Here is a 56,273-nt window from a genome sequence, read left to right as displayed (position 1 = left end):
AAACCCGTCAGTTCCTCGATCTCGTCCCGGCGCCGGATGTAGTCCTCGTGCGCGGCCCGGTAGGCCGCCGCCAGTTCCGGGTCGGTGGCCAGCCGCTCGGTCATCTCCTTCATCACGCCGTCGGCCTCCAGCGTGCCGATCGCGGAGGACGCCCGCGGGCACGTCAGGTAGTACAGCGTCGGGAAGGGCGTGCCGTCGGGCAGCCGCGGGGCCGTCTCCACGACGTCCGGCTGCCCGCACGGGCAGCGGTGCGCGATCGCGCGCAGCCCGCGCGGCGGGCGGCCGAGCTGCTGCTTGAAGGCCTCCACGTCCGCGTCGGTCGGTGCGGTGCGCGGGGTGGGCGGCGGGGGCGTTTCCATGCCTGTCGGGATGTCTCTCTGTCGGTTCACTGGCGGGCGGCGTCGGACTTGTCGACGCCGTACCAGACATTGGTGTACCAGGGGCGGCGGGCCGTCCCCTGCTCGGCGCGGGACTGCTTGACCGGCCCCGGGTCGACCACGGTGTAACCGGTCTCGCCGGGCAGCACGTAGTGCAGCCTGCGCCGGATCTGCTGCTGGGCGTAGGCGTCGTCCTGCCAGCGCGCCTTCAGGTCGCGCAACTGCTCGACCCGCTGCTGCGCCTGCGCCTTCTGCCGCTTGAGGTCGGCGATGTCGGCGCGCTGGGCGACGTACTGCCGCATCGGGTAGGCGAGGGCGACCACCATCGAGCACACGACGAGCGCGAGCAGCGCGGCGCGCCCGGTGAGCCGGGAGCGGCGGGCCTGGCGCCGGGTCTGGGAGCGGTAGACACGGGCCGCGGTCTGCTCGCCGAGCAGCCTGAGCCTGGTCGCGGTGGAGAACCGGTCCCGGTCCTTCACGGCCATCGTCCCGCCTCCCGTCGGTCGTCTCGTACGCGCCGCACACGCGCGTACGTCCCCGGACACGGTACGGGACCGGGTACGGGGACGTACGGGCGACTGGCTGAGCCTCACTCTTCGCGGCCCGGCTCGGCCGTGGTGCGGTTCAGCCCGCGAAGCGGCTGTTCGGCCCTTGAGCCGCTGCTCAGCCCTTGAAGCGCGGGAAGGCGCTGCGGCCGGCGTAGACCGCGGCGTCGTCGAGGATCTCCTCGATGCGCAGCAGCTGGTTGTACTTGGCGACGCGCTCGGAGCGGGCCGGGGCGCCGGTCTTGATCTGGCCGCAGTTGGTGGCGACGGCGAGGTCGGCGATGGTGACGTCCTCGGTCTCGCCGGAGCGGTGCGACATCATGCACTTGAAGCCGCTGCGCTGGGCCAGCTCGACGGCGTCCAGCGTCTCGGTGAGCGAACCGATCTGGTTCACCTTCACCAGCAGGGCGTTGGCGGCGCCCTCCTCGATGCCGCGGGCCAGGCGCTCGGGGTTGGTGACGAACAGGTCGTCACCGACGAGCTGGACCTTCTCGCCGAGCTTGTCGGTGATGATCTTCCAGCCGGCCCAGTCGTCCTCGAACAGCGGGTCCTCGATGGAGACCAGCGGGTAGGCCGCGACCAGCTCCTCGTAGTACTCCGTCATCTCGGCGGCGGAGCGCTCCTTGCCCTCGAAGAGGTACTTGCCGTCCTTGTAGAACTCGGAGGCGGCGACGTCGAGCGCGAGGGCGATCTGCTCGCCGGGCGCGTAGCCGGCTTCCTTGATCGCTTCGAGGATGAGGTCGAGGGCCTCGCGGTTGGAGCCGAGGTTCGGGGCGAAGCCGCCCTCGTCGCCGAGGCCGGTGGCCAGACCCTTGCCCTTCAGGACCTTCTTGAGGGTGTGGTAGACCTCGGCGCCCCAGCGCAGGGCCTCGGAGAAGGACTCCGCGCCGATCGGGGCGATCATGAACTCCTGGATGTCCACGTTGGAGTCGGCGTGCGAGCCGCCGTTCAGGATGTTCATCATCGGCACCGGCAGCAGGTGCGCGTTCGGGCCGCCCAGGTAGCGGAAGAGCGGGAGGTCGCTGGCCTCGGAGGCGGCGTGGGCGACGGCGAGGGAGACGCCGAGGATGGCGTTGGCGCCGAGCGAGCCCTTGTTGTCGGTGGCGTCCAGGTCGAACATGGCCTGGTCGATCAGGCGCTGCTCCGTGGCGTCGTAGCCGACCAGCTCCGGGCCGATCTGCTCGATGACGGCCAGGACGGCCTTCTCGACACCCTTGCCCTGGTAGCGGTTCGGGTCGCCGTCGCGCAGCTCGATGGCCTCGAAGGCGCCGGTGGAGGCGCCGGACGGAACGGCGGCACGACCCGTGCTGCCGTCGTCGAGGCCGACCTCGACCTCGACCGTGGGGTTGCCTCGGGAGTCCAGGATTTCCCGGGCTACGACGACGTCGATGGACGGCACGAGCATCTCCTTCGTGGATGTGACGCTGAAAGTGCGGGGCGGTCTGCCTTGCGGCTGTGCCTTGCGACTAGAGCCTAACCGTCCCGGGCCGCCGACCGACCGACCGACCGTCCCGTGGACAGGGTGACGGTACACATTGTTTCAGCACGGAACAAAGGGCGGGGAGGCGGGGACGCGAACGGGAAGTGAAAAAGCCCCGCCCCGGTGCGTACGGGGGAACACGCACCGGGGCGGGGAGCCCGTGGGGACGGGGGCGGCCCCACGCGGCCTCCATCGTGGAGGCCGCGCCTGGGGAGGGCCTGGGGTCCTGCTAGCGGGCCGCTGTCACTTCAGGTGGAGCTGCTGGCCCGGGTAGATGAGGTCGGCGTCGTCGACGATGTCCTTGTTCAGCTGGAACAGCTTCTCCCAGCCGCCCCGCACGCCGTGCTCGGTGGCGATGGAGCTGAGGGTGTCGCCGGCGGCCACCTTGTACTCGCCGTCGCCCTTCTTGACCTTCTTGCCGGTCGGGGTGGTGACGGTCTTCTTCGGGGCCGGACGCGTCGCGGAGCGGTCGGCGGCCCGCTGCTCGGTCGAACGGGTCGAGGTGCTGCTCTTGGAGCTGCTGGAGCTGCTGCTCGACGAGGACGACGAGGAGGAGGAAGAGGAAGAGGAAGAAGAAGAGGAGGACGACGACGAGGAGCTGCTGCCGCCGCTGGAGGACGCGCCGGACAGGCCCTTGCCGCAGACCGGCCAGGCACCCTTGCCCTGACCCGCGAGCACCTTCTCGGCGACGGCTATCTGCTGCGACTTGCTCGCCAGGTCGGCGCGCGAGGCGTAGGCGGTGCCGCCGTACGCGGCCCAGGTGGAGTTGGTGAACTGCAGGCCGCCGTAGAAGCCGTTGCCGGTGTTGATGGACCAGTTGCCACCGGACTCGCACTGGGCGACCGCGTCCCACTCGGAGGTGGTGGCGGCGGAGGCGTTGCCGGCCGCCATCAGCGGGCCGGCGACGGCGACACCGGCGACACCGGCGAGTGCGATGGCGCGGGTGGCCTTGGACGGACGACGATGCTTGCCCTTGCCGGAAAACAGCATGGAAGGATCCCCTCACCGACGCCTGCGAGGTGAGCTGTCGGGTTCGGGCCGGTTGAGTTGCCCGGCCGTGCCTTTGGGGAGGCACGGCTTCACCCCCAGCCGCTCCGGTCAACCGACCGGCGCGGCACTTACCTTGGGTCCCCCGCTCCTGCCTTCGGCGCTCGAAGCGACGACTGTTCCCGTGCGGCCGCTGGCAGGATTCGGCGTTGCGGCAGCCGGGGCTCGCGGTGGCGAGCGGTCATGACCGTAGACAGGTGATCCGCTGGATTTCAAAGACGATCAGGGCTTCTGAGACTCATCCCACACTTTCACCGAATGGGACATTCGGCGCGAAGTGTGACGTGAACTCCGCCTACTTTTGGGCGTTTTCAGCGGGGACATCCAGGCTCTGACCGGCGACGATGTGGTCGGGGTCGGCGCCGATGGAGCCCTTGTTCGCGTCGTACAGCGCGTGCCATCCGCCGTGGACGTCAAGGGAGTCGGCGATGGACGTGAGGGAGTCGCCGGTACGGACGGTGTAGGAGGCGGCGGACGAGGTGTGGGCGGCGCCGCCCTCACGCGAGGCGTGCCGGCCGCCCGTCGCGCCCGTACGGCCCTCGGTGGCGCCTTCGTCGGCGCTGCCGCCGCGGTGGCGGCCGCCGCCGAGCGCACCGGTGTCGACGAGGGCCGAAGAGCCGACGCTCTGCCCGTAGTTGTCCGGGTGGCCGGAGCCGTCCCCGCCGCCGGCGCCGTCCGCCCACGGGGTGGCGTCGGACGCGCCCGGGCCGTGGGAGGTGCCGGACTTGGGCGGGTTGCCCGTCTTCGTGGGCGAAGAGGGGGAAGTGGAGGGCTTCGTGGAGGAGTCGCCCGGTGTGCCGCTCCCGTGGGCGGAGCCGGGCCCCTCGGGGGTGTCCGCCGAAGAGCCGGACGAACCGGACGAGTCGCCCGTAGCGCTCTGCGTGTCGTCGGGCAGACCGGGGTCGTTCACGCCGGACGGTCCCGAACCGCCCGTCCCGCTCCGCCCCTCGGAGTCGTCGGCGCCGTCGGCGGAACCGGCCGATCCGGAGGAATGCGAGGACCCGGAGGAACCGGAAGAGCCCGAGGTGCCCGAGGACCCGGTCGAGCCCGAGGAGCCCGGGGTCCCGTCCGAACCGGACTTCGAGGACGACGAGTCACCGCCCACGCCCGTGTCGACGTCCGCCGCGCCGGAACTCCTGGTGAGCCCGGAGAGCAGCCCGCAGGTGTGCCAGGCACCGGGTCCGCGGTCGGCGAGGATCTTCTCGGCCACGGCTATCTGCTGGGAGCGGCTGGCCTGGTCGGCGCTGGCCGCGTAGGAGAGACCGCCGTACTTCTCCCAGTCGTCCTGGGTCAGCAGCAGGCCGCCGTAGTAGCCGTTGCCGTTGTCGGCGCTCCAGGAGCCGCCGGTCTCGCACTGTGCCACCTTGTCCCAGGTGGTGCCGTCGGCCGCGCTCGCGCCGGAGGCGGCGACCAGGGGGATGGCGATGGCCGATCCGGTCACTCCGGCGGCGACGATGAGGGCCGGAGCCTGACGGGGGCGACGGTGACGACCGTTCCCGGAGAGCATGCGGAGACCTTTCGCACGACAGCAGTGACCGGCGTGGCGGGAGGCTGGGAGGCCCCGGCGTCACACTGATGGGTGAAAGTAGCCGGTGACGATCACTTGTCACAAGTTAATGCCGCACAGATCACGTGACGATCACATAGTTGAGCGCGTGTCACCTTCGTGGCCGTCAGTGCCGGGGTGTACGGCCCCGAAGCGCACGGGCAGGGTCCGCAGCCCCCGCATGATGAGGCCGCCGCGCCAGCGCAGGTCCGCCGGGTCGGCGTCGAGCCGCAGGTCGGGCAGCCTGGTGAGCAGGGTGGCCAGCGCGGTCTGTCCCTCCAGGCGCGCGAGCGGGGCGCCCAGGCAGTAGTGGATGCCGTGCCCGTACCCCAGGTGCTGGTTGTCGCGGCGGCCGAGGTCGAGGGTGTCGGGGTGGGCGAACCGCTCCGGATCGCGGTCGGCGGCGGCGAGGACGACCAGGACCGGGTCGCCGGCGGCGATGTCCTGCCCGCCCAGGGTGAGCGGCCGGGTGGCGAACCGCCAGGTCGCCAGCTCCACCGGCCCGTCGAAGCGCAGCAGTTCCTCCACCCCGGTCTCCAGCAGTCCCCGCTCGCCGCCGGCGAGGGAACGCTGCAGCCGTTCCCGCTCGCCCGGGTGGGTGAGCAGGGCGTACATGCCGTTGCCGATGAGGTTGACGGTCGTCTCGAAGCCGGCGAACAGGAGGATGAAGGCCATCGCGGCGGCCTCGTTCTCGGTGAGGTGCTCGCCGTGGTCAAAGGCGCGGATGAGACCGGAGATGAGGTCCTCGCCCGGGGTGGGTTCGGCGGGCAGCGCCTCGCGCTTGCGGTGGATCAGCTCGGCCAGGTAGCCGCGCATCTTCTTCACCGAACGGGCCACACCGCCCCGGGGGCCCTTGCCGTGCCGGATCATCATGCCCGCCCAGTCCCGGAAGTCGTCCTGGTCCTCGCGGGGGACGCCGAGCAGGTCGCAGATGGCGTAGATGGGCAGCGGGAAGGCGAACTCGTGGATGAGGTCGGCGGTGCCGCGCGCGGCGAAGGAGGCGATGAGGCCGTCGGCCAGTTCCTGCACGCGCGGCGCGAACTCGGCGACCCGGCGGGGCGTGAACGCCTTGCTGACCAGCCGGCGCAGCCGGGTGTGGTCCGGCGGGTCGATGTTCAGCAGGTGCGTCATCAGGTCGGCCTTGCGCTCGCCGGGGATGCCGGTCCTGCCCCGGGCGTGCGCGGGCTCGTCGTGGTGGGCGGGGTTCTTGGACAGCCGGGGGTCGGCGAGGGCCTGCCGGGCGTCGGCGTACCGGGTGACCAGCCAGGCCTCCACACCACTGGGCAGCCGCGTCCGGTGCACGGGGGCGTGCTCGCGCAGCCAGGCGTACGCGGGGTAGGGGTCGCTGGCGAATTCCCAGGTGAAGAGCGGGGGCGGGGCGGGGACGGAGGTGGGGGTGTCCGGCTGGTCGTGCATGGGGCGACAGTAGTCGCCGGGGTGGGAGGCGGCGGGGCGGGGCGGGCGGACGCCTCGGGAACCCGCCTCCCTTTCCCGGCGCTCTCAGGCGCCCTCCGTCTTCCTGATCGCGTCCCTGTAGGCGCGGGCCGCCGCCCGCAGTGCCGCCTCCGGGTCGACCCCCTCGGTCTCGGCGCGGGCGGCCAGGGCCAGGAGTTCGTAGCCGATGCCCTCGCCCCGGGGCAGAGGCACCTGGAGGCCCGCCGTGCGTGCGCGCGAGGCGAGTTTCGCCGCGAGGGCCAGGCCGGGCTGGTGGACGGGGACGCCGTCCGTGACGGAGGCGCGCCGCTTCTCCTCCGCCTTGGTGCGCAGCCAGTGCTCCTTGACGTCCTCGGGGGTCTCGGCGCTCTCCTCACCGAAGACGTGCGGATGGCGGTGGATCAGCTTGGCGACGATGCCGCCCGCGACGTCGTCGATCGAGAAGGGCTCCTCGGGGTCCTCCTCGGCGATGCGGGAGTGGAAGACGACCTGGAGCAGGACGTCCCCCAGTTCCTCGCGCAGCTCGTGCCGGTCGCCGTCCTCGATGGCCTCGACCAGCTCGTACGCCTCCTCGATGCCGTACTTCGCCAGGCCCTGGTGGGTCTGCCGGGACGACCAGGGGCATTCGGCGCGGATGCGGTCCATGACCTGCACCAGGTCGAGCAGGCGGGCGCCGGGCAGGTCGTAGGAGGCGGGGAGCAGCTCCAGCTCCGGCATGGCGAGGCGGCCGGAGCCGGCGAGCCGGGCGAGGCCGTCGGTGAGGACCGGTTCGCCCTCACCCGTGGCCACGACCACGACCGTGCGGCCGCCGGCGCAGGCAGCGACGAGGTCCTCCGCGGTCGGGGACGCCTCGGCCACGGTGACGCCCGCCTCGCGCAGGTACGGCAGCTGCGGATGCGCCCCGTCCGCGCACAGCACCCGGTCGGCCGAGCGAAGCGCCTGCCAGGCGGGCCAGGACAGCAGGCCGGGGGCGACCCGGTGGCTGGTGGTGAGCAGGACGATGCGGCCGGCGGGGGCCGTCTCGGCGGTGCGGGCGGAGGTCGTGTTCACCCTTCGAACGTAACGCACGCCACGGACACGCCGAGGAGTTGTCCACAGGCCGGGGAGACCCCCGGCCTGCGTCACCGTGCACCCGCGCCCGCCGGGCCCGACGAGGACCGGTCCGCCCCGGCCGGGCCTCCCCACGGGCCGCCCCGGCTGCGGGGCGTCAGGCCGCCGGGTGTCAGGCGCCGGGTGTCAGGCGCCGGGTGTCAGGCCGTCTGCTGGGTGGCGGCCGCCGAGACCTCCCGCAGCCACGGCGTCTTCGCCGCGACCCCGCCCTTCTGCACGTCCCAGCTCCCGTAACGCGGGTTCAGGTCGACGTGGAGCGCGCCGGAGGCGGCGGAGAGGGCGTTCCAGAAGGCCGGCCTGCTGGTGTCCGTGTTCAGCTTCGCCGCGAGCTTCTGCGCCTCGATCTGCAGACGGAGGCTGTCGTCCAGGCGCTGCGGCGCCACCCCGTACTGCTGGAGCCAGCCCGTCTCCAGCGCCTTCGCGCCGCCCGCCCGCTGTTCGAGACCGGAGCGTGCCGTCTGCACCTCGCGGCGGGTGACGGTGACGCCCGCGTCCCCGGCCGCCCGGTCCAGGACCCGGTCGAGCACCATCTGGTGCAGGGTGTCCCGGTTCAGCGTGCCGGTCCGGGCGACGACCTGCTGGTACTGCGTCTCGTCGGCCACCGCCGCCCGCTGCGCCCGGCGCACCTCGTCGACCCGGCTCTGTACTTGCGCGACGGTGATGCGCTCCCCGCCCACGACGGCCGCGGCGCCGGGGTGCGCATCGCTTCCGCAGGCGGTGAGGACGGGGGCCGCTGCGACGATCGCGGCGGACAGGACGAGCGCGGTGCGACGGCGGCGGTGCAAGTGAACCTCCCGTTGGAGATTGTGCGACGGTGCACAAAGTCTTGCGGTGATCGATGGTAGGCAGCGGCCGTGCTCCGGCCAAGCCATTGGACCAACGATTCGCCGCGACTTCGGGCACCGCCGCGTCATCCTCCGCGGCGTCCGGGACCGCCGCTCGCCGCCCCGCCGGGGTCAGCCGGTGATCGCCACCGGGGCGTCCCACGCGTCACGGTCGACGGTGAGGGTGTAGCCGCGGCGCGTCTCCTTGCTGTTCACCTGGTACTGGTGGGCGCGGCTGTGGTCGGTGTACTGGGTCCGGCCGAAGGGCCAGTCCGTGGTGGTGGTGTCCTTCTTGTCCCACAGCGCGTACCAGAGGTTGCCGGGCAGGTCGGTCCTGTTGCCCGCGGTGGCGACGGCCTTGGCGCTGGAGCTGGTGAAGCCGTAGAAGCCCGCGCGGTAGGTCTTGGCGCGCAGTTGCTTGTCGAAGGCGCGGACGTAGGCCAGTACGGCGTCGTTGCACGCCTTGTCCGTGACGGCGTACGGCTCCATGTCGAGGTAGACGGGGCTGCCGGCCTTCATGCCGAGCGCGGACGCCTTGGCCACGGCGTCCTTGGCGTCGCTGCTGCCCAGGGACGCGGCGGTCGCGGCGGTGAGCTTCTCCGGGCTGGAACTCTTCTGGCAGGGCGGCTGGGCGCCGACGTAGAGCGGGATGAGTTTCCAGCCGAGGGAGCTGACCGACTTCACCCAGGAGGCGGTGAGGTTGGGCTGGGCGCAGCCGCGGTTGCGGCCGCCGATGTAGACGGCGGCGCCGCCGTAGTAGCCGTCGGCGCGCCATGCCTTCATGGCGCTGAGCGAGGGCGCGGTGCAGGTGTCGAAGGCACGGCCGGTGAAGGTCTTCTGCGCGGGCCAGGAGGTGGCGGCCATCGAGGTCTGCGCGGCGATCCCGCCGCCCGCGACGACCGCGGCCCCTGCCACCGCCCAGGTGATGTACCTGCGCTTCTTGGACTGCCGGTGTTCGGCCATCCCCACCCCTACGTTTCGGTGCGTGCGCGTGCACTGCAGGCGCACGTGTGCTGGAGCGCGTACGGCGGTGGTCACACGACGTACGTCCGCTGGAAGTGTCTTCAGGTCCCCCCGGCGTGGCGCGCACGGTCGGCGCGCCGCCGCGTTCCCGCGCCTGAAGCGGATCGCACGGTAGCCGACGCCGCTCGTGCGAACGGGAAACAGTTCCCCTACGGTGTCACACGTTTTCCCCAAGTGACGGCAAAATCAGCCGCGTTTCCGGTGCGGCGGCGGAGGCCTCCAGCCGACTCGCCGGTCTTGACCGAGTGTTGGCCCGCTTCTGACCTGTCCATGATCTCTTGGCCCGGGGGGCGTCATAAGGTCCGGTGGCCACCCCCATGGCTCGTTCCGAAGGACTTTGATGCACCTCCCCTCCCGCGCCGCCCGCGTTCTGACGGTGGCCGCGCTCCCCCTGGTCCTGGCCGCCTGCGGCTCCTCCGGGGACACCAGGGCCACGTCGTCCTCCCAGGACACGTCGGCCGCCTCTCCGGCGTCCTCGGCCAAGGACCCCGACGCCGGACTGCTCACCGGCACGCAGCTGAAGAAGGCCCTCGCCCCGGCGTCCTTCTTCCCGTCCGGTTTCAGCTCCGACCCGTCGAGCACGCGGGACACCGGAGACACGTTCACGCCGCCGGCCACCAAGAGCCCGGCGAAGCCCGACTGCGCGCACCTGGACGGCACGGGCTGGATCGATGTCACCGGTGTCACCGGGGTGTCGTTCGCGCAGGGCGACTACGTCGACAAGGACACGTCCCAGGAGATCTCCCAGGAGATCGACGCCTACCGGGGCACCACCGCCGCGAGCGTGCTGGAGGCCGTCCGGAAGACCGCCGCCTCCTGCACCTCCTTCACCGACTCCGGCACCCACAGCACGGTGAAGGCCGCGGGCAGCACCACGACGGGACTCGGTGACGGGGCCTACACGATCACACTGACCGACAGCGCCTGGGAGAACGGCACCACCCTGATCGCCGCCCGGCAGGGCACCAACCTCGTCACCGTGCTCTCCACCGACGGCAACGACAACGGGGCGGCCACGGCGAAGAAGCTGGCGCGGCGGATCGTCGCGTCCCTGAGGACGGCTTCCTGACCGCCGGGACCGACGGGCCCCGCGCCCGTCGCCCCGTGGCTTAATCTTGCCCCCTGCTGTGTCCGCGCCCGACCGGAGCGGACCGTGGGGGGATGAGATCGACGTGGAGAAACACCTCGAAGCCGGCTGGTTCCAGCGGATCGCCTGGGTGGTCCTCGCCTGGGGCTCGCTGGGCATGCTCATGTGGGTGCCCTTCCTGTACGTGGCGATCCGCCGGGGGCGGGGCTCGGACTGGGGGGCCTTCGCCTCGTTCCTGCTCTACGAGTGCGTGACGGTGACCTGGATCGCCCTCATGCCCGACGAGGGGCAGGACGACCTGCTGTTCGGCTTCGTCATCATCGGCTGCATGCTGGTGGCCGCGCTGGTGCTGCTGTTCGCCCTGTTCGACAAGCGGTCCCCGCAAGGGGCTCCGCCCGCGTACGGGCCCCCGCGGGCCGCGGCGCCGGGGCCGTACGGGTATCCGTACGGGCGTTAGGCCGCGTTCAGTTCGCACCAGACGACCTTGCCGCGGTTGCCCTCCCTGGCCAGCGGCTGCCACCCCCACAGGTCCGCGCAGGCCTTGACCAGCGCCAGCCCGCGCCCCTCCTCCGACTCGGCGACCTTCTCCAGCGGCACCGGCGGCTCCGGCGGGGCGGGGTCCGCGTCCCAGGCACCGATCCGCAGCACGCCCGCCGCCCAGCGCACCCGCAGGGCGGCCGGCCCCTTCGTGTGCCGTACGGCGTTGGAGACCAGCTCGGTCGCGAGCAGCTCGGCCACGTCCACCAGCCGGATCAGGCCGTGCATGGTGAGGATGAGGCGGAGGGTGCGGCGGCTGACGGTGACGGCACGGAGGTCGTTGGGGAGGTAGAGGCAGTACTCCCAGGGATCGGCGGGGGCATGGCTGTTTTCGGGCATGGGGCGACTCCGTCCGTCGAGTGAGGGGTGCGGTTCCTGGATTCCGCTGCGGTGTCCGGGCGGTGGCATTGCCGCAGCCGTCATGGCAGGACGGAGCGGTGCGCTTCCGGTTCCCCGGGGTTTCGCAGGGTGCGCGTCACGTCACCGACGGTAGGTCTAAATCTAGGGACGCTGCAAGCGGGTCGCGTAATCTGACCCCCGAACGAGGCACGCCGTGAGGCACGTTGAAGGGGCCGGTCCATGGTGAAGAGGCGCGAGCCGACAGCACGTCAGTTGCGGCTGGGCACCGAACTGCGCAGGCTCCGCGAAGCGGCAGGTCTCAACGCCCGCCAAGCGGCCGCCCTGCTCGGGGTGGCCCCCGCCCAGATCACTCACATCGAGTCCGCGCTCGCGGGCGTGAGCGAGCAGCGGATCCGCCGCATGGCGTCCCACTACGCGTGCACGGACACCGAGTTCATCGACGCGCTGGTGGCGATGGCCACGGACCGGACGCGTGGCTGGTGGGAGGAGTACCGGGGACTGCTGCCCACGGCGTTCCTGGACCTCTCCGAGCTGGATCACCACAGCACGTTTCTGCGCGAGGTGTCCGTCCTGTTCGTGCCTGGCCTCTTGCAGACAGAGGACTACGCACGCGCCGTCTTCTCCTCCCGGGTGCCGGAACTCACGCCCGAGGAACTGGAGCTGCGTGTCCGTTACCGCATGGCACGCCAGGCGATCACCACACCCTACGAGGTGATTGTCCATGAGGCCGCGCTGCGCATCAGGGTGAGAGACCGTGCCACTTCGAAGGCCCAACTCAACCGGCTCCTCGATCTCTCCCAAGCGGACCACGTCACCCTGCGGGTCATCCCTTTCGATCTGGACGGCTTCTCCAGGGCCTCGAGCACCATGACGTACGCCGGGGGCCCTGTGCCCAAGCTGGACACGGTGGTACGCGACGCGCCCCACGGCTCGGTCTTCATCGACTCCGAGGCCCAACTGGACGCCTATCGAACGCGTTTCCGTAAAGTGAGGGAGGTATCACTCGAACCGGAGCGATCCCGCGACTTCATCCACGGGCTGACGAAGGAGCTCTGAGGCACCCATGGTCACTCACGACAACTGGCGAAAGTCGTCATACTCCGGCGAGGGCGACGGCAATGCCTGCGTCGAGGTCGCCACGCTCCCCACCCACACCGCCGTCCGCGACTCCAAAGCCCCCGCCCGGGCCACCCTCACCTTCCCCGCCCCCGCCTTCGGCGCCTTCCTCGCCACCTTGAAAGCGCAGGACTTGCCGTGAGGCCCGCCGGAACCAGCCCCGGCCACTGGCGGAAGTCGTCCTACTCGGGCGAGGGTGACGGCAACGAGTGCGTGGAGGTCGCCACGCTCCTCACCCACACCGCCGTCCGCGACTCCAAAGCCCCCGCCCGGGCCGTCCTCACCTTCCCCGCCCCCGCCTTCGGCGCCTTCCTCGGCGCTCTCAAGCGCCAGGGGCGCTGAGCCGGGCCGGCGGGTCAGCCGCCGCACTGCCTCAGCATCGCCTGCTTGTCCGCCGCCGTCACCGGCAGCTTGTACTTGAGCGAGACCTGGGCGAACCGCACGCTGTACGCGCACCGGATGCCCTTGTTCGGCGGCAGCCAGGTCGCCGGTCCCGAATCGCTCTTGGAGGAGTTGGCGGGGCCGTCGACCGGCAGCAGGTTGAGGGGGTCGTTGGCGATCTGCTCGCGCTTCTCCTTGGGCCAGTGCGCGGCGCCCATCTGCCAGTCGTAGGACAGCGGCATCACGTGGTCGATCTGCACGGTGGCCGCGTGCGCCTTGGTCCACTGGATCGTCTTGCCCGTGTACGGGTCGTGCAGGGTCATCGCCACGAGCACGCAGTTGGACCCCTTGCGGAAGCTGACGTCCTGTCCGTCGCGCTTGAGCACGTCGTCGCGGGTGTCGCAGCCGTTGTGCGCGAAGGGCACGCCGTTCACGGAGTCCATCCAGGCGTAGCCGAACTGGTCCCGCTTGTACCCCGTCTTGGGGCCGCGGCCCTTCGTCGCCACCGTGCCTATGAGCTTGCGGGCCGCCGCCCGGTCCGACTCGCCGGTCAGCGGCGCCAGGCCCGGCTTCGTCCCGTCCGGGTTGGCCAGCGGACTGACGGAGTGTCCGTCGGAGGACGGGGCCGGTGCGCCGCTGCGCGTGGCGGGCCCGGCGCCGTGGACGTCGTCGCCCTTGCATCCCGCGACGAGGGTGAGGGCCGCTATGACGCACACCGCCGCACCACCGCGCACGAGCGGACGCCGCACCGCGCGCCCCGGCCCCCGCTCCCCGGATTCCCGGTACCTCTCCACGCCCATGAGCCCTCCCCTTGCCTTGCCGTGCGTGGCCGCACCTGGTGCGTGCGGGCCTGTCTTACCTGTGCCCACGGTAACCAGGAAGGTGCGCGCCCCACTTGGGGGCGCACAGAGGCAAAAGGAGCGAAAAGGGCGTATCGAGTGTTACGACCCGAGCACCGACGCCAGGAACTCGCCCACCCAGCCCAGCAGTTCACGGCCGACCAGCGGCTTGCCGCCGACCTTCGCGGTCTTCGGCCGGGGGACGAGCACCTGGTGGGTGGCCGGCTTGAGCAGCGAGCCCGGGTAGAGACGCTTGAGGCGCAGCTCCTGGGACTCGCGCAGCTCCACCGGGGCGAAGCGGATGCTGGTGCCCTGGAGCACGATCTCACCGACCCCGCAGGCGCGGGCGAGCATGCGCAGCCCGGCCACCAGCAGCAGGTTCTCCACCGGCTCGGGCAACTTGCCGTAACGGTCGGTCAGTTCCTCGCGGACCGCCTTGATGTCCTCCTCGCTGTTGGCGGAGGCGATGGAGCGGTACGCCTGGAGGCGCAGCCGCTCGCCGGGCGCGTAGTCGTGCGGGACGTGCGCGTCGACGGGCAGTTCGATCTTGACCTCCAGCGGCGGCTCCTCCTCGGCCCCGCCGGTCTCCAGTTGCCGCCGGTAGTCCGCGACCGCCTCGCCGACCATGCGGACGTACAGGTCGAAGCCGACGCCCGCGATGTGGCCGGACTGCTCGCCGCCCAGCAGGTTTCCGGCGCCGCGGATCTCCAGGTCCTTCATCGCCACGTACATGCCCGCGCCCATCTCGGTGTGCTGGGCGATGGTGGCCAGGCGCTCGTGGGCCGTCTCCGTGAGCGGCTTCTCCGGCGGGTACAGGAAGTAGGCGTAGCCGCGCTCGCGGCCCCGGCCGACCCGGCCGCGCAGCTGGTGCAGCTGGGAGAGGCCGAAGTTGTCGCCGCGCTCCACGATGAGGGTGTTGGCGTTGGAGATGTCGATGCCGGACTCGACGATCGTCGTGGAGACCAGCACGTCGAACTTCTTCTCCCAGAAGTCCACGACGACCTGTTCCAGGGCCTGTTCGGACATCTGGCCGTGGGCGGTGGCGATGCGCGCCTCGGGGACGATCTCGCGCAGCCGCGCCGCCGCCCGGTCGATGGACTCCACGCGGTTGTGGATGTAGAAGACCTGGCCCTCGCGCAGCAGCTCACGGCGGACCGCCGCGCCGATCTGCTTCTCCTCGTACGGCCCGACGAAGGTGAGCACCGGGTGGCGCTCCTCGGGCGGGGTGGTGATCGTGGACATCTCGCGGATGCCCGTGACGGCCATCTCCAGGGTGCGCGGGATCGGGGTCGCGGACATCGTCAGCACGTCGACGTTGGCGCGCAGCTTCTTCAGCTGCTCCTTGTGCTCGACGCCGAAGCGCTGCTCCTCGTCGACGATGACCAGGCCCAGGTCCTTGAACTTCGTCTCGGAGGAGAACAGCCGGTGGGTGCCGATGACGACGTCCACCGAGCCCTCGCGCAGCCCTTCGAGGACGGCCTTCGCCTCGGTGTCGGTCTGGAAGCGGGAGAGCGCCTTCACGTTCACCGGGAACTGGGCGTAGCGCTCGGAGAACGTGCCGAAGTGCTGCTGCACCAGCAGCGTCGTCGGAACCAGGACCGCGACCTGCTTGCCGTCCTGGACGGCCTTGAAGGCGGCGCGCACCGCGATCTCCGTCTTGCCGTACCCCACGTCGCCGCAGATCAGACGGTCCATCGGGACCGTCTTCTCCATGTCCTCCTTGACCTCGGCGATCGTGGTCAGCTGGTCCGGGGTCTCCGCGTAGGGGAACGCGTCCTCCAGTTCGCGCTGCCAGGGCGTGTCGGCGCCGAAGGAGTGCCCGGGGGCCGCCATCCGCGCCGAGTACAGCTTGATCAGGTCGGCGGCGATCTCCTTGACCGCCTTCTTCGCGCGCGCCTTGGTCTTGGTCCAGTCGGCGCCGCCGAGGCGGTGCAGGGTGGGCGCCTCGCCGCCGACGTACTTGGTGATCTGCTCCAGCTGGTCGGTGGGGATGTACAGGCGGTCGCCGGGCTGGCCGCGCTTGGCCGGGGCGTACTCCACCACCAGGTACTCGCGGGTCGCGCCCTGCACCGTGCGCTGCACCATCTCGATGTAGCGGCCCACACCGTGCTGCTCGTGCACGATGTAGTCGCCCGCCTCCAGGGTGAGCGGGTCGATGGTCTTGCGGCGGCGGGCCGGCATGCGGGCGCCGTCCCGGCTCGCGGTGCGCTGGCCGGACAGGTCGGTCTCGGTGAGCACCGCCAGCTTCAGGGCCGCGTCGACGAAGCCGTTGTCGATGCAGCCGCACGCCACGTGCACCACCGACGGGGAGACCTCGCCGAGGTCCGCGTCCAGGCGGGCCGCGATGCCCTCGCCGCCCAGCACCTCGACGGTGCGGGCGGCCGGGCCGTGGCCCTCGGTGACGTAGACCGTGCGCCAGCCGTCGGCGAGCCAGCCCTTGGTGTCGGCGAGCGCCTTGGCGGTGTCGCCGCGGTACGTCTCGGGGGCGTGCATGCCCAGCTTGAGGGTGTCGGTGTCCTCGGCCGCCTCGTCGGCGGCGAACGGCGACACCGACCACCACATCATGTCCCGCTCGCGGGCCCGCTCCCGGACGTCCGCGATCGACCACAGGGAGGCCGCGTCGACGTCGATGGGCGCCTCGCCGCCGCCCGCGGTCGCGGCCCAGGACGCCTGCAGGAACTCCTGGGAGGTGGCCACCAGGTCGGACGCGCGCGTGCGCACCCGCTCCGGGTCGCACACCACGGCCATCGCGCCCTTGGGCAGCACGTCCAGGAGCAGCTCCATGTCGTCGACGAGGACCGGCGCCAGGGACTCCATGCCCTCCACCGCGATGCCCTCGGCGATCTTGCCCAGCAGTTCGCCCAGCTCCGGGTGCTGCTCGGCCAGGGCACGAGCGCGCGTGCGGACGTCCTCGGTGAGCAGCAGCTCGCGGCAGGGCGGGGCCCACAGGCCGTGCTCGGCGACCTCCAGGGAGCGCTGGTCGGCCACCTTGAAGTAGCGGATCTCCTCGACGTCGTCGCCCCAGAACTCGATGCGCAGGGGGTGTTCCTCGGTGGGCGGGAACACGTCGAGGATGCCGCCGCGCACGGCGAACTCGCCGCGCTTCTCCACCAGCTCCACGCGCGCGTAGGCGGCGGCCGCCAGGGCTTCGACGATGCCGTTCAGGTCGGCGGTCTGCCCGGTGCGCAGGGCGACCGGCTCCAGGTCGCCCAAACCCTTGACCTGCGGCTGGAGCACCGACCGGATGGGAGCGACGACGACGGAGACCGGGCCGGTCTCCGGGTCGTCGGGCCTGGGGTGGGCCAAGCGGCGCAGGACGGCGAGGCGGCGGCCCACGGTGTCGCTGCGCGGGCTGAGCCGCTCGTGCGGGAGCGTCTCCCAGGAGGGGTACTCCACGACGCCCTCCGGCGGCAGCAGCGAGCGCAGGGCCGCTGCCAGGTCCTCGGCCTCGCGGCCGGTCGCCGTCACCGCGAGCACCGGACGGGCGGCCTCGCGGGCCAGGGCCGCGATCGCGAAGGGACGGGCGGCGGGCGGGCCGACGAGGTCGACGTGCATCCGATTGCCGTCCGTGGCCGCGGTGATCGCTTCCGCGAGGGCGGGGTCCTTGACGACGGCGTCGAGCAGACCGTGCAGGCTCATGGAGGGGGCTTCCGTCCGGAGGTGGGCAACGCGAAGGGCCCGGCTCGGGGTGCGGGCCGGGGGTTCCTTCAGCGTACGACGCCGGGACGGGGGCGGTCGGACCTGTGGACAACGCAGGGGTATCGAACGGGCGTCCGGTGCCGGGAGGGGCTGGCCCCCGGGGTTTTCCCCCGTCCCCCTTCCCGTCCCCGGGGCCGCCGTCCCCCGGCCCCCGCTTTCGGCCCGGACGGCCCCGGCCTCGGCCCCGGACTCCCCCCGGGCTTCGTGGAGCAGCGCGGCCCCCGGGCGGACCGGGACACACGCACCCGGGGGCGGGAAGCCCCCATGGCTTCCCGCCCCCGGGCGGATTTCCCCGTGACCCCCGTTCACGAGGGGTCCGTCGCGTCGCTAGTCCGTCGCGATCGCGTTCAGTACGTTCATCCGGCCGGCGCGGAAGGCCGGGACCAGCGCGGCGAACAGGCCCACGAAGGCCGAGCCGACGAAGACGGCGGCGATCGTCGGCCACGGGATGTCCAGGACACCCAGGCCCTCCAGGGCGAGGAGCTTCTGGGCGGTGGCGCCCCAGCCCATGCCCAGACCGAGGCCGAGCAGCGCGCCGAACAGGGCGATCACCACGGACTCCATGCGGATCATGCGCCGCAGCTGCCGGCGGGAGAGGCCGATCGCCCGCATCAGGCCGATCTCCCGGGTCCGCTCGACCACCGAGAGGGCCAGCGTGTTCACCACACCGAGCACCGCCACGATGATCGCGAGGGCGAGCAGGCCGTAGACCATGTTCAGGAGCTGGCCGACCTGGTCCTTCAGTTCCTGCTTGTAGTCGGTCTGGTCACGCACCTGGTACTGCGGGTACTGCTCCAGGGACTTCTTCAGGGCCGCATACGCCTGCTTCTCCTGGCCGTCCTTGGCCTTGGCGAACATGATCACGTTCGGCGGGACGCGGTCCTGGGGGACGTACTTCTCCATGGTGGTGATGGACAGGTAGCGGGCGCCCTTGTCGATGGCCGTGTCGTCGCTGGTGACGGCGGCGACCTTCAGACGGGCCGTCCTGCCGCCCTTGAAGGCGACGGTGAGGGTGTCGCCGGCGTGGATCCCGTGCTCCTTGGCGTAGTCGGCGCCCACCGACATGGCGTCGGGGCCGTAGGCGTCCTTCAACGAGCCCTCGGTGACCGTGCGGCGTACGTCGTCGGCGTAGGACGGGTCGGCGGCGGTGACGTTGTCGTCGACGCGCTTGCCGTCCGGGGAGGTCAGGGTCGCGTCGAGCACCTTGTAGCGGGTGGTGTGGTCCAGGCCCGGCGTCTGCCGCATGGCCTGCTCGGCCTGCGGGACGATGCGCTGGTTGCCCTGGACGATGAAGTCCGCGCCGACCGTCCTGTCCAGTTCGTCGGTGGCCGAGGCCACCATCGAGGACCCGACCACCGACAGGCAGGCGACCAGGGCGAGGCCGATCATCAGGGCCGCGCCGGTGGCGCCGGTGCGGCGCGGGTTGCGCAGCGCGTTGCGCTCGGCCATGCGGCCCACCGGACCGAAGGCCCGCAGCAGCACCGCGCTGATCACCCGGACCACCCCGCCCGCCAGCAGCGGACCGATGACGACGAACCCGATCAGGGTCAGCACCACGCCGAGGCCGAGGACCGCCGAGCCGTCGCTCGCCTTGTCGGCGGTGGCCGCCGCGTACAGGGCGGCCGTGCCCGCGCCGGTCAGGACCAGGCCGATCAGGGCGCGCACCCAGCCCGCCCTGCCGTCGGCCGGCGTGCCGGCGTCGCGCAGCGCGGCCATCGGGGAGACCTTGCCGGCGCGGCGGGCCGGGAGGTAGGCGGCCAGGACGGTGACGACGACGCCGAGGACCAGACCGGCCACCGGGGTGGTCGCCTTGATCGTCAGGTCGTCGGTGGACAGGTCCATGCCCGCAGCGCTCATCAGCTTCATCAGGCCGATCGCGATGCCGACGCCCGCGCCGACCCCGAGGACGGAGCCGACGAAGCCCAGCAGCAGCGCCTCGACCAGCACCGACCGGTTGACCTGCTTGCGGGAGGAGCCGATCGCCCGCATCAGGCCGATCTCGCGGGTGCGCTGGGCGACCAGCATGCTGAAGGTGTTGATGATCAGGAAGATGCCGACCAGGAAGGCGATCCCGGCGAAGCCGAGCATGGCGTACTTGATGACGTCCATGAACGAGCCGACGCTCTTGCGGTTCTCGTCGGCGTTCTCCTTGGCCGTCTGGATCTTGTACGCGGTGGCCCGGGTCCCGGCGCCGTCCAGGGTCCGCGCCACGTTCCGCTTCAGCTGCTCGTCCGACACGCCGGGGGCCGCGGTGACCTCGACCTGGGTGAACCGGCCGGTCGCGCCGAGCAGGCCGCGCTGGGCGGTGGCGGTGTCGAAGTAGACGACGGAGGCGCCCGGGTTGGTCACCTTGAAGGCGGCGATGCCGACGATCCGGGCCCTGAGATCACCGCTCTGCGCGATGGTGCGCAGTTCGTCGCCGAGCTTCAGGCCGTGCTTGTCGGCGGTGTCGGCGTCGACCATCACCTCGCCCGCCCCGTGCGGGGCGTGGCCGGAGGTGATCTCCATCGACTTCAGTTCACCGGGGCTCCAGTTGCCGGCGATCGTCGGAGCGCCGTTGGAGGAGCCCATGTTCTTGTTGCGGCTGTCGACGACCGTCACGTTCGCCGAACTGACCCCGCCCTGGACGGACTTGACTCCCTCGGCGTGCCGGACCCGGTCCAGCGTGGCGGCCGGCAGCGTCTCGGGCACACCGCTCTGCGGGCCGTCGTCGTTCTTCGCGTCCTTCGGCGAGACGGTCACGTCGGCCGCCGTCACCGCGAACAGCTTGTCGAACGTCGTGTTCATGGTGTCGGTGAACACCAGCGTGCCGCACACGAACGCCACCGACAGCAGCACGGCGACCGCGGAGAGCGCCATGCGTCCCTTGTGCGCGAAGAAGTTGCGCAGGGAGGTTCTCAGCACGGTCATGACGTACGCCCCCGGGCGTCGAAGTCCTTCATGCGGTCCAGGACCTGGTCGGCCGTCGGCTGGTACATCTCGTCGACGATCCGGCCGTCGGCGAGGTACAGCACCCGGTCGGCGTAGGAGGCGGCCACCGGGTCGTGCGTCACCATCACGATGGTCTGGCCCAGCTCGTCCACGGAGCGGCGCAGGAAGCCCAGCACCTCGGCGCCGGCCCGCGAGTCGAGGTTGCCGGTCGGCTCGTCACCGAAGATGATCTCCGGCCTGGCGGCCAGGGCGCGGGCCACGGCGACGCGCTGCTGCTGGCCGCCGGAGAGCTGGTTGGGCCGGTGCTTGAGCCGCCCGGCCAGACCGACCGTCTCGACCACCCTCTCCAGCCAGGCACGGTCCGGCTTGCGGCCGGCGATGTCCATGGGCAGGGTGATGTTCTCGATCGCGCTCAGCGTCGGCAGCAGGTTGAACGCCTGGAATATGAAGCCGATCCGGTCCCGGCGCAGCTGCGTGAGCTTCTTGTCCTTCAGGCCGGTGATCTCGGTGTCGTCCAGGTAGATCCGGCCGCCCGTCACGGTGTCGAGACCGGCGAGGCAGTGCATCAGCGTGGACTTGCCGGACCCCGAGGGGCCCATGATCGCGGTGAACTGGCCGCGGGCGATGTCCACGTCGACGTGGTCGAGGGCGACGACCCGGGTCTCCCCGGATCCGTACGCCTTCACGACCTGCCGCGCCCGCGCGGCTACGGCCGTGGGATTTCCAGTACCCCCGTGCCTGGGAATGGTCACAGCCGATGTCACGGTAAGTCTCCTATGTCGGTCATGCTTCGAGCGGGATGCGGGGCGGTGGGCGGGTGAACAGGGTGCGGGGACGGTCCCCGCCGTGGGCGGCGCCCGGTGTGCGCGTACCGCGTGCCGCCTGTGTGCGCGCCGCGGGTGTCCGCGGGTGCGCCGTGCCGGAGCGGTGCTCCCGTCACGACGACGAGTCTGCTGTGCGCGTGCCCCCCGGCGCGCTGGTGCTCAGCGCAGTCTTCCGCTGGGGAAAACCCCACCCCCGTCGGTGCGGTCCACCGCCCCCCAGCGGCGTAAAGCCAGACTAAGGACGGTGCGCGGCCGTCTCGTCCTCCGACGGTACGAACCCTCCCCGACCCCAAGTACGGACCTCCCCCTAGGGGCTGTCCGCCGACAGGTGGAGTCCGTCTCAGGGTTGCCTCCACCCACCGGCCCACGGATCCTCCACCCTCCCGCCGCGTCAAGGTCAAGCCGAAGGCCGCGGTTCCGCCCGCCCGGCGCCTGCTCGCGCAGTGGTTCGCCCGGCCGTGGCCCGCCCGCCTCCCTCACGCATACGCCCGCCCCGCCGACGGGGAGGACCCCGGGTGCCGTGTGAGGTCCGCGCCGCGGTGCCCCGCCGCGGCCGCCCCGGCGACGGCCGGCCGCCCGGCCGGGCCGTGCGCGCCGAAGGCGGCGAGGCCCGCCTCTGCCGTGTTCCCGGCGACGCCGGTGTCCACGGGGGTCTGCCCCGCCCCCCGGTCCGCCCGGTCCGCCGGCCGCGGCAGACTCCACGGACAAAGGGGCGGGCGGGCCCCGAGTGTGGCATCGGATCGCGGACTACTCCGCCCGCGCACGCCCCGTCAGCGCCGTGATGTCGCTCTGCACGGTGTCCATCTGCGCCCGTACGTCGTCCCAGAGTTCACCGTGCTCCACCAGCACCTGCTCCGTCTCCCGGGCGATCCGCTCCGCCCGCAGCCGCGCCCCGGCCAGCACCTCCGCGGCGTACGCCCGCGCCTCCTCCGGCCCCCTGCGCGCCGCCTCCTGCGCCTGCGCGAGCGCCTGCTCCGCGGCGGCCAGCGCCCCCTCGGCGGCCGACAGCCGCCGGGCGTGGTCCGCCTCCAGCGCGGCCAGCCGCGCCCGCTCCTCCCGCTCCGCCGCCCCCAGCCGGGCGGCGTGCTCGCGGGACTGCTCCGTGAGCATCCCGCAGGTGCGCTGGCGCACCTCGCGCAGCGCGGCCAGCGCCTCGCCGCGGCGCGCCCTCACCTCGCGGCGGACCGCGATCCGCAGCGCGTCGGCCTCCGAGCGCGCCGCCAGGAGCCGCTGCCGGGCCCGCTCGTCGGCCTCGGCGCGCACCGCGTCCGCGTACGCCCGCGCCTCACGCAGCAGTCCGTCCGCGTACGCGCGCGCCGACTCCACCGTCGCGTGCGCCTCCCGGCGCGCCCGCTCGCGCACCGCACCCGCCTCCCGCCGCCCCTGCTCGTACAGCCGTCGCGCGCCCTCGCCCAGCGACTCGTAGGTCTGCTCGCCGAGGGCCGCGACGGTCTCCCGCAGGACCGCCAGCTCCGCCTCCATGTTCTTGGCCAGCACGGTCAGCCGCGCGGCCCGCTCCCAGGCCGCGTCCCGGTCCGCGAAGAGCGCGGCCGCGCAGGCGTCCACCTGTTCGGGCCGGTAGCCGCGCCCCCGGACGACCGCGAAGCGGTGGAGCGAGACCGATGACGCCGTGCTGCCCATCCTGAACCCCTCTCCGTCGTGCACCGCCGGACACCGCCGAATGGATGCGACACGATGACTGCGGGCACATCCTCAGCTATAGGGACGAAATGTTCATAACGCGACACTCCGGATGCACATCCGGCCGACGGTGCGCAGAAGAGGGGACAGAAAAAGGCCGGGCCCGGTCACTCGACCGGGCCCGGCCTCCCTGCGCCGGACGCTCACCGGGTCACAGCAGTCCGTCCCACATCTGCTCCAGCAGCACCGACCACCAGCTCTCCGGCGAGCCGAGCGCCGCCGGGTCGAGCGAGGCGAGCTGGGCCTGGAAGTCGACGGTCCAGCGGCCCGCCTGCTCCTGGTTCAGGCCGTAGCGCAGCCGCCACATCCGGCCGAGCAGGGCCAGGCAGCGCGCGAACTCCGGCAGCCCGGTGTTCACGAACTGCGGCGGCACCGACGTACCGCCGGGGCCCGCCTCCACCGGCACGGCCACGATGTTCGCCGTGCCGTACTGCACACAGAGCGCCTTGCCGAAGTCGCTGCCCATGACGAGGTACGAGCCCGCGTCCGGCGCCGGCTGCACCCCGCGCTCGGCCGCCAGCTCCGCCAGCGTCGGCACCGGGCGCCCCGGCTGAGCCTGCGCCCAGAAGAACGGGCCCATGTCCAGCGGCAGGCCCGCCGCCACCAGCGTGTGCGCCACGACCGGCGGCACGCCCTGGCGCGAGACCGCCGCCTGCTCGAACCGGAACACGCCGGGCCCGAAGGCCGCCGCCAGCTCCTGGGCGACGCCCTCCGGCGGAAGGGGCGGCACGGGCTGCACCGGCGGCAGCGGCGCCCGCACCGGCGCCGGGCGGGCGGGCCCGTCGGCCACCTGGTGCAGCTCACCCTGGTGCGCCAGGAGTTGCGCCATGCCCTGCTGACGGCTCGCGTGGTCGGTGCCGTACGGCGCGATCGACGTGATCCGCGCCTGCGGCCACTGCTCCCGGATCATCCGAGCGCAGTACGCGCCCGGCAACTGGCACGACTCCAGCTCCGTGTGCAGCTCCAGCACCTGGTCCGGCGGCACGTTCATCGCACGCAGCTCGTGGAAGATCTGCCACTCCGGGTGCGGCGTGCCCGGCGCCGAACGCCGGATCAGCTGCTGCTCGGAGCCGTCCTGCGCCCGGTAGCGCAGCACGGCCTGGTAGCCCGGACCGACCGTCGGCAGCGCCTGCGGCGGGTAACCGTAGGCGGGAGGCTGCTGACCGGGCACGGGCTGCCCCGCAACGGGCGGCGAAGGCACGCCGGGACCGCCGGACGGGGGCGGGGCCAGCATGGTCGCCGCCTGGTGCACACCGCCCTGCCCCGCACCCGGAGCGCCCGGAGCACCGGGCGGCTGCGGCGGGCCGGGAACGCCAGGGGTGCCGCCCGGGGCGCCGGGCGGTCCCGGCGGCGGCGGAGCGCCACCCGCCCGCCCGGGGTCGGCGAGCATCGTGGCCGCATGGTGGACACCACCCGGAGGCGTACCTCCGGGAGTGCCCGGAGCGCCAGGGGCCGCCGGGCCGGGGGGTGTTCCGGGGGCCTGCGGGGCGCCGGGGCCCTCGGGGCCGTCCGGACCCAGCGAGGAGACGAGCCGCGTCGGCACGTACCCGCCCGCGCCACCCGGCGCGCCCGGAGCGGCGGGCGGCGGGGCCGCGGGGGCCGGCCGGGCTCCCGGGGTGCCGGGCGCGCCCGGCGGCGGGGGCATGGGCGCGGCGCCCCGCCCACGGCTCGGCGCAGGCGGCGCCTTGCTCGTCGCGGCGTCGGCGATGTCACCCGCGTGCGGGGGAAGCGGCTGCCCGGAACCGACCGGGCCGCCGGGGGCGGGCGGGTAGGGCGCGCCCGGCGCGCCACCGGCGGACGCAGCTGCGGGGCCGCCCTGCGCGCCGGGCGCCTGCGGATAGCCGTACGGCGCCCCGGCCGGGGGCGGGGGCGGAGCGCCCGGAGCCGGTGTGCTGCCCGGCGGAGGCGGGACGCTGCCCGGCGCGGGCGGCGGCGTCGCACCGGGCGGGGGCGCGGGCGTGCCGCCCCGGGGCGCGCCGGGAGCGCCCGCCGGGGCGGGCGTGCCGGGGGCGGCGGTTCCGTCGAGCGCCGGTGCCACCGCCGTACGGGGGAGGCGGCTGCCGCCCGCCATCAGCGCGGTCTTGGCGTCCGGCGCGGTGGCCGGCGGCGCGCCGTCGTCGGACTCGCTCAGCGGCGGCGCGAACACCGTCGCGGGAAGCGGTACGGAACGGTCCTCCCCCCCGTCCGCGTTGGTGTCGGTCCCGGCCCACGGGGTCGCTCCCACGGGCGTGCTCGGCGTACTGGGCGCGCCGGGCGTGCTCGGCGTACCGGGCGTACTCGGCCCGGCGGGGCCGCCCGCCGGGCCCGTCCCGCTCGCCGGCACCCCGGCCTGCGTCAAAGGCAGCGACCCGTCGGGCGCCGGACCGGCACCGGACCCGCCGGCGGCACCCGCACCGGGCCCGCCCGCGAACCCCGCACCCGTGGCGCCGGCACCACCGGCCGCGCCGCTCGCCGTACCCGCTCCGGCGCCCGTGGCACCCGTGGCGCCACCCGCCGTGCCGCCACCCTGGGAGCGGCGGTCCGGGATGCCCATCCGGTCCGCCGCCTCCTGCAGCCACTCCGGCGGACTGAGCAGGAACGACGTCTGGTTCAGGTCCACCCGGGCCGGCGGCGCCGCGTCCGCGTCCGCGGCCGGCTCCGGACGGCCGTACTCCTCCTCGTACCGGCGGATCACCTCGCCCACCGGCAACGCGGGCCACAAGGTGGCCTCACCACTGTCCCGGGCGAGGACCAGCCGCTGCCTGCCGCCGTCCGAACGCGGGCCCTCCGCACGGTCCTCGGCCCACACCACGAAGCCGAGTTCGAACTCCCGTACCCGCACCTCCCGGTGCTGGTACGCCGGCACGTCACCGTTGATCCACTCCTCGGCGCGCTCCTGCGCCTGCGCGAACGTCACCATCGCCGACTTCACTCCCCCACCGCGGACACGGAAGAAACCGGGACGGCCTGCGCGAACCCGCCGTCCACCATCAGGTTCGCCACCGTCTCCAGCTCCGGCGGCGAACCCGCCAGCCGGGACAGGAACGCGTCGAAGTCCTCACCGCACGGCAGCAGCAACCGCTCCACGCGCTCCGCCTGCGGCCACGCCGGATCCACGTCGCGCACGTCGTCGTACGCGCAGAACCAGACCGAGCCCAGCCGCTCGCCCTTCACCTTCACCGCGAGCAGACCGCCCTGCACGAAACCGACACCCAGGTAGTCCTTGGTGAGGTGGTCGCGCAGGCACTTGTTGACGTAGACCAGGTCGTTGACCGCCGCCTCCTCACGGACCGTGAAGAAGGGCTGGTCGACCAGGAGTCCCAGCTCCGCGTCGAGCGCCGTGCCCACCGGGGCGCAGCCGCCCGCCGCCTTCAGGAAGGAGCGGTAGGCGCCCGGCAGCCGGTAGCCCAGGTCCTCCTCGACGCCCTGCACCTGCTGCTCCGTCACCGCCGGCCCCGACTTGGGCAGTCCGAAATGAGCCGGCCGGGTCTCCTGCAACGGGCGTGTGCCGCGCTTGGCCTGGTCGACGTTCGCGGTCGCGATCCCGCCGTGGTGGCGCAACAGCGCCTTCACCTCCACCGGGACCAGTTCCAGACGCCGGGTGCCCGCCACGTGGTGCCACGTCCAGCCGTGCGGCGTCGCCACGCTCGGCACCGTGTCCCACAGGTCGTGGCCGGTCGCCGCCAGCGCCGCGTTCGCCGACACGTAGTCCGTCAGCCGAAGTTCGTCCACGCCGAAGCCCTCCGGCGGATCCGCGATCTGCGCCGCCGCGCGCGCGTACGGCGAGAAGTCGGGGTAACCGCGCTCGTCGACCCGCACACCCCTGGGGTGACGGGCCGCCCGGACCGGGTCCGGGAAGTGCACGGTCTGCCCGGCGTAGGCCGCGTTCGGCGGTGCGGCCTGCCCTCCGGCCTGGCGGCCGGGTGGTACCCCCAGCCCGAGCCGACCTGTCGTCATGGCGGTTGCCCCCTGCGGCACTCTGTACGACCCGCGGCCGGCGGCTTCCTGCTCCGCTCACCGAGACCCGTATCGACTACTTCTCTCCAACGCGTCGACCGCGCGAGCGCGGCGTGCCGACAGCCTATGCGGTACGACGACACCGGTCACCGGGCCACCGCCCACCGCCCGCACCCGGTCCGGCCGGCGTCCGGCCACCGGTTCACCCGTGACCGTGACCGGACGTCACCCCGCGGTGACACACCGCCCAGAACCGGGCGTGTCGCACCGCCCCAGCTTCCCCACGGGCCACGCGATTTGGCACTCTGTGTCCTTCGGGGGGATGCTCGGGAGGGGACGATGATCATGAACGCGACGCAGACGGGACCGCACACCAGCGCTTCCGGCGACCCGCGGATCGGCTGGAGCAGCAGCGAGGCGCCGCACGCGCCCGTCCTCCGTCACCGCCGCGACGGCATACTCCCCACCATCGCCGCCGCCCTCTCCGTGCGCGGCGCCACCCTCACCGGCACGGCCGCGCGCAGCGAGGAACCCCCCGCACTGCATCCGCTCGTCCAGGACTTCCTGGACACCCTCACCAGCGCCCAGCGCGACCGCTTCACCGGCCGCTGCGCCGAGACCATCCTCATCTCCCGGCACATCAGCGCCGTCGACGCCACCCGCAGCAAACGCGCCTCCCGCAAACCCATGACCAACGGCGAAGCCCGCAAAGCCCTCAAACAGGCCAAACTCACCGCCCGCCGCATCCGCGAGGACGGCGACCCGCTGCACGGCAGCTTCGCCGCCCCGTGCCGCGCCTGCACCGCGCTCAGCGCCCACTTCGGCGTCTACATCGTCGACCCCGCCGGCGGCAAGGCCTGACGGACGCCCACCCCCCGGCCGCACCCCGACACCCGCACGAGACGACAGGACGAACGAAGGGCCGATGCAAGCCGACCGCCGCGCCTTTGCCAAGCGCTCCGCCAACCCCTCGGTGAAGCCCGCACCCCCGGCCGGACCCGAGGGACCCCCCGCCCGCTTCGCCGCCCCCGTCGACGCCACCCTGCGCGCCGCCGGCTGGCAGCCCGGACGCTGGGACATAAAGCAGGCGGAGATCTGGGCCGACACCCTGCGCGAGCACGCCTCCCCGGCCGGCCACCGGCACACCGTCTTCCCCGCCGCCGTCGAGGCCTGGGCCGAATTCGGCGGCCTGCAGATCACCCCCACGGGCCCGGGCCGCCAGATCGCCCCGGCCACGCTCGACCTCGACCCGCTGCACGGCCTCCACATGGCCCGCACCCTCGGCGACCTCGGCCGCGCCCTCGACACCGACGTGTGCCCCCTCGGCGCCGAGAGCGACACCCAGACCCTGCTCGCCATCGACACCGCGGGCCGCGTCTACGCCCTCGACCACACCGGTGACTGGTACCTCGGCCCGGACATCGACCACGCCCTGTCGGCCCTGCTCTCCGGCCTGGCACCGGTACGCCTGACCGCCGGCTGACCCCACCCCCCCGGCCACCGGGACGGCACCGCCGCGACGCACACGGGCGGGAGAGGGAAGCGATCCCTGGCGCGGTCCCTGGTGCTGTGGCCGGTACGCGCCGGGCGGCGGACGACCGGCGGGAGACGAACTCACAGGGCACCAGGCGGCAGACGACCGCGCGGCTCGCCTTGAGGCACCGGGCGGCAGGCGGCACCCACCGGGAAGGCACCGGCCGGCAGGCGGCACCCGCCGAGGAGGCACCGGACGGCCGGCGGCAGCCCCGAGGGAGCGGCACCGGCCGATGGGCGGGCGACCCCTCAGCCCCCTTAGAGCTGCGAACAAAAGGGGCGCCCGGCTCCCGACGCCCGGCACGCACGCTCGGACTCCCCTTTTGTTCGCAGCTCTTACGCCGGAATCACCGCCGACACCCGGAAACCCCCCGCCTCCGTCGGCCCCGACACGAACACCCCGCCCAGCGCCACGACCCGTTCCTTCATGCCGACCAGGCCGTTGCCGCCGGACGGCAGCCGCGCCGCCGCCGCCGAACCCGGCTCCGGCGGCGGCCCGTTCTCCACCTGCATCGCGATCTCCGAGCCCCGGTGCGCGAGCCGCACCCGCGTCTTCGCGCCCGCCGCGTGCTTGTGGACGTTCGTCAGCGCCTCCTGCACCACCCGGTACGCGGTCTGCTCGATCTCCGCCCCGTACGGACGCGCCTCGCCCTCGACCGACAGATCCACCACCATGCCCGCCGCGGCCGACTGCCCGACCAGCTCCTCCAGCTCCGCCAGACACGGCCCCTCCGCACCGGCCCCCGGCTCATCCACCGCACGGGACGCCGCCGCGGCCGCCGCGACCCCCACCGCGACCAGCGGCACGGCGGCCGGCCCACGCGCCGGCGGCACGGGCCCCGGCCCCTCCCCGCTGCGCAGCACGCCCAGCATCTCCCGCAGCTCCGTCAGCGCCTGGCGCCCCATGTCCCCGACCAGCGCCGCGTTCTTCACGGCCTTCTCGGGATCCTTGCGGGCCACCGCCTGCAACGCCGCCGCATGCACCACCATCAGACTCACCCGGTGCGCGACGACGTCGTGCATCTCACGGGCGATCCGGGTGCGTTCCTCGCCACGCGCCCACTCGGCACGTTCCTCCGCCCGCTCCGCGAGCAGCTGCAACTCCCGCTCCAGGCTGTCCGCCCGCTCCCGCAGCGACTCCATCAGCCGCCGCCGGGCGCCGACATAGAGACCGAGCAGCAGCGGAGGCGCGGTGAGACCGAGCGACGTGGTGACAGCGGCGAACGGAACGAACCAGTCACCCAGGGTGAAATCACCCCGCGCCATGTCCTGCCGCACCCGGACGAACGTCACGATCATCGTGCCGACGAGCGACATCCCGGCCAGCGCCCCGATGATCCGGCGCGGCAGCTCGCAGGTGGCGAGCGTGTAGAGCCCGACGATCCCCATCAGGAAACCCATCTGGGCCGGCGTGACCGCGATCGCGACCAGCACGACCGCGATCGGCCACCGCCGCCGCACCAGCAGCACCGTCCCGCACAGCAGCCCGAAGACGACACCGGCGGCCACCGGGATCCCGGCGTCCCGCGCGAACGGCACCCCCTCCGCCGCGCACTCGGCCGCCGACGCCAGCGCCAGACTCCCGTCGAACAGCGCACCGCGCCACCGCGCCCACCACCACGGCCCGGTCACAGCCGTGGCGCGCGCTTCCCCCGTCGTGGTCATGCGTCCAGCCTACGGGCGCCCGTCGGGGCTTTTCCGGCGAGTTTCACCTACAGGCCTTGATCACGAACGGTGACCGAAGAGTATCGAAACAAGTCGATTTCCCTCGAACTGGTGAACATTGATCGTTCGAGCGCGGAACGCGGCATTCCGGCCGGACGGTATGCACATGGCACATCCACACGGCAAATACGCCGACTTCGAGAGCCTGCGGAAGCAGGCTGTCGCGCTGCGGCGCGGGGGGTACAGCCTCCGGCAGATCCGGGACAGGCTGCAGATCTACAACAAGGAGACGCTTCAACGCCTCGTCGAGGGCGAGCCCCCTGCGGATTGGACGAAGCGCCCGCGCGCCCAGGACGACGTACGCGAACGGGCACGCGAGCTGCGAAGGCAGGGATGGACGTACAACCAGATCCAGGCAGAGCTGGGGTGCTCCAAGAGCTCCGTCTCACTCTGGGTGCGGGACCTGCCGAAGCCGGAGCCTCACTGCACGCCCGAAGAGCAGCGAGCGCGCATGAACGCCGGGCTGGCACGACTGCGAGCATCGCAAAACCGCGAGCGCGAGGAGGCCAAGCAGGCGGCAGCCGCAGCAGTGGGCGAGCTCTCCGACCGCGAGCTGTTTCTCCTGGGCGTCGGCCTGTACTGGGCCGAGGGCACCAAGGACAAACCGCACGCTCGCCGCGAAGGCGTGGAGTTCGTCAACAGTGACCCCGGCATGATCAGAGTCTTCCTCGCCTGGCTGGACCTCCTCGGCGTGCATCGCGACAGGCTGCACTGCCGCGTCATGATCCACGAAACCGCCGATGTCGATGCGGCTGAGCAGTACTGGGCCGATCTTGTCGGCGTAGACCGGGCACTCCTGGGCAAGACAGTCCTGAAGAGGCACAAGCCGGCGACCGTACGCAAGAACACAGGCGACACGTACCGTGGCTGTTTCGCCATCAAGGCGCGACAGAGCGCCGAACTGTACCGTCGCATTGAGGGCGCCTGGTACGGCATAGTAGGAGGCGCCACTCGGCAACCTGACTGAATGTCCGGTTTAGCCGATATGGTCCCCCGTGGTGTAATTGGCAGCACTGTGGCTTTTGGTGCCATCTGTCCGGGTTCGAGTCCTGGCGGGGGAGCACACTCGGTTCGGGTCCTGGCTGCACAAGCCGGGACCCGCTCTCGTCTCCCCCCTCAACGGCCCCGGTATCCTGCGGATGTCCACCCCACCCAAGAGCCGAAGGGCATCCCGTGAGCGCCATTCGCCCGGCAGCCGTCGTCGTCCTCGCAGCGGGTGAGGGCACCCGTATGAAGTCGGCCACTCCGAAGGTCCTGCATGAGATCTGCGGCCGTTCCCTGGTCGGTCATGTGCTGGCCGCCGCGCGTGAGTTGAAGCCGGAGAACCTGGTCGTCGTGGTCGGCCACGCGCGCGAGAAGGTGACCGCGCACCTCGCCGAGGCCGACGCCCAGGCGCGTACCGCCGTGCAGGAGAAGCAGAAGGGCACCGGGCACGCGGTCCGGATGGGCCTGGAGGAGCTGGGCGGTGCCGTCGAGGGGACCGTGATCGTGGTCTGCGGGGACACCCCTCTGCTGACCGGTGACACCCTCGCGAGCCTGGCCGCCGCGCACACCGCGGACGGCAACGCCGTGACCGTGCTGACCGCCGAGGTCCCGGACGCCACCGGGTACGGCCGGATCGTGCGCGACGGCGGCGGCGCGGTGACCGCGATCGTGGAGCACAAGGACGCGAGCGAGGAGCAGCGGGCGATCCGGGAGATCAACTCCGGGGTCTTCGCGTTCGACGGGCGGCTGCTCGCCGAGGCGCTGGGTCAGGTGCGCACGGACAACAGCCAGGGCGAGGAGTACCTGACGGACGTGCTCGGGATCCTGCGGGCGGCCGGTCACCGGGTCGGCGCGTGTGTGGCCGGGGACCACCGGGAGATCGCGGGGATCAACAACCGGGTGCAGCTGGCCGAGGCGCGCCGGATCCTGAACGAGCGGCTGCTGACGGCCGCGATGCTGTCGGGTGTGACCGTGGTGGATCCGGCGACGACGTGGGTGGATGTGACGGTGACGTTCGAGCAGGACGTGGTCGTGCATCCGGGGACGCAGCTGCACGGGGCGACGCATCTGGCGCAGGGTTCGGAGGTCGGGCCGAACAGCCGGCTGACCGACACCCGGGTGGGTGCGGGGGCGCGGGTGGACAACACGGTGTCGGTGGGGGCCGTGGTGGGCCCGGAGGCGACGGTGGGTCCGTACGCCTATCTGCGGCCGGGGACGCGCCTGGGGCTGAAGTCCAAGGTGGGTACGTATGTGGAGACGAAGAACGCGCGGATCGGTGAGGGCACGAAGGTGCCGCACCTGTCCTACGTGGGGGACGCGACGATCGGTGAGCACTCGAACATCGGTGCGGCGAGCGTGTTCGTGAACTACGACGGCCAGGACAAGCACCACACCACGGTGGGTTCGCACTGCCGTACGGGTTCGGACAACATGTTTGTGGCTCCTGTCACGATCGGGGACGGTGCCTACACGGCCGCCGGCTCGGTGATCACGCGGGACGTGCCGCCCGGTTCGCTGGCCGTGGCCCGTGGCCAGCAGCGGAATATCGAGGGTTGGGTGGCGCGCAAGCGGCCCGGGAGCGCGGCCGCGAAGGCGGCCGAGGCGGCCTCACCGAAGACGGAGAGCGAAGACTGACCGGAAACAGGCGCGCCGAACACGGCGTACCGTGATAAGTGCACACCCGCACCCCACCAGCTGAGACGGCCTCTCGCGCACGGTTGCACGGTTGACGAGGTCTTCTCGACACCCAGCTGCGTACACCCTCTGAGGAGACAGTGCTGTGACCGGGATCAAGACGACCGGCGAGAAGAAGATGATGTTCTTCTCCGGCCGCGCCCACCCCGAGCTTGCCGAGGAAATCGCCCACCAGCTGGGGATCGGGGTCGTCCCGACCAAGGCGTTCGATTTCGCGAACGGTGAGATCTACGTCCGCTACCAGGAGTCGGCCCGTGGCGCGGACTGCTTCCTGATCCAGAGCCACACCGCTCCGATCAACAAGTGGATCATGGAGCAGCTGATCATGATCGACGCGTTGAAGCGTGCGTCGGCCCGTTCGATCACGGTCATCGTGCCGTTCTACGGTTATGCGCGGCAGGACAAGAAGCACCGCGGGCGTGAACCGATCTCGGCGCGTCTGGTGGCGGATCTGATGAAGACCGCGGGTGCGGACCGGATCCTCGCCGTGGACCTGCACACGGACCAGATCCAGGGCTTCTTCGACGGTCCGGTGGACCACCTGTTCGCGCTGCCGCTGCTCGCGGACTACGTGGGCAGCAAGGTGGACCGCAACAAGCTGACGGTGGTCTCCCCTGACGCCGGCCGGGTGCGGGTGGCGGACCGCTGGTGCGACCGGCTGGGCGCGCCGCTGGCGATCGTGCACAAGCGTCGCGACAAGGACGTGGCGAACCAGGTCACCGTGCATGAGGTCGTGGGTGACGTGAAGGGCCGGATCTGCGTCCTGGTGGACGACATGATCGACACCGGTGGCACGATCTGCGCCGCGGCGGACGCGCTGTTCGCGCACGGCGCGGAGGACGTCATCGTGACGGCGACGCACGGTGTGCTGTCGGGTCCGGCGGCGGACCGTCTGAAGAACTCGAAGGTGAGCGAGTTCGTGTTCACGAACACGCTGCCGACCCCGAGTGAGCTGGAGCTGGACAAGATCACGGTGCTGTCGATCGCGCCGACGATCGCGAGCGCGGTGCGTGAGGTGTTCGAGGACGGTTCGGTGACGAGCCTGTTCGACGAGCAGTGACGCTCGCTGCGCGGTGACGCTCGCCGTGCCGTGACGTTCACGGCACCGTGACGTTCACCGTGCCGTGAACTCACCGCGCAGTAACGATCATTCTGTCGGCTCCGCCGACCGCTGGAGATCGTTTTGGGTTCGGCCTCCCCTGCCGAGTAGACTGCTGCAGTTGCTCGGCGAGGGAGGCCGTAGCCGTTCTCGGACGGATACGGCGGTCCGTTATCGACGCGCTCTTCGTAGCAGGCCGTTCGTGTGGCCGGGTGACCACTGTCCCCTACTTCTACGAGGAGTGAAGAGCATGTCCGAGGTGAAGATCTCCGCCGAGACCCGCAGCGAGTTCGGCAAGGGCGCCGCCCGCCGTGTCCGCCGTGAGAACAAGGTTCCCGGTGTGCTGTACGGCCACGGTGCCGAGCCGCTGCACCTGACGCTGCCGGGCCACGAGCTGCTGCTCGCCCTGCGTACCCCGAACGTCCTGATCTCGCTGGACATCGACGGCAAGACCAACGAGCTGGCGATCCCGAAGGCCGTGCAGCGCGACCCGCTGAAGGGCTTCCTGGAGCACGTCGACCTGCTGCTGGTCAAGCGCGGCGAGAAGGTCACGGTCGAGATCCCGGTGCACACCGAGGGCGAGCTGGCCCCGGGCGGCAACCTGCTGGAGCACGTCCTGTCCGCTCTGCCGGTCGAGGCCGAGGCCACGCACATCCCGGAGCAGGTCACCGTGTCCGTCGAGGGCCTGGAGGCCGGTGCCTCCATCCACGCCAAGGACATCGCGCTGCCGAACGGCGTGACCCTGGCCGTCGAGGAGGACGCCGTCGTCCTCCAGGTCCTGGCCGCGCAGGCCGAGGAGTCCGCCGAGGGCGAGGAAGCGGGCGAAGAGGCCGCGGAGGCCTGATCCCTCACCCCCGCGCAGTTCGCCGGCCGCCGCTTCCTCTGGGGGGCGGCGGCCGGTGCGTATCAAGGAGAGATGGACGTGACCACCCCGGCGACTTCCGCGAGCGCGCCCTGGCTGATCGTGGGCCTCGGCAATCCCGGACCGGAGTACGCCATGAACCGGCACAACGTCGGTTTCATGGTGGTGGATCTGCTGGCCGGCCGCATCGGCGGCCGGTTCAAGCGGGCGAGCAAGGCGCAGGCGCAGGTGGTGGAGGGGCGGATCGGTCCGCCGGGGCCGGGCAGCCGCCGGGTGATCCTGGTGAAGCCGATGTCCTTCATGAACCTGTCGGGCGGCCCGGTCAACGCGCTGCGGGACTTCTACAAGGTGCCGCTCGGCAACATCGTGGCGGTCCACGACGAGCTGGACATCGACTACGGCACGCTGCGGCTGAAGCTGGGCGGCGGCGACAACGGGCACAACGGTCTGAAGTCGATGACGAAGGCGATGGGCGCGGACTACCACCGGGTGCGGTTCGGGATCGGACGCCCGCCGGGCCGGATGCAGGTGGCGGACTACGTGCTGAAGGACTTCGCCTCGGCCGAGCGCAAGGAGCTGGACTACTTCGTGGACCGGGCGGCGGACTCGGTGGAGTGTCTGCTGGCGGAGGGTCTGGAGCGGGCGCAAAGCGCGTACAACTCCTGACTTGTCCCGCGCCCGCGGGCCCGGGAGTTGACCGCGCGCAGGCACATGGCCAATGATCCCGGCCATGCCTGCCGCCGCCAGTGCCCCCCGTTCCCGTCAGGCCCGCGCCTCCCGCCAGGCCCGTCAGGCCTCCCGGGCCGCGCTGCGCTTCGGGCGGGTGGCCTCGATGGGGGCGGTCGCGGTGCTGATCCTGGTCGCCGGCGTGTGGGCGTCCTGGAGCAGCGCGCCGTACGTGATGCTGACCAAGGGGCGCGAGCGCGGGACGGTGGAGGTCACGCGGTGCGGGGACGACAGGTGCAGCGGCCCGTACACGCCCGCCTCGGCGGGGTCGGCGGCCCGCCGGGTGGAGATCGCGCACACGGTGGCGGTGCGCAGGGGGCAGACGTACGACGTCGTCGTGAAGCCGGGCACGGACGAGGTGCTGCGTGCGGGTACGGCGGGGATCCTGTACGCGTGGGCGCCGCTGGGCGGGGCCCTACTGCTGGCCTCGGTGGTGGTGGCCGGCGGGCTGCGGCGGGTGCGGGCCGCGTGGGTGCTGGCGGGGGCGGGGATCGCCCTGCTGACGGCGGCGTTCGTGGCGCTGTGAGCCGCGGGCCCGTGCGGACATGGAGGTGCCCCCGGCCCGTGCGGGCCGGGGGCACTCTCGCGTGCGGGGCGGTCAGCCGGTGTTGCGCAGGCCGGCCGCCACGCCGTTGACCGTCAGGAGCAGGGCCCGCGAGAGCAGCGGGTCGGCGTCCTGGTCCGCCGCCGCCGCGTCGCGCTGCCGCTTGAGCAGGGCGACCTGGAGGTAGGAGATCGGGTCGAGGTAGGCGTCGCGGATGGCGAAGGTCTGCTTCAGGACGGGCTGGGCGTCGAGGAGTTCACGCTCGCCGGTGACGCGCAGGACCTCGGCCACGGTCAGTTCGTGCTCGGCCCTGATGACGTCGAAGACGTGCTTCAGCTCGTCGGGGACGAGGGTGTCGACGTAGTGCTGGGCGATGCGCAGGTCGGTCTTGGCGAGCGTCATCTCGACGTTGGAGATGAAGTTGCGGAAGAAGTGCCAGCGTTCGTGCATCTCCTCCAGCACGCTCTCGCCCTCCTGCCGTACGCCCGCCTCGCGCAGCGCCTTCAGGCCCGAGCCGACGCCGAACCAGCCGGGGACGATCTGCCGGGACTGGGTCCAGCCGAACACCCACGGGATGGCGCGCAGGCCGTCCAGTCCGGCTCCGGAGTCGGGGCGGCGCGAGGGCCGGGAGCCGATGTGCAGGTCGGCGAGCTGGTCCACGGGGGTGGAGGCGAAGAAGTAGGCGGGCAGGTCGGGGTCCTCGACGAGCCTGCGGTAGGCGGCGTGGGCGGCGTCGGAGACGACGTCCATGGCCGCGTCCCAGCGGGCGAGGGCCTCGTCGGACTGGCGGGGCGCGGTGTGCAGGGCGGAGGCCTGGAGGCTGGCGGCGACGGTCAGTTCCAGGTTCTCCCGGGCCAGCGAGGGGATGAGGTACTTGTCGGAGATGACCTCGCCCTGCTCGGTGACCTTGATCTCGCCCTCCAGGGTGCCCCAGGGCTGGGCGAGGATGGCGTCGTGGGTGGGGCCGCCGCCGCGGCCGACGGTGCCGCCGCGGCCGTGGAAGAGGCGCAGCCGTACGCCGTAGCGGTGGGCGACGTCGCGCAGCCGGCGCTGGGCGCGGTGGATCTCCCACTGGCTGGTGGTGATGCCGCCGAACTTGGAGGAGTCGGAGTAGCCGAGCATGACCTCTTGGACGTCGCCGCGCAGCGCGACCAGGCGCCGGTAGGACGGGTCGGAGAGCATGTCCTCCAGGATGGTGTCGGCGGCCTTCAGCTCGTCGGTGGTCTCCAGGAGCGGCACGATGCCGATCTTGGCCCAGCCGGCGTGCAGGTCGAGCAGGCCGGCCTCGCGGGCGAGGACGGCGGCGGCGAAGACGTCGTCGGCGCCCTGGCACATGGAGATGATGTAGGACTCGACGACTTCGGGGCCGAAGACGTCCAGGGCGCGCTTGACCGTCTCGAACACGCCGAGGGTCTTGGCGCCGGCCTCGTCGACGGGGGCGGGGGTCGGGGCGAGCGGCCTTCTGGACCTGAGTTCCTTGGCGAGCAGCTTGGTGCGGTACTCGCGGGGCATGTCGGCGTAGCGCCAGGACTCCTCGCCGAGCCGGTCGAAGAGCTGGCCGAGGGCGTGGTGGTGGGCGTCGGCGTGTTCGCGGACGTCCATGGTGGCGAGCTGGAGGCCGAAGGCGGCCAGGGTGCGGATGGTGCGGCCGAGGCGGCCGTCGGCGAAGAGGGCGCCGCGGTGCTCGCGCAGCGAGTCCTGGATCAGGCGCAGGTCGGCGAGGAGTTCGGCGGTGCCGAGGTAGTCGCGGCCTGCGACGTGCGGGGTGCCCTTGGCCAGGCGCTGCTTGGTGTTGACGAGCTTCTGCCGGATGCAGGTGGCCTTGAGCCGGTAGGGCTCCTCGGCGTTGAGCCGCTTGTAGCGGGGGCTGATCTCGGGCAGGTTCTCCAGGTCCGCCTGGAGGGACTGGAGCAGTTCCTCGGTGGCGCCGCTGTAGCGGATGGAGTTGGACAGGAAGGCGCGCAGCTCGTCGATGGTGTCGAGGGCGTCGTTGATGCCGTGCTCGTGCTGGAGGATCAGCACGTCCCAGGTGACGGCGGGGGTGACGTTGGGGTTGCCGTCGCGGTCGCCGCCGATCCAGGTGCCGAAGGAGAGGGGGCGGGCTTCGTCGGGGAGCTTGACGCCGACGCGCTCCAGTTCGGCGGTGAGGTCCTCCAGGACGTCGCCGACGGCGCCGGCGTGGAGTTCGTCCAGGTAGTAGATGGCGTTGCGGGCCTCGTCGGTGGGTTCGGGGCGTACGACGCGCAGTTCGTCGGTCTGCCAGACGAGGTCGATGTTCTCGGCGAGGCGGGTGTCCAGGCGGCGGCGGTCGGACTCGGCGACCGGGGTCTCCAGGAGGGCGCCGATGCGCCGGAGCTTGTTGAGGACCGAGCGGCGGGCCGCCTCGGTGGGGTGGGCGGTGAACACCGGCCGCACGTTGAGGTGCTGGACGGTCTGGCGCAGGTGCTCGGGGTCGGCGTCCTTGAGCTGGTCGGCGGTACGGGCCAGCAGGCCGCCCTCGGCGGCGCGGCGGGCGCGCAGCTCGCGGCCGCGGTGCACCTGCTCGGTGACGTTGGCGAGGTGGAAGTAGGTGGAGAAGGCGCGGACCAGCTTGGCCGCGGTCTCCAGTTCGGTGCCGCGCAGCAGCTCGGCGGCGGCTTCGCCGTCCTCACGGGTGAGGCGGCGCACCTTCTCCACCAGGTCGAGAAGCTCGGGGCCCTCCTGCCTCACCAGGGTCTCCCCCAGGAGGTCACCCAGTCGGCGGATGTCGGCGCGCAGCTCGCTGCTGGTCGTCGTCTGGTCGTCGGCACTGCTCACAGGTGCGGCTCCTTGCAGTGTGGAAGCTCTTCTGAGAGGGAACCCGGACGGGTGCCGCGCGGCGGGTGCCGCATACGGGCCGGGCATCCGGGAAGGAATCTTCTTCAGCGGACCGCGCTGTCCGACCGGGACCAAGTCTAGGTGCCGGGTGGGACGCGCAGGCCAGGGGCTCTTGCCGCGCGGCGACGCACTGCCATACTTACGTCGCCGTAGGTTACGGAACCGTAGGGAGCTGAACGGTTGCGAAGCCCCCGGCACCTGTCTCGACCCTCGACCCCACAGGGGACGCCCATGACCTCAAGCTCCTCCGATGTGATCGACGACGCCCCGGAGGCGGCCGTCGGCGCGCCGTCCTCCGCCACCCTGGGAGGCGAGCAGAAGCGTTCGATCGAGCAGATCACGCTGCTGCTGTTCATCACCGTCCCGTTCCTCGCGCTGCTGGCGGCCGTGCCGCTGGCGTGGGGGTGGGGGGTGAGCTGGCTGGACCTCGGTCTGCTGGTCTTCTTCTACTTCCTCGGCTGCCACGGCATCACGATCGGCTTCCACCGGCACTTCACGCACGGGTCCTTCAAGGCCAAGCGGCCGTTGAAGATCGCGCTGGCCATCGCCGGCTCGATGGCGGTGGAGGGCCCGCTGGTGCGGTGGGTGGCCGACCACCGCAGGCACCACAAGTTCTCCGACCACGAGGGCGACCCGCATTCGCCGTGGCGGTACGGGGAGACGGTCCCGGCGCTGATGAAGGGCCTGTGGTGGGCCCACGTGGGCTGGATGTTCGACGAGGAGCAGACCCCGCAGGAGAAGTACGCGCCGGACCTGGTCAAGGACCCCGCGATGCGGCGGATCTCCCGCCAGTTCGTGCTGTGGACGGTCGTGTCGCTGGGGCTGCCGCCACTCATCGGCGGTGTGGTGACCATGTCGTGGTGGGGCGCGTTCACCGGGCTCTTCTGGGGTTCACTCGTCCGGGTGGCCCTGCTGCACCACGTGACGTGGTCGATCAACTCGATCTGCCACGCGGTGGGCAAGCGGCCGTTCAAGTCGCGGGACCGCTCGGGCAACGTGTGGTGGCTGGCGATCCTGTCCTGCGGCGAGTCCTGGCACAACCTGCACCACGCCGACCCGACCTCCGCCCGGCACGGCGTGGAGCGCGGCCAGCTCGACTCCTCGGCGCGGATCATCCGCTGGTGCGAGCGGCTGGGCTGGGCGTACGACGTGCGCTGGCCGTCACGCTCGCGTATCGATTCCCGGCGCAACACCGGCGAAGGCGGCTCCCGGCGCCGGAAGGAAACCGCCGAGGCGGCATGATTGACGCCGTGGCGACCGACTCCAGCACCCCCAGCAATGACAAGCCGCGGCGTGCGCGTCGCACCCGGATGACCGGTGCCGAGCGCCGCCAGCAGCTGCTGGAGATCGGTCGCACGCTGTTCGCGGCGAAGGGCTTCGAGGGCACGTCGGTGGAGGAGATCGCGGCGAAGGCCGGGGTGTCCAAGCCGGTGGTGTACGAGCACTTCGGCGGCAAGGAGGGCCTGTACGCGGTGGTGGTGGACCGCGAGATGCGGCGGCTGCTGGACATGGTGACCGGCTCGCTGACGGCCGGCCACCCGCGGGAGCTGTGCGAGCAGGCGGCCTTCGCCCTCCTGGACTACATCGAGGAGTACACGGACGGCTTCCGCATCCTCGTCCGTGACTCGCCCATCCCGCAGTCCACGGGTTCCTTCGCGTCCCTCATCTCGGACATCGCCACCCAGGTGGAGGACATCCTGGGCCGTGAGTTCAAGTCCCGCGGCTTCGACCCGAAACTGGCGCCGCTGTACGCGCAGGCCCTGGTCGGCATGGTCGCGCTGACCGGCCAGTGGTGGCTGGACGTGCGCCGCCCGAAGAAGGCGGAGGTCGCCGCCCACCTGGTGAACCTGGCCTGGCACGGCCTGGACGGCCTGGAGCCGAAGCCGCGGCTGATAGGGCACCGCAAGAGCTGAGCCGGCGGCCGGCCCGTCCCCGGCGGGTGGCCGGGAACGCGGGGCGCCGGCGCTCAGCCGGCCGGTTCCAGGAACTCCAGCCGGTTGCCCGCCGGGTCCTCGGAGTAGAAGCGCTTGTGGCCCGGCAGGTTGTCGTCCCAGGTGACCGGGGCGCCGCGGGCTGCCAGGCGGGCGGCGTACGCCTCGATGCCCGTGACCCGCAGGCCCGGGTGGGCCTTCTTCGCGGGCCGGAAGTCCTCTTCGACGCCCAGGTGGAGCTGGACGGTGCCGGCCTGGAACCAGCAGCCGCCCCGGGCGGCCAGGACGGGCGGCTTGGGGATCTCGGTCATGCCGAGGACACCGGCGTAGTACGCCCGCAGTGCGTCCTCGTGGCCGGGCGGGGCGGCGAGCTGGACGTGGTCGATCGCGGCGAGCACGGTTCACGCCTCCTTGGTGGCGACGGCGAAGATGCGGCGGAAGGGGAACGGGGTGCCGTGCGCACCGGCCGGGTAGGCCTCGCGCAGGGCGGTCCGGTACTCGGCGAGGAAGGCGTCGCGGGCCTCGGGGTCGTCGGCGAGCGCGGTGAGGACGGGGCGCAGGCCGGTCCCCTTCACCCAGTCCAGGACCGGGTCCGGCCCGTGCAGCAGGTGCAGGTACGTCGTCTCCCACACGTCCGCCGTGCACCCGAGGCCGGTCAGCTGCGCCAGGTACGCGGCGGGTTCTCGCACGGCGTCCTCGTGCCGCAGGACGTCGCCGAGGCGGTCGCGCCAGCGGGGGGCCCGGGCGAGGGCGCGCATCAGCCGGTGGCTGGGGGCCGAGAAGTTGCCGGGGACCTGGAAGGCGAAGGTGCCGCCGGGCCGCAGTGCCGCGATCCAGTCGGCGAAGCGGCCGGTGTGGCCGGGCACCCACTGGAGGGTGGCGTTGCTGACGATCAGGTCGAAGGGCTCCTGGGGCGTCCAGGTCCGGGCGTCGGCGCGGACGAAGTCGAGCTGGCCCCCGCCCGGGGTGGGGCCCGCGTGTTCCACCGTCGCCCTGTCCAGCATCTCGGGCGCGTTGTCGTAGCCGGTGATGCGGGCGGCGGGCCAGCGGGCGGCGAGGAGCACGGTGACGTTGCCGGGGCCGCAGCCGAGGTCGGCGATGCGGGGCACGCCCCCCGGCGGCCGCGCCGGCAGGTCCGGGATCCGGGCGAGCAGGTCGGTGAAGGGGCGGGCGCGGTGGTCGGCGTGGCGCAGGTACTGGGCGGGGTCCCAGGTGGGGCTGTGGATGTCGTGGGCGTGGTCGGCGGGCATGGCGGCCTCCTTGACGTCACGGGAGCCGGAGCCCCGTGACCCGCACGGCGAATCTCTCTCGATTCCAAGATAGTTGATATCAAGAGACTTCACGTCGACACAACCACTACACTGATCGCATGGAGGACGAGGTCGATCGGCTGGTCGCAGCGTGGCGCCGGGAGCGCCCGGACCTCGACGTGGAACCGCTCGAGGTGCTGAGCCGCGTGAGCAGGCTGGCCCGGCACCTGGACCGCGCCCGCCGGCTGGCCTTCTCCGAGCACAGTCTGGAGCCCTGGGAGTTCGACGTGCTGACCGCGCTGCGCCGCGCGGGCGCGCCGTACCAGCTCTCGCCCGGGCAATTGCTCACCCAGACCCTGGTCACCTCGGGCACGATGACCAACCGCATCGACCGGCTCGCGAAGAAGGGTCTGGTCGAGCGTCTGCCCGACCCCAGCGACCGGCGGGGCGTCCTGGTCCGCCTCACGGACGAGGGCCGCGACCGCGCCGACCAGTCCCTGGCCGGCCTGCTGGACCAGGAGCGCGCGATCCTCGGCGAGCTGTCCGCCGCCCAGCGCTCCGAACTGGCGGCGCTGCTACGCCAGTTGACCGCCCCGTTCGACAACATCCCCGGCTGATCCCAGATCCGCGGGACCCACACCGGCCCGGCGGGCCAGTGCGACGGCGGCCAGCGTGGAGTGCACGCCGAGCTTTCCCAGCACGTTCTGCATGTGGGTACGGACGGTGTGCGGGGACAGGTAGAGCCGTTCGGCGACGGCCTTGCGTCCGAGCCCGGCGACCATGCAGCGCAGCACCTCCCGCTCGCGCGGGGTCAGCGACTCCACCAGGCGTTCGCTCTCGGTGCGGTGCTTGCGGGCGGCGGTCAGCTCGCGCAGCACGCCGGTGAGCAGGGCGGGCGGCAGGTGCGTCTCGTCGCGCAGCACCCCTCGGATGACGGTGAGCAGCCGCGACAGCGAGCAGTCCTTGGCGACCCAGCCGCAGGCGCCGGCCTGCAGGGCGAGCGCCGCCCGCCGGGGGTCGTCCTTCTCGGCGAGGACGACGGTCCGTACGCCGGGCTGGCTGCCGCGCACCCCGGCCACCAGGGAGATCCCGTCCACCAGGCCGTCGGCGTTGCCCTCCTGGACGGGGACGGGCGCCCGCCCGCCGGGCACGCTGCCGCCGAGGTCCGCGTCGACGAGCAGCACGTCGAAGCGGCGGCCCTCGGCGGCGGCCCGCTCCAGGCAGCGCAGCGCGGCCGGTCCGGAGCCGGCCGCGGACACGTCGACGTCCGGCTCGGCGGCCAGGGCGGCGGCCAGGGACTCGGCGAAAATACGGTGGTCGTCGACGACCAGGACGCGGACTCGAACCACTGAAACCCCCTTCCCCGGGCTCCTTCACGAAGCAGGGGATTCCCGTCACCCAGGACGACGGCCGGCCCTGCCGAGGAGGCCGGCGGCGCGGGCACGGCGCCCGGGGCCGCTGGACCGCAGGGCCGCCGCCATGCGGAAGTGCTACCCCCACTTCGGGCGCCGTACCCGGCTGTCTCGCCCCCTGATCGGCACCGGCCCCCACCGGTACCGCTCCTCAGAGTACGACCGGGGGCCGGGAGGGGAAGGAATTTCACAGAACTGACCGACGAGCGCGTCTAGGGTGTGCCGCATGTTTCGTATCGAGGCGAAAGTAGACAAAGAGCGCCGCGATCTGCTCCGCTCCCGCCTCCGTGACACCAACACGGCGGCCTCCCCCGTCCTGGCCGCCCTGCGCGGGACCCCCGCCGAACGAGAGATCCCCCTGCACGTGTGGGCGCTGGACGAGTCGGGCGCGCTGGCCGGCGGTCTGGTGGGGCACACCTGGGCGACCTGGCTGCACGTCGCGCACCTGTGGGTCGACGGCCGCCACCGCGGCGCGGGCCTCGGCTCCCGCCTGCTGGCCCGCGCCGAACGCATGGCCCGCACCCAACGCGACTGCCACGGCGCCCGCCTGGAGACCTGGGACTTCCAGGCCCCGGAGTTCTACCGCAAACACGGCTACAAGGTGGTCTGCGCGATCCCCGACTATCCCCCGGGAACGACGGAGTACACGCTGATCAAGCCGCTGGGGTGAGCCGGTGGACGAGCGGGGCCGACGCTACGACGGCACCTCGTCCGGCCCCATGTCCTCGTCCTTGGTGCCGGGTCATCGGATCCTCCCGGCTCCGGTGTGACGGAACCGGTCTGCCGACGGGCACGATGCCGCATCACCCGGCCGACACCGCCTCCCCCACCGCCCGGTGCACCGCCCGGGCCAGTCGGGCGCCCCACAGCGAGCGGGGGCCCGCGAAGGGCTGGGGATCCTCGCCGGGCACCGGGGTGCGGGCGGCGATGCAGACCGCGTCCGTGGGGGTGCCGGAGCAGTCGTGGCCGGTTTCCAGAAGGGCCTGGACCTTGGCCTCGGTGGCGGTCGCGACCGCGTTGACCAGGGCCGCGTCGGTCAGGGCCACGGGGAGGGCGGCGATGATGTTGATGGTGCCCGGCCGGGCGGGCAGGGCGGTGCCCTCGGCGGGCGAGGCGGCCCAGCCGCGTACGTCGATGCCCGCCGTGACCAGTGCCTGCGCGCCGGCGTCCGCCGCGCGGGCGTGGCGGGAGACGTCGGCCGCCGTCATCAGGCCGACGCCCTCTCCCCTCAGTCCGGCGCCGGCGGCCAGTCCGGCCAGGTGGCGGTCCGGTTCGGTGCGCCGGTAGCCGTGCGCCACCTGGGCGTTGAGGACCCAGCCGCGCGGACCGACACCGCCGCCGAGCACCGCGCTGCTGACCATCCGCCACCCCGGGCCCGCCCGCCACAGCAGCGCGTGCAGCCGCTCACCGTCCTCGGTGCGGGTCAGCAGGCGCGCCGCGCACGGGCCGGCGGTCGGGGCGGCGGGCGCGGACGCCGGGTGGGTGGTGGTCACCGGGGGTGGCTCCTTGCGGTGGGGAACCGGCCGATCGTACGGGGGAGCGTGACCGCGGGAGCCGGCCGCCCCGGGCGCGGGCGGCCCCCGTCCCCGCCTTGCGCAGGGGCCCCGGCCCCGGACCTCGCCCCCACCTCACCTCACGCGCAGGCAACTGCAACCCCCACCTCACGCACAGGCCGCCCCGGACCCCGCCTCACACGCGGGGGGCTGCCTGCCCCGCCGCGAGCCCGCGCGGGGCGTGTCCGCCTCGCGGGGCCCGGCCGGCCCCGGCCTGCTCACGCCGTCCGCCTCGCGCACGGCGGCGCGGGCAGTCGCACCCCGTGCCGCCGCGTCCGTCCGCTGGGCGCCGCGTCAGATCAGGCGCCGCGCCCCCGCCGAGGGCACCGCCTCGAACACGCGCGGGGAGGTGAAGCCGGCCCCCGCGAAGGCCTCCTCGACCGCCTTGGTGACCGAAGGGACGGCGGTCTCCTCGGCGAGGACGATCGCCGAGCCGCCGAAGCCGCCGCCCGTCATCCGGGCGCCCAGCGCGCCGGCGGCCAGGGCCGTGTCGACGACCAGGTCCAACTCGGGGCAGGAGATGCGGAAGTCGTCGCGCAGCGAGACGTGGCCCTCGGTCAGGACCGGGCCGATCGCGCGGGCGCCGGTGGATCCGAGGAGGGCGATGACGCGTTCGACCCGGGCGTCCTCCGTCACGACGTGGCGCACCAGGCGGCGGATCTCCTCCTCGTCGCCGAGCCGTTCCAGGGCCGCGTCCAGGCCGTCGTAGGGCACGTCCCGCAGGGCGTCGACGCCGAGCAGGGCCGCGCCCTTCTCGCAGCCGGCCCGGCGCTTGCCGTACTCGCCGTCGCTGTGCGCGTGCTTGACGCGGGTGTCGACGACGAGCAGGCGCAGTCCCTCGCCGGCCAGGTCGAAGGGGACCTGGCGCTGGGACAGGTCGCGGGTGTCGAGGAAGAGGGCGTGGCCCTGCGTGCAGCAGGCCGAGGCCGTCTGGTCCATGATGCCGGTGGGGGCACCGACGTAGACGTTCTCGGCGCGCTGGCACAGGCGGGCCAGCTGCCAGGGCTTCAGGCCCAGTCCGTACAGGTCGTTCAGGGCCAGGGCGACGACGACCTCCAGGGCCGCCGACGAGGACAGGCCGGCGCCCGAGGGCACCGTCGAGGTCAGGTGCACGTCCGCGCCCAGCACCTCGTGTCCGGCCTCGCGCAGCGCCCAGACCACGCCCGCCGGGTAGGCGGTCCAGTCCTTGTCGGACTCGGGCGCCAGGTCGGCCACGCGCAGTTCGACGGGGTCGCCCGGGACGTCCGCCGAGTGCAGCCGCAGGACACCGTCGGCACGGCGGGAGACCGCCGCGATCGTGTCGTGCGGCAGGGCGAACGGCATCACGAAGCCGTCGTTGTAGTCGGTGTGCTCACCGATGAGGTTGACGCGGCCGGGTGCCGCCCACACTCCCTGCGGGCCGGTGCCGTACAGCGCGGCGAAACCGTCCCGGACCTGCTGTGCCCCCACTACTGCTCCCTCGTGGTGTGCTGCGCGAACTCCCAGGCGTCCGCGACGATCCCCGCGAGGTCCGCGCGGGACGGGTTCCAGCCGAGCTTCTCGCGGGCGGTGCCGGCCGAGGCGACCAGGACGGCCGGGTCGCCGGCCCGGCGCGGGGCCACGACCTCCGGGATCGGGTGGCCGGTGACCTGCCGGACCGTCTCGATCACCTCGCGGACCGAGAAGCCGTTGCCGTTGCCGAGGTTGCAGATCAGGTGTTCGCCGGCGGTGGCGGCGTCCAGCGCGAGCAGGTGGGCGTCGGCCAGGTCCGCCACGTGGATGTAGTCGCGCACACAGGTGCCGTCCGGCGTCGGGTAGTCGTCGCCGAAGACGTTGATCGCCTCGCGGCGGCCCTGGGCGACCTGGAGCACCAGCGGGATCAGGTGCGACTCGGGGTCGTGGCGCTCGCCGTACGCGCCGTAGGCGCCGGCCACGTTGAAGTAGCGCAGGGAGACCGCGCCCAGGCCGTGGGCCGCCGCCTCACCGGTGATCATGTGGTCGACGGCGAGCTTGGAGGCGCCGTAGGGGTTGGTGGGCTTCGTCGGGGCCGTCTCGACGATCGGCGTCCGCTCCGGCTCGCCGTACGTCGCCGCGGTGGAGGAGAAGACCAGCTTGCGCACCCCGGCCTCGCGCATCGCGGCGAGCAGCGCCATGGTGCCGCCGACGTTGTTCTCCCAGTACTTCTCCGGCTTCACCACCGACTCGCCGACCTGCGAGAACGCGGCGAAGTGCAGCACCGCGTCGAAGGAGGGGTCCAGCCACTTGGCGGCGTCGCGGATGTCGCCCTCGACGAAGGAGGCGCCGGCGGGCACGCCCTCGCGGAAGCCCGTCGAGAGGTTGTCGAGCACGACGACCTCGTGGCCGGCCTCCAGCAGATGCTGGGCGACCACGCTCCCGACGTAACCCGCGCCGCCCGTCACCAGGTACTTCCCGCTCATGAACTCGCTACCTCTCGCAATCGCTGGGCCGCGCGCTCCGGGGGCACGTCGTTGATGAAGACGTTCATGCCGGACTCGGAGCCCGCGAGGAACTTCAGCTTGCCGGAAGTACGGCGGATGGTGAAAAGCTCGAGGTGGAGGGCGAAGTCCTCGCGGACGACCCCGTCGAACTCCTCCAGCGCGCCGAACGGCGCCTGGTGCCAGGCCGCGATGTACGGCGTCGGCGGTTCACCTTCCCCGAAGATCCGGTCGAAGCGCCTCAAGAGTTCCAGATAGACCTGGGGGAACTCTGTGCGGGCCGCCTCGTCGAGCGCGAGCAGGTCGGGGACGCGGCGCTTGGGGTAGAGGTGGACCTCGTAGGGCCAGTGCGCCGCGTAGGGCACGAAGGCCGCCCAGTGATCCGTCTCCAGGACGACCCGCTCACCGGCCAGTTCCCGCTCCAGTACGGCGTCGAAGAGGTTCTCGCCGCCGGTGGCGTCCTTGTGGGCGGCCAGCGAGCGCAGCATCAGCGCGGTGCGCGGGGTGGTGAACGGATAGGCGTAGATCTGCCCGTGCGGGTGGCCCAGCGTCACGCCGATCTCGGCGCCGCGGTTCTCGAAGCAGAACACCTGCTCCACCGAGGGCAGGTGCGACAGCTCGAAGGTGCGGTCGGTCCAGGCCTCCAGGACGAGCCGTGCCTGTTCCTCGCTCAGCGCGGCGAAGGACGCGTCGTGGTCGGAGGTGAAGCAGACGACCTCGCAGCGGCCCGAGTCGCCGGCCAGCGACGGGAAGCGGTTCTCGAAGACCGCCACGTCGTAGGAGGAGTCCGGGATCTCGGTGAGCTTGTCACCCCGGGTCGGGCACAGCGGGCACTCGTCGGCCGGCGGGTGGTAGGTGCGGCCCTGGCGGTGGGAGGCCACGGCGACCGCGTCGCCGAGCAGCACGTCCGGGCGGATCTCCGAGGTGGTGACGGTCGGCTCCAGCGGGCGCCGGTCGACGGCGTCCCGCACGGTGTCGTCCCGCAGGTCGTAGTAGATCAGCTCACGACCGTCGGCCAGCCGGGTCGAGGTCTTCTTCACTGCGGACTCCCTGTTCGTCCAGGCCCGGGCCGCACCCGATCACTGTGTCACCCAACACAATCGAACATAACACATCACAACTCACCAAGGGAGGCTACCGACAGCCCGTAAGGAGGCGCCACGGCCCGCACATCACAATCAAACAAAGACAACCAACAAAAGTGTTCAATTCATGAACGCGAAGGCGTAGGTTCCCCGCTGGATCCGTTCGTGCAACGAAGCGAGTACTTATGCAAACCCCCACATCCCCCGGCTACGCACCCGCGTATCTGGCGGCGGAGCTGCGGCTGCCGACCAACGCCCTGGACTACACGATCCTCGCCATCTACTTCGTCGTGGTCCTCGGCATCGGCTTCGCCGCCCGGCGCTCGGTCAGGACCAGCCTCGACTTCTTCCTCTCCGGACGCTCCCTGCCCGCGTGGATCACCGGTCTGGCGTTCATCTCCGCCAACCTGGCCGCGACCGAGATCCTCGGCATGGCCGCCAACAGCGCCCAGTACGGCGCCTACACCGTGCACTGGTACTGGATCGGCGCCATTCCCGCCATGGTCTTCCTCGGCCTGGTGATGATGCCCTTCTACTACGGCTCCAAGGTGCGCTCGGTCCCCGAGTTCCTGCTGCTGCGCTTCGACAGGGGCGCGCACCTGCTCAGTTCGATCCTGTTCGCCTTCGCCGCCATCCTGATCGCCGGCGTCAACCTCTACGCCCTCGCGATCGTCGTCGAGGCGCTGCTCGGCTGGCCGCAGTGGGTCGCGATCGTCGTCGCCGGCTTCTTCGTCCTCGCCTACATCACCCTCGGCGGACTGTCCTCCGCGATCTACAACGAGGTGCTGCAGTTCTTCGTGATCCTCGCGGCCCTCATCCCGCTCGTGGTCCTCAGCCTGAAGAAGGTCGGCGGCTGGGACGGCCTGACCCACAAGCTCACCGAGACGCACGGCGCGGACTTCACCACCGCCTGGGGCGGCACCGGCATCGGCCACGCCAACCCGCTCGGCGCCAACTGGCTGACCATCGTCCTCGGTCTCGGCTTCGTGCTCTCCTTCGGCTACTGGACGACCAACTTCGCCGAGGTGCAGCGCGCCCTGTCCGCGAAGAACCTCTCCGCCGCGCAGCGCACCCCGCTGATCGCCGCGTTCCCGAAGATCTTCATCGTCTTCCTCGTGATGATCCCGGGCCTGGTCGCCGCCGCCGTCGTCCCGAAGATCGGCACCTCCGCCTCCGGGCTCCAGTACAACGACGCGATCCCCTACCTGATGCAGGAACTGCTCCCCAACGGCGTCCTCGGCATCGCGGTCACCGGTCTGCTCGCCGCCTTCATGGCCGGCATGGCCGCCAACGTGTCGTCCTTCAACACCGTGTTCACCAACGACATCTGGGCCAAGTACGTCGTCAAGGGCCGCGAGGACTCCTACTACGTGCGGTTCGGCCGGCTCATCACCGCCATCGGCGTGCTCGCCTCGGTCGGCACCGCGTTCCTGGCGTCGTCGTTCTCGAACATCATGAGCTACCTGCAGACGCTGTTCTCCTTCTTCAACGTGCCGATGTTCGTGGTGTTCATCGTCGGCATGTTCTGGAAGCGCGCGTCCGTGAAGTCCGGCTTCTGGGGCCTGCTCGCGGGCACCACCGCGGCGATGGTGAACTACTTCGTCCTCTACAAGAAGGACATCATCCACATCCCCACCGACCAGGGCGCCAACTTCGTCTCCGCCATCGCCGGGTTCGTCGCCGGCGCGGTGGTCATGGTGGCCGTCACCCTCTTCACCGAGCCCAAGCCGGAAGCGGCCCTGCAGGGGCTCGTCTACGGCACCCGGTCCCCGGGCATGGCGGAAGCGCCCGCCCCCGGCGACGAGGCCTGGTACCGCAAGCCCGCGCTGCTCGGCTGGGGCGCCGTCGTCCTCGCCGCCGCCTGCTACATCCCGTTCTCGTTCTGATCGCGGGAGGATTGAGAGACCATGTCACAGTCTGAGAACCCCGGCCGGTCCGAGCACCAGGACCCGCACTCCGGTTACTCCGAGCAGGACGTACAGCGCGAGGTCACCGACCTGGAGGGCAAGTCCGCGACCGCCGCGCGCATCTTCGACCTGCGGCGCATCATCGGCGGACTGTTCGTCCTCTACGGCGTCATCGTCACGATCACCGGGATCACCGACTCGCAGGCCGCCATCGACAAGGCGCAGGGCGTCAACATCAACCTGTGGACCGGCATCGGCATGCTGGCCCTCGGCGTGTTCTTCCTGGTGTGGCTCAAGCTCCGGCCGGCCGCGCCCCCGGTGCCCGAGGCGGAGGAGCCGGAGGCCGAGTAGGCCCGCACGGCGACAGCCCGGGCGGCGCGGCTGCTACGTGCGGCCCGCGCGGGCCAGCAGACCCGTGCGGGCCGCCAGGGCCGCCGCCTCCAGGCGGGAGCCCACGCCCAGTTTCATCAGGACCCGCTGCACATGGGTGCGGGCGGTGCTCGGGGCGATCCCCATCCCGGCCGCGATCAGCCGTGTGTCCTCCCCCTCGGCCACCCGCACCAGGACCTCCACCTCCCGGGGGGTGAGCAGCCGCAGCAGCCGCTGGCCCTCGTCGTCCGGCTGGGCGGCCGGGTTCAGCAGCTCACCGAACGCCTCCTGGAGCAGTTGCGGAGCCACCGCCGCCTCCCCCGCGCGCGCCTTCAGGATCGCCCGCTCCACGCCCTCTATGCGCTCGTCGTGCCGCACATAGCCCGAGGCACCCGCGGCGAACGCCGCCGCGATGCCCCGGGGGGAGGGCACCGGCCCCAGCACGACCACCGCCACCTGCGGGCGTTCCTGCTTGATCCGCGCCACCGGGTCGAACGCGCCCGGCCCGGCCGGTGCCGCCGTGCCCAGCAGGCACACCTCCGGCGCACGGCTGATCACCAGCTCCGCCGCGCCCGCCGCCGGCGCCGCCGCGGCCAGCACCCGGTGGCCCCGCAGCTTCAGCGCCGAGGCCAGCGCCTCGGCGAGCAGTCGGTGGTCGTCGACCACCATGAGCCGGACTCCCATCGGCAACCCCCCAGTTCCCTCCCGGAAGCTACACGCTCACCCGGTGCCGCGCTGCCCCTCCCGGCCAGAAGTGCCCCGGATCGCCGAAAACACCCGGCGCGCGGAAGCACCCCGCACCGCGACGCGCGACGGCCGGGTCAGCCGCCCGCGCCGAAGACCAGCGCCAGGTACTCCTTGCCGAAGGCCGACGACCGCTGCTTGTGGGCGTAGACCGCCGACATGTAGAGACGGCCCTGCCCGAAGAGGAACTCCGCGTAGTCCGGGGACATGCCGGTCTCCGCGGCCCGTACGTCGCGCGTGGCCGGGTTCTCCAGCAGCACGGTCTCCTTGAAGCTGTTGCCGTCGATGCTCACCACCTGGCCGCCCTTGTCGTAGGGCGGGCGCTTGTAGGCGAGCAGGTTCCCGCCGTCCATGCGCAGCGGGTAGATCTGGTAGCCGTCACCCGCGTCCCCGCGCTGGCCGGTCTGCCGGCCGGTGGCCAGGTCGAACGCGACGATCTCGTTGGTCTGGCCGTGCTCGCCGCTGCCGTCGTGCTGCTCGGTCGGCAGGTACAGCCGGTCGTTGCCGGCCACGATGCCCGCGCAGTACTCGATCCGGGTGATCGCGTCGCAGCGGCCCGCGTACTGCTCGCCGGGCGCGCTGATGTGGGAGCGCAGCTTGCCGGTCGCGCTGTCGACGGCGAAGAAGTCGGAGATGCCGTGGTCTCCGCCGAGGTCGGCCGCGACGACCAGCGGGTCGGTCGAGACGATCCCCGCGTACTCGATGCCCTTGGCCAGCTTGTACTCCGAGAGCACCTTCCCGGAGGCCGGGTCGATGGTCTGGATGAGCAGCTGGCGCCGGCCGTACGCGCCGCACTTGCGCACGGCGACCAGCTTCTCGCCGCCGCCGTACCCGGCGTCGTAGCAGGTGTCGCCGGGCTTGGGGCTCCACAGCGGCTTGCCGTCCGCGACGCTGAAGGCGGCGCCGCCCGCGGTGCCGCCGACGGCCACGGTGCTCCGGCCGATGGTGACGTTGTTCAGGTTGACCGTCTCGTCGCCGGCCTTCACCACCCGCGTCCACAGCTTCCTGCCCGCCGTGAGGTCGATCACCGCGACCTGGCTGCAGCCGTGCGAGGGCTTGGTCTTGGTGGGCATGGCCGGTTCGTACACGATCGCCGTCCGGCCGTCCGCCGTGACGTGGCGGGTGGCCTGGCAGACCGGGCCGGGCAGCTTGAGCGTCCACAGCCTGGTGCCCTTGACCGGGTCGTAGCCGCCGATCTCGGCGTTGCCGGTCTTGGCGTACACCTTGTCGGTGAGCCAGGAGCCGGTGGTCGCCGTCGTGTCGTCGACGGCGGGCATCGGGAGCCGGTACAGGACCTTGGCGGCGGGGTCGGAGGGCGCCTTCTCCTTGCCGCCCGTCGAGGTGCCGCCGGAACCGGACTCGCCGCCGGTCGCACCGCCGGAGGACGCGGTGTCCTTCTTGCCGCTGTCACCGGACGAACTCGCGTACCAGACGCCGCCGCCGATGATCAGCGCGATGGCGGCGACGGCCGCGACGATGATCAGCAGTTGCCTGTTGTCCCTGCGGCCCGGGCCGCCGCCGGGCCCACCGGTGTGCGGCTGCGCCGGGACCGGGGGCTGCCCGGGGTAGCCGTACCCGGGCTGCCCCGGGTGACCGTAGCCCGGCTGACCGTAAACCGGCTGAGCGGGCTGGCCCGGCTGACCGTAACCCGGGTGACCGGGCTGGCCCGGCTGACCGTAACCCGGCTGGGCGGGCTGGCCCGGCTGACCGTAACCCGGCTGGGCGCCGTACGGGCTCGGGGCGGGTGCCTGCGGACCGCCGGGATAGCCGTGACCCGCGGGAGGCTGGGGCGACTGGGGCGCTTGAGGGGCCTGGGGGTAGCCGTAGCCGGGCTGGGGCTGCTGAGGGGGCTGCGGGTGGCCGTACCCCGGTGCCGGCTGCGGGGGCGGTGCCTGCGGCGGCACGCCCGGCTGTCCGGGCTGCTGGTCCTGGGGCTGCCCGCCGGGGGGCGGGCCGAACCCGCCCTGGTGCGGCGGCTGCTGGGGCGGCGGGGGCGGCGGCTGGGTCATGGGCGGATGCACCTCTGGGCGACGGGGGCGGCTCCGGGGCCGGGTTCGGACACGGGCCCCGGGACGGAACCGGGACCTGGCACGGGTCCGAGGACGGGACCGGGGGCCGGGGACGGAAAAGGACGGTGAAGGAGATGAAGCCGGCAGGCCGGGGACGGCGCCGTGGCGCACGGACCGTCCTGCCGGTGGCCGGGCCGCCTCACTTGCCGAAGGCGAGCATCAGCTTCTCCTTCGACTTGTCGTTGCCGTTCAGCCGGCTGGTGGAGATGTAGAACCGTCCGTCGACCCAGTCGACGTCCCGGGAGAAGAAGCCGTTCTCGATCTCCGCGGTGCCCTGCGGGTTCTGGAGCAGCTTCACCGGGGCGTGGTCCGCGCCCCCCGCCGCCAGGGACACGATCTGCCCGCCCTGGTCGTACGACGGCTCGACGTACGCGATGAGCTGCCCGTTCTCCACCTTCAGCGGCATCATCGAGGTGTCCGAGGGGGACTTGGCCCGCCACTTCTCCTTGCCGGTGGAGAGGTTGACCGCGACGATCTCGTTCGGCCCGGTGGTCTGCTTGGTGGGCAGGTAGAGGGTGTCGGCGTCGGCCGCCACGCCCTGGCAGCCCTGGAGGTCGCGGTTGAGGATGGCCCAGCCGCAGTCAGGGGCGAAGGTGCCCTTCACGTCGGCCTGCGAACGCACGGAGCCGTCGCTGTTCAGCGTCGACAGGTTCCAGTGCTTCTTGTCCTCGTCGGTGGAGTACAGCACCAGCGGGTCGACGGAGTAGGTGCGCTGGACCGACCAGCCCTTGGGGATCTTCCGGGTCCACCTGACCCTGCCGGTGGCGGGGTCGAGTTCCTGCACCTCGTCGTGGGCGTCGGCGCCGCCGGCCCCGCAGGAGGCGACCAGGACGAGCCGGGCGCCGCCCGCGAACGCGGTCGGGAAGCAGGCCTGGCCGTACCGCGTCTTCTCGTACATCTTGGCGCCGGTGTCGACGTTGTACGCGATGCCCGACTGCGAGCGGCCCACCATCAGCGTCTTGCCGGTGAGGGACAGTTCGACGGTGAGCGCGCTGTCGAAGAGCGCTCCGTCGGCGACCGTCGCCGTCCAGCCCTTCTTGCCGGTGTTCAGGTCGATCTGCTGGAGCTGGTTGCACTTGGCGCGGTCGCTGGTGCCGCTCATGTACGCCACGACGACCTTGTCGTCGGCCGTCTTCTGACCGGTCACCGCGCAGATCTTCTGCGGGAAGGCGACCGGCGCCCAGGTGGGCCTGCCGTCAGCGACGTCGTACGCGAAGAGCTGCTTGTAGGCGGCCTTCACCGCGGTCTTGCCGGTGATCCACATCCCGGGGGCGTCGGCGCCGCTGCCGGGGGCGTCCGGGGCCTCCTTGTACCAGAGGACCCGGGCCTCGCCGGGCTTGCGGCCCGCGTTGAGGTCACTGGAGCCCTTGTCGCCGTCGCCGCTGCCGTCCCCCGGGTTGACCGGCGCGTCGGACGCGCCGGCCGAGCCCGACGCCACGGCGTCGCCGCTCTTCTCGGCGACCGGCTTCTTGTCGCCGCCGTCGCGGCCGGTGACGGCCCACACCGTGCCGCCGACCACGAGCAGCGCGGCCACCGCCGCGCCGATGACGACGGCGGGCCTGCCCTTGAAGGGGCTGCGCGAGCCGCCGCCGGCCGGCGGGGTGCCGGGCGCGCCGGGGAACTGCGGCTGCGGGTGTCCGTATCCGGGCTGCTGCCCGTACGGCCCCGGCTGCTGCGGCGGCCCGTAGGGGCCGGGTGCGGGGGCACCCGGTGCGGGAGTGCCGTAGGGGCCCGGCTGGGCGTAGGGGCCCGGCTGGGCGTACGGGCCGGACTGGCCGTGCGGGCCGGGCTGCTGCGGGTAGCCGTAACCCGGCTGCGGCTGCTGCGGATAGCCGTACCCGGGCTGGGGCTGCGGCGGGCCGGACGGCGGAGCCGACGGGGCCGGCGGAGCGTCCTGGGGCGGCTGGGCCGGGGGCGGGGGCGGCGCCTGCCGGGGGTCCCCGGGAGCGCCGAACGCGCCCGGCTGCGCTGGTTGCGGCTGCGAAGGCCCGTCCTGTGGCGGCGGTGCTCCGAAGCCACCCTGCGGCGGCTGACTGGGCGGCTGAGTCATCAGCGCGTTCCCCCCTCGTTCACTGATTTTTAGCCACGCCCTGAGATCCGTGGTGGACGCAGAGTCGTACGCGGACGGTTCCGGGCAGGGCCCGGACGGCCCTTTCTATCACTGGCCGCCGACCAGTCACCGCGCCCCGACCGCCCCTGTTCCCAAGGGAGAACCGGCCCGTGATGGCCTCGTTACGCGCGCCTGTCCAGACCTTCACGCGTCTTCCACACGGCGCGCCCCGTCGTGCGCGCCGTGGTCCCCCGCTACGCGTCCTCGGCGAGTTCGAGCCAGCGCAGCTCCAGTTCCTCGCGCTCCGCCGCCAGATCCCGCAGTTCGGCGTCGAGTTCGGCCACCTTCGCGAAATCGGTGGCGTTCTCCGCGATCCGGGCGTGCAGGGCGCCCTCCTTGTCGGAGATCCGGTCCAACTGCCGTTCGATCTTCTGGAGTTCCTTCTTCGCCGCGCGCAGTTCGGCGGCGCTCCTGTCGGGTGCGGAGTTCTCCGCGGCCGGGGCCGCGGCCGAGGCGGCGGCCGCCGCCTGCTCCTCCATGCGCCGGCGCCGCTCCAGGTACTCGTCGATGCCGCGCGGCAGCATCCGCAGGGTGCCGTCGCCCAGCAGCGCCTGCACCGTGTCGGTGGTGCGCTCGATGAAGAACCG

Annotated in this window: 49 protein-coding genes, 1 tRNA gene and 1 riboswitch (2 of these 51 cut by a window edge); of the genes, 20 read left to right on the top strand and 30 right to left on the bottom strand. The window is 72.3% G+C overall.

Annotation, left to right across the window (positions count from 1 at the left end):
• From IG64_RS06165 to IG64_RS06125, 9 genes are all read right to left on the bottom strand, one after another.
• Positions 1–359: the 5' portion of a DUF501 domain-containing protein gene (locus IG64_RS06165; RefSeq protein WP_037852853.1), read on the bottom strand. Its footprint begins 181 nt before the window's first position; only the first 359 of its 540 coding nucleotides appear in the window; it begins with the start codon at positions 357–359; its stop codon lies off the left edge, out of view.
• A gap of 26 nt (positions 360–385) precedes the next feature.
• The gene (locus IG64_RS06160) at positions 386–862 is read right to left on the bottom strand and encodes an FtsB family cell division protein (protein ID WP_037852852.1); all 477 of its coding nucleotides are present in this window, start codon (positions 860–862) and stop codon (positions 386–388) included.
• Positions 863–1,040: 178 nt separating this feature from the next.
• Entirely contained in the window at positions 1,041–2,327 is a 1,287-nt protein-coding gene (gene eno, locus IG64_RS06155) for a phosphopyruvate hydratase (protein ID WP_037852849.1), read from the bottom strand.
• A 318-nt stretch (positions 2,328–2,645) separates the two neighbouring features.
• Positions 2,646–3,392 carry a transglycosylase family protein gene (locus IG64_RS06150; RefSeq protein ID WP_037852848.1) on the bottom strand — a complete coding sequence of 249 codons (747 nt, stop codon included), beginning with the start codon at positions 3,390–3,392 and terminating at the stop codon, positions 2,646–2,648.
• 4 nt (positions 3,393–3,396) lie between these two features.
• A riboswitch (cyclic di-AMP (ydaO/yuaA leader) is annotated at positions 3,397–3,562 on the bottom strand.
• Positions 3,563–3,744: 182 nt separating this feature from the next.
• On the bottom strand, positions 3,745–4,956 hold the full coding sequence (locus IG64_RS06145) for a transglycosylase family protein (protein ID WP_037852846.1): 1,212 nt from the start codon (positions 4,954–4,956) through the stop codon (positions 3,745–3,747).
• A 132-nt stretch (positions 4,957–5,088) separates the two neighbouring features.
• Entirely contained in the window at positions 5,089–6,411 is a 1,323-nt protein-coding gene (locus IG64_RS06140; RefSeq protein WP_051812421.1) for a cytochrome P450 family protein, read from the bottom strand.
• 84 nt (positions 6,412–6,495) lie between these two features.
• Positions 6,496–7,479, bottom strand: coding sequence for a nucleoside triphosphate pyrophosphohydrolase (locus IG64_RS06135; RefSeq protein WP_037852844.1), 984 nt, complete (start codon positions 7,477–7,479; stop codon positions 6,496–6,498).
• A gap of 200 nt (positions 7,480–7,679) precedes the next feature.
• Complete coding sequence (locus IG64_RS06130; protein ID WP_037852842.1) at positions 7,680–8,324, bottom strand: SurA N-terminal domain-containing protein; 645 nt, start codon at positions 8,322–8,324, stop codon at positions 7,680–7,682.
• 171 nt (positions 8,325–8,495) lie between these two features.
• A complete protein-coding gene (locus IG64_RS06125) occupies positions 8,496–9,326 on the bottom strand; it encodes a glycoside hydrolase domain-containing protein (RefSeq protein WP_037852839.1) in 831 nt (276 codons plus the stop codon).
• Positions 9,327–9,726: 400 nt separating this feature from the next.
• Between IG64_RS06125 and IG64_RS06120 the strand changes: the two genes are divergently transcribed.
• Together IG64_RS06120 and IG64_RS06115 are read left to right on the top strand one after the other, a co-directional pair.
• The gene (locus tag IG64_RS06120; RefSeq protein ID WP_037852837.1) at positions 9,727–10,455 is read left to right on the top strand and encodes a hypothetical protein; all 729 of its coding nucleotides are present in this window, start codon (positions 9,727–9,729) and stop codon (positions 10,453–10,455) included.
• Between the two features lie 103 nt (positions 10,456–10,558).
• Positions 10,559–10,930, top strand: coding sequence for a hypothetical protein (locus IG64_RS06115; protein ID WP_037852834.1), 372 nt, complete (start codon positions 10,559–10,561; stop codon positions 10,928–10,930).
• Here IG64_RS06115 and IG64_RS06110 read toward each other — a convergent pair.
• Entirely contained in the window at positions 10,927–11,349 is a 423-nt protein-coding gene (locus IG64_RS06110) for an ATP-binding protein (RefSeq protein WP_037852832.1), read from the bottom strand. The two genes, IG64_RS06115 and IG64_RS06110, sit on opposite strands and share 4 nt — an antisense overlap.
• A 240-nt stretch (positions 11,350–11,589) precedes the next feature.
• On the opposite strand from IG64_RS06110, the gene IG64_RS06105 reads away from it, so the two are divergent.
• Genes IG64_RS06105 through IG64_RS06095 form a run of 3 tightly spaced genes read left to right on the top strand, consistent with a single transcriptional unit; the run spans position 11,590 to position 12,828 of the window.
• Entirely contained in the window at positions 11,590–12,426 is an 837-nt protein-coding gene (locus IG64_RS06105) for a helix-turn-helix domain-containing protein (protein WP_037852830.1), read from the top strand.
• A 7-nt stretch (positions 12,427–12,433) separates the two neighbouring features.
• Positions 12,434–12,628, top strand: coding sequence for a DUF397 domain-containing protein (locus IG64_RS06100; protein WP_037852828.1), 195 nt, complete (start codon positions 12,434–12,436; stop codon positions 12,626–12,628).
• Entirely contained in the window at positions 12,625–12,828 is a 204-nt protein-coding gene (locus IG64_RS06095; protein WP_037852826.1) for a DUF397 domain-containing protein, read from the top strand. Before IG64_RS06100 ends, IG64_RS06095 begins: the two co-directional genes overlap by 4 nt.
• A gap of 14 nt (positions 12,829–12,842) precedes the next feature.
• Here the strand turns inward: IG64_RS06095 and IG64_RS06090 are convergent, their stop codons facing one another.
• The 7 genes from IG64_RS06090 to IG64_RS06055 all read right to left on the bottom strand — a co-directional run bounded on the left by IG64_RS06090 (position 12,843) and on the right by IG64_RS06055 (position 26,797).
• Complete coding sequence (locus IG64_RS06090) at positions 12,843–13,667, bottom strand: HNH endonuclease family protein (RefSeq protein ID WP_199811518.1); 825 nt, start codon at positions 13,665–13,667, stop codon at positions 12,843–12,845.
• Between the two features lie 141 nt (positions 13,668–13,808).
• Positions 13,809–17,345: a transcription-repair coupling factor gene (mfd, locus tag IG64_RS06085; RefSeq protein WP_037852824.1), complete on the bottom strand. Its 3,537-nt coding sequence runs from the start codon at positions 17,343–17,345 to the stop codon at positions 13,809–13,811.
• A gap of 387 nt (positions 17,346–17,732) precedes the next feature.
• A complete protein-coding gene (locus IG64_RS06075) occupies positions 17,733–20,315 on the bottom strand; it encodes an ABC transporter permease (protein ID WP_037852819.1) in 2,583 nt (860 codons plus the stop codon).
• A complete protein-coding gene (locus tag IG64_RS06070; protein ID WP_037852818.1) occupies positions 20,312–21,100 on the bottom strand; it encodes an ABC transporter ATP-binding protein in 789 nt (262 codons plus the stop codon). The genes IG64_RS06075 and IG64_RS06070 overlap by 4 nt, the downstream gene beginning before the upstream one ends.
• Positions 21,101–21,907: 807 nt before the next feature.
• Positions 21,908–22,801, bottom strand: a complete 894-nt coding sequence (locus IG64_RS06065; protein WP_037852815.1) for a cellulose-binding protein — start codon at positions 22,799–22,801, stop codon at positions 21,908–21,910.
• 211 nt (positions 22,802–23,012) lie between these two features.
• On the bottom strand, positions 23,013–25,760 hold the full coding sequence (locus IG64_RS06060) for an SUKH-4 family immunity protein (protein WP_037852812.1): 2,748 nt from the start codon (positions 25,758–25,760) through the stop codon (positions 23,013–23,015).
• Positions 25,761–25,768: 8 nt separating this feature from the next.
• On the bottom strand, positions 25,769–26,797 hold the full coding sequence (locus IG64_RS06055; protein ID WP_037852808.1) for an SMI1/KNR4 family protein: 1,029 nt from the start codon (positions 26,795–26,797) through the stop codon (positions 25,769–25,771).
• A gap of 345 nt (positions 26,798–27,142) precedes the next feature.
• Here IG64_RS06055 and IG64_RS06050 point away from each other — a divergent pair, with 345 nt between their 5' ends.
• Both IG64_RS06050 and IG64_RS06045 read left to right on the top strand, forming a co-directional pair.
• Positions 27,143–27,658: a YwqJ-related putative deaminase gene (locus tag IG64_RS06050; RefSeq protein ID WP_199811517.1), complete on the top strand. Its 516-nt coding sequence runs from the start codon at positions 27,143–27,145 to the stop codon at positions 27,656–27,658.
• 64 nt (positions 27,659–27,722) lie between these two features.
• Positions 27,723–28,280, top strand: a complete 558-nt coding sequence (locus IG64_RS06045) for an SUKH-3 domain-containing protein (RefSeq protein WP_037852802.1) — start codon at positions 27,723–27,725, stop codon at positions 28,278–28,280.
• A gap of 386 nt (positions 28,281–28,666) precedes the next feature.
• On the opposite strand, the gene IG64_RS06040 is transcribed toward IG64_RS06045, so the two are convergent.
• A complete protein-coding gene (locus tag IG64_RS06040; protein WP_037852800.1) occupies positions 28,667–29,995 on the bottom strand; it encodes a sensor histidine kinase in 1,329 nt (442 codons plus the stop codon).
• 166 nt (positions 29,996–30,161) lie between these two features.
• Here IG64_RS06040 and IG64_RS06035 point away from each other — a divergent pair, with 166 nt between their 5' ends.
• From IG64_RS06035 to IG64_RS06005, 7 genes are all read left to right on the top strand, one after another.
• Entirely contained in the window at positions 30,162–31,022 is an 861-nt protein-coding gene (locus IG64_RS06035; protein WP_037852985.1) for a hypothetical protein, read from the top strand.
• A 22-nt stretch (positions 31,023–31,044) separates the two neighbouring features.
• A tRNA-Gln gene (locus IG64_RS06030) sits at positions 31,045–31,116 on the top strand.
• Positions 31,117–31,228: 112 nt separating this feature from the next.
• Positions 31,229–32,674 (top strand): bifunctional UDP-N-acetylglucosamine diphosphorylase/glucosamine-1-phosphate N-acetyltransferase GlmU, encoded by a 1,446-nt coding sequence (gene glmU / locus IG64_RS06025; RefSeq protein ID WP_051812419.1) that lies wholly within the window; start codon positions 31,229–31,231, stop codon positions 32,672–32,674.
• Positions 32,675–32,819: 145 nt separating this feature from the next.
• Entirely contained in the window at positions 32,820–33,794 is a 975-nt protein-coding gene (locus tag IG64_RS06020; protein WP_037852794.1) for a ribose-phosphate diphosphokinase, read from the top strand.
• Between the two features lie 289 nt (positions 33,795–34,083).
• On the top strand, positions 34,084–34,677 hold the full coding sequence (locus IG64_RS06015; RefSeq protein WP_037852792.1) for a 50S ribosomal protein L25/general stress protein Ctc: 594 nt from the start codon (positions 34,084–34,086) through the stop codon (positions 34,675–34,677).
• 72 nt (positions 34,678–34,749) lie between these two features.
• On the top strand, positions 34,750–35,361 hold the full coding sequence (gene pth, locus IG64_RS06010) for an aminoacyl-tRNA hydrolase (RefSeq protein ID WP_037852789.1): 612 nt from the start codon (positions 34,750–34,752) through the stop codon (positions 35,359–35,361).
• A gap of 52 nt (positions 35,362–35,413) precedes the next feature.
• Positions 35,414–35,947 (top strand): hypothetical protein, encoded by a 534-nt coding sequence (locus IG64_RS06005; RefSeq protein WP_107474171.1) that lies wholly within the window; start codon positions 35,414–35,416, stop codon positions 35,945–35,947.
• Between the two features lie 72 nt (positions 35,948–36,019).
• Here IG64_RS06005 and ppc read toward each other — a convergent pair whose 3' ends face one another.
• On the bottom strand, positions 36,020–38,761 hold the full coding sequence (gene ppc, locus IG64_RS06000; protein ID WP_037852786.1) for a phosphoenolpyruvate carboxylase: 2,742 nt from the start codon (positions 38,759–38,761) through the stop codon (positions 36,020–36,022).
• A 291-nt stretch (positions 38,762–39,052) separates the two neighbouring features.
• Between ppc and IG64_RS05995 the strand changes: the two genes are divergently transcribed.
• Together IG64_RS05995 and IG64_RS05990 are read left to right on the top strand one after the other, a co-directional pair.
• Positions 39,053–40,063, top strand: coding sequence for an acyl-CoA desaturase (locus IG64_RS05995; RefSeq protein ID WP_037852784.1), 1,011 nt, complete (start codon positions 39,053–39,055; stop codon positions 40,061–40,063).
• The gene (locus IG64_RS05990) at positions 40,060–40,734 is read left to right on the top strand and encodes a TetR/AcrR family transcriptional regulator (RefSeq protein ID WP_037852782.1); all 675 of its coding nucleotides are present in this window, start codon (positions 40,060–40,062) and stop codon (positions 40,732–40,734) included. Before IG64_RS05995 ends, IG64_RS05990 begins: the two co-directional genes overlap by 4 nt.
• A 53-nt stretch (positions 40,735–40,787) precedes the next feature.
• Here IG64_RS05990 and IG64_RS05985 read toward each other — a convergent pair whose 3' ends face one another.
• Both IG64_RS05985 and IG64_RS05980 read right to left on the bottom strand, forming a co-directional pair.
• Positions 40,788–41,150: a VOC family protein gene (locus IG64_RS05985; RefSeq protein ID WP_037852779.1), complete on the bottom strand. Its 363-nt coding sequence runs from the start codon at positions 41,148–41,150 to the stop codon at positions 40,788–40,790.
• 3 nt (positions 41,151–41,153) lie between these two features.
• A complete protein-coding gene (locus IG64_RS05980) occupies positions 41,154–42,002 on the bottom strand; it encodes a trans-aconitate 2-methyltransferase (protein ID WP_037852776.1) in 849 nt (282 codons plus the stop codon).
• Positions 42,003–42,121: 119 nt separating this feature from the next.
• On the opposite strand from IG64_RS05980, the gene tamR reads away from it, so the two are divergent.
• A complete protein-coding gene (tamR, locus tag IG64_RS05975; protein ID WP_037852775.1) occupies positions 42,122–42,619 on the top strand; it encodes a MarR family transcriptional regulator TamR in 498 nt (165 codons plus the stop codon).
• Here tamR and IG64_RS05970 read toward each other — a convergent pair.
• Entirely contained in the window at positions 42,578–43,351 is a 774-nt protein-coding gene (locus IG64_RS05970) for a response regulator transcription factor (RefSeq protein ID WP_037852772.1), read from the bottom strand. The genes tamR and IG64_RS05970 overlap by 42 nt on opposite strands.
• Positions 43,352–43,640: 289 nt before the next feature.
• On the opposite strand from IG64_RS05970, the gene IG64_RS05965 reads away from it, so the two are divergent.
• Positions 43,641–44,084: a GNAT family N-acetyltransferase gene (locus tag IG64_RS05965; protein WP_037852981.1), complete on the top strand. Its 444-nt coding sequence runs from the start codon at positions 43,641–43,643 to the stop codon at positions 44,082–44,084.
• A 133-nt stretch (positions 44,085–44,217) separates the two neighbouring features.
• Here IG64_RS05965 and IG64_RS05960 read toward each other — a convergent pair whose 3' ends face one another.
• The 4 genes from IG64_RS05960 to galT form a co-directional block, all read right to left on the bottom strand.
• The gene (locus tag IG64_RS05960; RefSeq protein WP_037852771.1) at positions 44,218–44,907 is read right to left on the bottom strand and encodes an adenosylcobinamide amidohydrolase; all 690 of its coding nucleotides are present in this window, start codon (positions 44,905–44,907) and stop codon (positions 44,218–44,220) included.
• Between the two features lie 354 nt (positions 44,908–45,261).
• A complete protein-coding gene (galK, locus tag IG64_RS05955; RefSeq protein WP_037852770.1) occupies positions 45,262–46,416 on the bottom strand; it encodes a galactokinase in 1,155 nt (384 codons plus the stop codon).
• On the bottom strand, positions 46,416–47,384 hold the full coding sequence (galE, locus tag IG64_RS05950; RefSeq protein WP_037852767.1) for a UDP-glucose 4-epimerase GalE: 969 nt from the start codon (positions 47,382–47,384) through the stop codon (positions 46,416–46,418). Before galE ends, galK begins: the two co-directional genes overlap by 1 nt.
• Complete coding sequence (galT, locus tag IG64_RS05945; protein ID WP_037852765.1) at positions 47,381–48,442, bottom strand: galactose-1-phosphate uridylyltransferase; 1,062 nt, start codon at positions 48,440–48,442, stop codon at positions 47,381–47,383. Before galT ends, galE begins: the two co-directional genes overlap by 4 nt.
• A gap of 230 nt (positions 48,443–48,672) precedes the next feature.
• Here galT and IG64_RS05940 point away from each other — a divergent pair, with 230 nt between their 5' ends.
• On the top strand, positions 48,673–50,373 hold the full coding sequence (locus IG64_RS05940) for a sodium:solute symporter family protein (RefSeq protein WP_037852764.1): 1,701 nt from the start codon (positions 48,673–48,675) through the stop codon (positions 50,371–50,373).
• A gap of 21 nt (positions 50,374–50,394) precedes the next feature.
• On the top strand, positions 50,395–50,745 hold the full coding sequence (locus IG64_RS05935) for a hypothetical protein (protein ID WP_037852763.1): 351 nt from the start codon (positions 50,395–50,397) through the stop codon (positions 50,743–50,745).
• A gap of 33 nt (positions 50,746–50,778) precedes the next feature.
• Here the strand turns inward: IG64_RS05935 and IG64_RS05930 are convergent, their stop codons facing one another.
• The 4 genes from IG64_RS05930 to IG64_RS05915 all read right to left on the bottom strand — a co-directional run.
• Complete coding sequence (locus IG64_RS05930) at positions 50,779–51,447, bottom strand: helix-turn-helix transcriptional regulator (RefSeq protein ID WP_037852762.1); 669 nt, start codon at positions 51,445–51,447, stop codon at positions 50,779–50,781.
• A gap of 137 nt (positions 51,448–51,584) precedes the next feature.
• Positions 51,585–53,516 carry a PQQ-binding-like beta-propeller repeat protein gene (locus IG64_RS05925; RefSeq protein WP_037852761.1) on the bottom strand — a complete coding sequence of 644 codons (1,932 nt, stop codon included), beginning with the start codon at positions 53,514–53,516 and terminating at the stop codon, positions 51,585–51,587.
• Between the two features lie 199 nt (positions 53,517–53,715).
• On the bottom strand, positions 53,716–55,626 hold the full coding sequence (locus IG64_RS05920) for a PQQ-binding-like beta-propeller repeat protein (protein ID WP_037852759.1): 1,911 nt from the start codon (positions 55,624–55,626) through the stop codon (positions 53,716–53,718).
• 254 nt (positions 55,627–55,880) lie between these two features.
• Positions 55,881–56,273, bottom strand: the 3' portion of a protein-coding gene (locus IG64_RS05915; protein WP_037852757.1) for an ABC-F family ATP-binding cassette domain-containing protein. The gene runs 1,422 nt beyond the window's last position; the window shows 393 of its 1,815 coding nt (coding positions 1,423–1,815); the start codon falls outside the window, past its right edge — the gene reads right to left on this strand; its stop codon occupies positions 55,881–55,883.

Source organism: Streptomyces sp. NRRL S-340 (assembly GCF_000720185.1).
Lineage (GTDB): Bacteria > Actinomycetota > Actinomycetes > Streptomycetales > Streptomycetaceae > Streptomyces.
Note: the sequence above shows the minus strand (reverse complement) of the source record. Positions and strands in the feature narration are given on the sequence as shown.

Excerpts from the sequence above, each read along its gene's own strand:
- IG64_RS06160 (WP_037852852.1), bottom strand. The coding sequence starts at position 862 with ATGGCCGTGAAGGACCGGGACCGGTTCTCCACCGCGACCAGGCTCAGG.
- eno (WP_037852849.1), bottom strand. The coding sequence starts at position 2,327 with ATGCTCGTGCCGTCCATCGACGTCGTCGTAGCCCGGGAAATCCTGGAC.
- IG64_RS06150 (WP_037852848.1), bottom strand. The coding sequence starts at position 3,392 with ATGCTGTTTTCCGGCAAGGGCAAGCATCGTCGTCCGTCCAAGGCCACC.
- IG64_RS06145 (WP_037852846.1), bottom strand. The coding sequence starts at position 4,956 with ATGCTCTCCGGGAACGGTCGTCACCGTCGCCCCCGTCAGGCTCCGGCC.
- IG64_RS06140 (WP_051812421.1), bottom strand. The coding sequence starts at position 6,411 with ATGCACGACCAGCCGGACACCCCCACCTCCGTCCCCGCCCCGCCCCCG.
- IG64_RS06125 (WP_037852839.1), bottom strand. The coding sequence starts at position 9,326 with ATGGCCGAACACCGGCAGTCCAAGAAGCGCAGGTACATCACCTGGGCG.
- IG64_RS06120 (WP_037852837.1), top strand. The coding sequence starts at position 9,727 with ATGCACCTCCCCTCCCGCGCCGCCCGCGTTCTGACGGTGGCCGCGCTC.
- IG64_RS06110 (WP_037852832.1), bottom strand. The coding sequence starts at position 11,349 with ATGCCCGAAAACAGCCATGCCCCCGCCGATCCCTGGGAGTACTGCCTC.
- IG64_RS06105 (WP_037852830.1), top strand. The coding sequence starts at position 11,590 with ATGGTGAAGAGGCGCGAGCCGACAGCACGTCAGTTGCGGCTGGGCACC.
- IG64_RS06100 (WP_037852828.1), top strand. The coding sequence starts at position 12,434 with ATGGTCACTCACGACAACTGGCGAAAGTCGTCATACTCCGGCGAGGGC.
- IG64_RS06090 (WP_199811518.1), bottom strand. The coding sequence starts at position 13,667 with ATGGGCGTGGAGAGGTACCGGGAATCCGGGGAGCGGGGGCCGGGGCGC.
- mfd (WP_037852824.1), bottom strand. The coding sequence starts at position 17,345 with ATGAGCCTGCACGGTCTGCTCGACGCCGTCGTCAAGGACCCCGCCCTC.
- IG64_RS06075 (WP_037852819.1), bottom strand. The coding sequence starts at position 20,315 with ATGACCGTGCTGAGAACCTCCCTGCGCAACTTCTTCGCGCACAAGGGA.
- IG64_RS06065 (WP_037852815.1), bottom strand. The coding sequence starts at position 22,801 with ATGGGCAGCACGGCGTCATCGGTCTCGCTCCACCGCTTCGCGGTCGTC.
- IG64_RS06060 (WP_037852812.1), bottom strand. The coding sequence starts at position 25,760 with ATGGTGACGTTCGCGCAGGCGCAGGAGCGCGCCGAGGAGTGGATCAAC.
- IG64_RS06055 (WP_037852808.1), bottom strand. The coding sequence starts at position 26,797 with ATGACGACAGGTCGGCTCGGGCTGGGGGTACCACCCGGCCGCCAGGCC.
- IG64_RS06050 (WP_199811517.1), top strand. The coding sequence starts at position 27,143 with ATGAACGCGACGCAGACGGGACCGCACACCAGCGCTTCCGGCGACCCG.
- IG64_RS06045 (WP_037852802.1), top strand. The coding sequence starts at position 27,723 with ATGCAAGCCGACCGCCGCGCCTTTGCCAAGCGCTCCGCCAACCCCTCG.
- IG64_RS06040 (WP_037852800.1), bottom strand. The coding sequence starts at position 29,995 with ATGACCACGACGGGGGAAGCGCGCGCCACGGCTGTGACCGGGCCGTGG.
- IG64_RS06035 (WP_037852985.1), top strand. The coding sequence starts at position 30,162 with ATGGCACATCCACACGGCAAATACGCCGACTTCGAGAGCCTGCGGAAG.
- IG64_RS06015 (WP_037852792.1), top strand. The coding sequence starts at position 34,084 with ATGTCCGAGGTGAAGATCTCCGCCGAGACCCGCAGCGAGTTCGGCAAG.
- pth (WP_037852789.1), top strand. The coding sequence starts at position 34,750 with ATGGACGTGACCACCCCGGCGACTTCCGCGAGCGCGCCCTGGCTGATC.
- IG64_RS06005 (WP_107474171.1), top strand. The coding sequence starts at position 35,414 with ATGATCCCGGCCATGCCTGCCGCCGCCAGTGCCCCCCGTTCCCGTCAG.
- IG64_RS05995 (WP_037852784.1), top strand. The coding sequence starts at position 39,053 with ATGACCTCAAGCTCCTCCGATGTGATCGACGACGCCCCGGAGGCGGCC.
- IG64_RS05990 (WP_037852782.1), top strand. The coding sequence starts at position 40,060 with ATGATTGACGCCGTGGCGACCGACTCCAGCACCCCCAGCAATGACAAG.
- IG64_RS05980 (WP_037852776.1), bottom strand. The coding sequence starts at position 42,002 with ATGCCCGCCGACCACGCCCACGACATCCACAGCCCCACCTGGGACCCC.
- tamR (WP_037852775.1), top strand. The coding sequence starts at position 42,122 with ATGGAGGACGAGGTCGATCGGCTGGTCGCAGCGTGGCGCCGGGAGCGC.
- IG64_RS05965 (WP_037852981.1), top strand. The coding sequence starts at position 43,641 with ATGTTTCGTATCGAGGCGAAAGTAGACAAAGAGCGCCGCGATCTGCTC.
- galE (WP_037852767.1), bottom strand. The coding sequence starts at position 47,384 with ATGAGCGGGAAGTACCTGGTGACGGGCGGCGCGGGTTACGTCGGGAGC.
- IG64_RS05940 (WP_037852764.1), top strand. The coding sequence starts at position 48,673 with ATGCAAACCCCCACATCCCCCGGCTACGCACCCGCGTATCTGGCGGCG.
- IG64_RS05935 (WP_037852763.1), top strand. The coding sequence starts at position 50,395 with ATGTCACAGTCTGAGAACCCCGGCCGGTCCGAGCACCAGGACCCGCAC.
- IG64_RS05930 (WP_037852762.1), bottom strand. The coding sequence starts at position 51,447 with ATGGGAGTCCGGCTCATGGTGGTCGACGACCACCGACTGCTCGCCGAG.
- IG64_RS05925 (WP_037852761.1), bottom strand. The coding sequence starts at position 53,516 with ATGACCCAGCCGCCGCCCCCGCCGCCCCAGCAGCCGCCGCACCAGGGC.
- IG64_RS05920 (WP_037852759.1), bottom strand. The coding sequence starts at position 55,626 with ATGACTCAGCCGCCCAGTCAGCCGCCGCAGGGTGGCTTCGGAGCACCG.